Origin of the sequence: Streptomyces sp. NPDC085932 (assembly GCF_044540525.1) — a bacterium.
GTDB lineage: Bacteria > Actinomycetota > Actinomycetes > Streptomycetales > Streptomycetaceae > Streptomyces > Streptomyces levis.
Genome location: NZ_JBITSJ010000001.1, coordinates 913102 through 969138 on the forward strand (window position 1 = coordinate 913102; position 56037 = coordinate 969138).

51 protein-coding genes and 1 pseudogene (2 of these 52 cut by a window edge) are annotated in these 56037 nt (G+C 73.1%); 26 read left to right on the forward strand and 26 right to left on the reverse strand.

The features are described 5' to 3' along the window. The 4 genes from ACIGAQ_RS03600 to ACIGAQ_RS03615 all read right to left on the reverse strand — a co-directional run. Positions 1–89, reverse strand: partial view of a carbohydrate ABC transporter permease gene (locus ACIGAQ_RS03600; RefSeq protein WP_399778861.1) — the start only. It extends 751 nt beyond the left edge of the window; only the first 89 of its 840 coding nucleotides appear in the window; it begins with the start codon at positions 87–89; its stop codon lies beyond the left edge, outside the window. 15 nt (positions 90–104) lie between these two features. Beyond that, positions 105–1067, reverse strand: coding sequence for a sugar ABC transporter permease (locus ACIGAQ_RS03605; RefSeq protein ID WP_311681110.1), 963 nt, complete (start codon positions 1065–1067; stop codon positions 105–107). Continuing rightward, on the reverse strand, positions 1067–2353 hold the full coding sequence (locus ACIGAQ_RS03610; RefSeq protein ID WP_399778863.1) for an ABC transporter substrate-binding protein: 1287 nt from the start codon (positions 2351–2353) through the stop codon (positions 1067–1069). The genes ACIGAQ_RS03605 and ACIGAQ_RS03610 overlap by 1 nt, the downstream gene beginning before the upstream one ends. 83 nt (positions 2354–2436) lie before the next feature. Continuing rightward, complete coding sequence (locus ACIGAQ_RS03615) at positions 2437–3456, reverse strand: carbohydrate kinase family protein (protein WP_399778865.1); 1020 nt, start codon at positions 3454–3456, stop codon at positions 2437–2439. Positions 3457–3604: 148 nt separating this feature from the next. On the opposite strand from ACIGAQ_RS03615, the gene ACIGAQ_RS03620 reads away from it, so the two are divergent. The 4 genes from ACIGAQ_RS03620 to ACIGAQ_RS03635 all read left to right on the forward strand — a co-directional run bounded on the left by ACIGAQ_RS03620 (position 3605) and on the right by ACIGAQ_RS03635 (position 10245). After that, positions 3605–4369 carry a DeoR/GlpR family DNA-binding transcription regulator gene (locus ACIGAQ_RS03620; RefSeq protein ID WP_311681114.1) on the forward strand — a complete coding sequence of 255 codons (765 nt, stop codon included), beginning with the start codon at positions 3605–3607 and terminating at the stop codon, positions 4367–4369. 184 nt (positions 4370–4553) lie between these two features. After that, positions 4554–5891, forward strand: coding sequence for a 6-phospho-beta-glucosidase (locus ACIGAQ_RS03625; protein ID WP_399778867.1), 1338 nt, complete (start codon positions 4554–4556; stop codon positions 5889–5891). 56 nt (positions 5892–5947) lie between these two features. Then, positions 5948–8989 (forward strand): alpha-mannosidase, encoded by a 3042-nt coding sequence (locus ACIGAQ_RS03630; RefSeq protein WP_399778869.1) that lies wholly within the window; start codon positions 5948–5950, stop codon positions 8987–8989. 5 nt (positions 8990–8994) lie between these two features. Then, positions 8995–10245, forward strand: a complete 1251-nt coding sequence (locus ACIGAQ_RS03635) for an alpha-L-fucosidase (protein ID WP_399778871.1) — start codon at positions 8995–8997, stop codon at positions 10243–10245. A gap of 33 nt (positions 10246–10278) precedes the next feature. On the opposite strand, the gene ACIGAQ_RS03640 is transcribed toward ACIGAQ_RS03635, so the two are convergent. Further along, entirely contained in the window at positions 10279–11445 is a 1167-nt protein-coding gene (locus tag ACIGAQ_RS03640) for an ATP-grasp domain-containing protein (protein ID WP_399778873.1), read from the reverse strand. Positions 11446–11704: 259 nt separating this feature from the next. Between ACIGAQ_RS03640 and ACIGAQ_RS03645 the strand changes: the two genes are divergently transcribed. Beyond that, positions 11705–12565, forward strand: coding sequence for a metallophosphoesterase family protein (locus ACIGAQ_RS03645; RefSeq protein ID WP_399778875.1), 861 nt, complete (start codon positions 11705–11707; stop codon positions 12563–12565). Beyond that, positions 12562–13221 (forward strand): 4'-phosphopantetheinyl transferase superfamily protein, encoded by a 660-nt coding sequence (locus ACIGAQ_RS03650; RefSeq protein WP_362279157.1) that lies wholly within the window; start codon positions 12562–12564, stop codon positions 13219–13221. The genes ACIGAQ_RS03645 and ACIGAQ_RS03650 overlap by 4 nt, the downstream gene beginning before the upstream one ends. A 158-nt stretch (positions 13222–13379) precedes the next feature. On the opposite strand, the gene ACIGAQ_RS03655 is transcribed toward ACIGAQ_RS03650, so the two are convergent. The 3 genes from ACIGAQ_RS03655 to ACIGAQ_RS03665 form a co-directional block, all read right to left on the reverse strand. Then, the gene (locus ACIGAQ_RS03655) at positions 13380–13604 is read right to left on the reverse strand and encodes a hypothetical protein (RefSeq protein WP_311681122.1); all 225 of its coding nucleotides are present in this window, start codon (positions 13602–13604) and stop codon (positions 13380–13382) included. 152 nt (positions 13605–13756) lie between these two features. Continuing rightward, a complete protein-coding gene (locus tag ACIGAQ_RS03660; protein ID WP_311681194.1) occupies positions 13757–14287 on the reverse strand; it encodes a toxin-antitoxin system, toxin component in 531 nt (176 codons plus the stop codon). Positions 14288–14319: 32 nt separating this feature from the next. Further along, the gene (locus ACIGAQ_RS03665; RefSeq protein WP_362279156.1) at positions 14320–14979 is read right to left on the reverse strand and encodes a helix-turn-helix transcriptional regulator; all 660 of its coding nucleotides are present in this window, start codon (positions 14977–14979) and stop codon (positions 14320–14322) included. A gap of 237 nt (positions 14980–15216) precedes the next feature. On the opposite strand from ACIGAQ_RS03665, the gene ACIGAQ_RS03670 reads away from it, so the two are divergent. From ACIGAQ_RS03670 to ACIGAQ_RS03730, 13 genes are all read left to right on the forward strand, one after another. Continuing rightward, positions 15217–15876: a hypothetical protein gene (locus ACIGAQ_RS03670; RefSeq protein ID WP_362279155.1), complete on the forward strand. Its 660-nt coding sequence runs from the start codon at positions 15217–15219 to the stop codon at positions 15874–15876. Positions 15877–16080: 204 nt separating this feature from the next. Continuing rightward, entirely contained in the window at positions 16081–17235 is a 1155-nt protein-coding gene (locus ACIGAQ_RS03675) for an FAD-dependent oxidoreductase (protein ID WP_362279154.1), read from the forward strand. Further along, on the forward strand, positions 17232–17546 hold the full coding sequence (locus ACIGAQ_RS03680) for a (2Fe-2S)-binding protein (protein WP_362279153.1): 315 nt from the start codon (positions 17232–17234) through the stop codon (positions 17544–17546). Before ACIGAQ_RS03675 ends, ACIGAQ_RS03680 begins: the two co-directional genes overlap by 4 nt. Before the next feature lie 219 nt (positions 17547–17765). After that, positions 17766–19130, forward strand: coding sequence for an FAD-dependent oxidoreductase (locus tag ACIGAQ_RS03685; protein WP_399778878.1), 1365 nt, complete (start codon positions 17766–17768; stop codon positions 19128–19130). Continuing rightward, positions 19127–20017: a dihydrodipicolinate synthase family protein gene (locus ACIGAQ_RS03690; protein ID WP_311681128.1), complete on the forward strand. Its 891-nt coding sequence runs from the start codon at positions 19127–19129 to the stop codon at positions 20015–20017. Before ACIGAQ_RS03685 ends, ACIGAQ_RS03690 begins: the two co-directional genes overlap by 4 nt. Positions 20018–20031: 14 nt before the next feature. Further along, the gene (locus tag ACIGAQ_RS03695) at positions 20032–21033 is read left to right on the forward strand and encodes a proline racemase family protein (protein WP_399778880.1); all 1002 of its coding nucleotides are present in this window, start codon (positions 20032–20034) and stop codon (positions 21031–21033) included. A 35-nt stretch (positions 21034–21068) separates the two neighbouring features. Next, the gene (locus ACIGAQ_RS03700; RefSeq protein ID WP_311681130.1) at positions 21069–21740 is read left to right on the forward strand and encodes a GntR family transcriptional regulator; all 672 of its coding nucleotides are present in this window, start codon (positions 21069–21071) and stop codon (positions 21738–21740) included. Positions 21741–21798: 58 nt separating this feature from the next. Next, entirely contained in the window at positions 21799–22794 is a 996-nt protein-coding gene (locus ACIGAQ_RS03705; RefSeq protein WP_311681131.1) for a LacI family DNA-binding transcriptional regulator, read from the forward strand. Between the two features lie 134 nt (positions 22795–22928). Then, on the forward strand, positions 22929–24272 hold the full coding sequence (locus tag ACIGAQ_RS03710) for a sugar ABC transporter substrate-binding protein (protein WP_311681133.1): 1344 nt from the start codon (positions 22929–22931) through the stop codon (positions 24270–24272). Positions 24273–24276: 4 nt separating this feature from the next. Beyond that, a complete protein-coding gene (locus ACIGAQ_RS03715) occupies positions 24277–25254 on the forward strand; it encodes a sugar ABC transporter permease (RefSeq protein ID WP_311681134.1) in 978 nt (325 codons plus the stop codon). Next, positions 25251–26114 (forward strand): carbohydrate ABC transporter permease, encoded by an 864-nt coding sequence (locus ACIGAQ_RS03720; RefSeq protein WP_399778884.1) that lies wholly within the window; start codon positions 25251–25253, stop codon positions 26112–26114. Before ACIGAQ_RS03715 ends, ACIGAQ_RS03720 begins: the two co-directional genes overlap by 4 nt. A gap of 34 nt (positions 26115–26148) precedes the next feature. Beyond that, on the forward strand, positions 26149–27756 hold the full coding sequence (locus ACIGAQ_RS03725; RefSeq protein ID WP_399778886.1) for a glycoside hydrolase family 13 protein: 1608 nt from the start codon (positions 26149–26151) through the stop codon (positions 27754–27756). Between the two features lie 72 nt (positions 27757–27828). Continuing rightward, positions 27829–29973, forward strand: a complete 2145-nt coding sequence (locus ACIGAQ_RS03730) for a discoidin domain-containing protein (RefSeq protein ID WP_399778888.1) — start codon at positions 27829–27831, stop codon at positions 29971–29973. Here the strand turns inward: ACIGAQ_RS03730 and ACIGAQ_RS03735 are convergent. The 5 genes from ACIGAQ_RS03735 to ACIGAQ_RS03755 form a co-directional block, all read right to left on the reverse strand. Further along, positions 29945–30751, reverse strand: a complete 807-nt coding sequence (locus tag ACIGAQ_RS03735) for an ABC transporter ATP-binding protein (RefSeq protein WP_311681137.1) — start codon at positions 30749–30751, stop codon at positions 29945–29947. The genes ACIGAQ_RS03730 and ACIGAQ_RS03735 overlap by 29 nt on opposite strands. A gap of 20 nt (positions 30752–30771) precedes the next feature. Then, entirely contained in the window at positions 30772–31551 is a 780-nt protein-coding gene (locus ACIGAQ_RS03740) for an ABC transporter permease subunit (RefSeq protein ID WP_311681198.1), read from the reverse strand. A 35-nt stretch (positions 31552–31586) separates the two neighbouring features. Next, positions 31587–32360 carry an ABC transporter permease gene (locus ACIGAQ_RS03745; protein ID WP_399778891.1) on the reverse strand — a complete coding sequence of 258 codons (774 nt, stop codon included), beginning with the start codon at positions 32358–32360 and terminating at the stop codon, positions 31587–31589. Continuing rightward, positions 32357–33322 (reverse strand): ABC transporter substrate-binding protein, encoded by a 966-nt coding sequence (locus ACIGAQ_RS03750; protein WP_399778893.1) that lies wholly within the window; start codon positions 33320–33322, stop codon positions 32357–32359. Before ACIGAQ_RS03750 ends, ACIGAQ_RS03745 begins: the two co-directional genes overlap by 4 nt. Before the next feature lie 142 nt (positions 33323–33464). Then, entirely contained in the window at positions 33465–34403 is a 939-nt protein-coding gene (locus ACIGAQ_RS03755) for a PDR/VanB family oxidoreductase (RefSeq protein WP_399778894.1), read from the reverse strand. A 14-nt stretch (positions 34404–34417) separates the two neighbouring features. Between ACIGAQ_RS03755 and ACIGAQ_RS03760 the strand changes: the two are divergent. After that, positions 34418–34681: pseudogene (locus ACIGAQ_RS03760) on the forward strand (hypothetical protein); the annotation flags it as partial. On the opposite strand, the gene ACIGAQ_RS03765 reads toward ACIGAQ_RS03760, so the two are convergent. Then, positions 34576–35646, reverse strand: coding sequence for an aromatic ring-hydroxylating dioxygenase subunit alpha (locus ACIGAQ_RS03765; RefSeq protein ID WP_311681142.1), 1071 nt, complete (start codon positions 35644–35646; stop codon positions 34576–34578). The pseudogene ACIGAQ_RS03760 and the gene ACIGAQ_RS03765 overlap by 106 nt on opposite strands. Before the next feature lie 230 nt (positions 35647–35876). Between ACIGAQ_RS03765 and ACIGAQ_RS03770 the strand changes: the two genes are divergently transcribed. The 3 genes from ACIGAQ_RS03770 to ACIGAQ_RS03780 all read left to right on the forward strand — a co-directional run bounded on the left by ACIGAQ_RS03770 (position 35877) and on the right by ACIGAQ_RS03780 (position 39987). After that, positions 35877–36305, forward strand: a complete 429-nt coding sequence (locus tag ACIGAQ_RS03770) for a peptidoglycan-binding protein (protein WP_399778897.1) — start codon at positions 35877–35879, stop codon at positions 36303–36305. Positions 36306–36436: 131 nt separating this feature from the next. Further along, a complete protein-coding gene (locus ACIGAQ_RS03775; RefSeq protein WP_399778899.1) occupies positions 36437–37495 on the forward strand; it encodes a hypothetical protein in 1059 nt (352 codons plus the stop codon). 440 nt (positions 37496–37935) lie between these two features. Further along, complete coding sequence (locus tag ACIGAQ_RS03780) at positions 37936–39987, forward strand: phosphocholine-specific phospholipase C (protein WP_399778901.1); 2052 nt, start codon at positions 37936–37938, stop codon at positions 39985–39987. Here ACIGAQ_RS03780 and ACIGAQ_RS03785 read toward each other — a convergent pair. Then, on the reverse strand, positions 39977–40924 hold the full coding sequence (locus ACIGAQ_RS03785; RefSeq protein ID WP_399778903.1) for a hypothetical protein: 948 nt from the start codon (positions 40922–40924) through the stop codon (positions 39977–39979). The two genes, ACIGAQ_RS03780 and ACIGAQ_RS03785, sit on opposite strands and share 11 nt — an antisense overlap. After that, positions 40921–41724, reverse strand: coding sequence for a phosphatase PAP2 family protein (locus tag ACIGAQ_RS03790; RefSeq protein ID WP_399778905.1), 804 nt, complete (start codon positions 41722–41724; stop codon positions 40921–40923). Before ACIGAQ_RS03790 ends, ACIGAQ_RS03785 begins: the two co-directional genes overlap by 4 nt. Before the next feature lie 166 nt (positions 41725–41890). Here ACIGAQ_RS03790 and ACIGAQ_RS03795 point away from each other — a divergent pair, with 166 nt between their 5' ends. Continuing rightward, complete coding sequence (locus ACIGAQ_RS03795; RefSeq protein WP_362279137.1) at positions 41891–42499, forward strand: TetR/AcrR family transcriptional regulator; 609 nt, start codon at positions 41891–41893, stop codon at positions 42497–42499. 158 nt (positions 42500–42657) lie between these two features. Here ACIGAQ_RS03795 and ACIGAQ_RS03800 read toward each other — a convergent pair whose 3' ends face one another. From ACIGAQ_RS03800 to ACIGAQ_RS03810, 3 genes are all read right to left on the reverse strand, one after another. Further along, positions 42658–43983: a DUF2510 domain-containing protein gene (locus ACIGAQ_RS03800; RefSeq protein ID WP_399778907.1), complete on the reverse strand. Its 1326-nt coding sequence runs from the start codon at positions 43981–43983 to the stop codon at positions 42658–42660. A 53-nt stretch (positions 43984–44036) separates the two neighbouring features. Continuing rightward, entirely contained in the window at positions 44037–45191 is a 1155-nt protein-coding gene (locus ACIGAQ_RS03805) for an anhydro-N-acetylmuramic acid kinase (RefSeq protein ID WP_399778909.1), read from the reverse strand. Positions 45192–45285: 94 nt separating this feature from the next. Continuing rightward, positions 45286–46584, reverse strand: a complete 1299-nt coding sequence (locus ACIGAQ_RS03810; protein WP_399778911.1) for an MFS transporter — start codon at positions 46582–46584, stop codon at positions 45286–45288. 180 nt (positions 46585–46764) lie between these two features. Here ACIGAQ_RS03810 and ACIGAQ_RS03815 point away from each other — a divergent pair, with 180 nt between their 5' ends. Further along, positions 46765–49449 (forward strand): ATP-binding protein, encoded by a 2685-nt coding sequence (locus ACIGAQ_RS03815; RefSeq protein ID WP_399778913.1) that lies wholly within the window; start codon positions 46765–46767, stop codon positions 49447–49449. A gap of 18 nt (positions 49450–49467) precedes the next feature. On the opposite strand, the gene ACIGAQ_RS03820 is transcribed toward ACIGAQ_RS03815, so the two are convergent. The 7 genes from ACIGAQ_RS03820 to ACIGAQ_RS03850 form a co-directional block, all read right to left on the reverse strand. Further along, positions 49468–50259, reverse strand: a complete 792-nt coding sequence (locus ACIGAQ_RS03820) for an SDR family NAD(P)-dependent oxidoreductase (RefSeq protein WP_399778915.1) — start codon at positions 50257–50259, stop codon at positions 49468–49470. A 64-nt stretch (positions 50260–50323) separates the two neighbouring features. Next, complete coding sequence (pcaD, locus tag ACIGAQ_RS03825; RefSeq protein ID WP_311681153.1) at positions 50324–51445, reverse strand: 3-oxoadipate enol-lactonase; 1122 nt, start codon at positions 51443–51445, stop codon at positions 50324–50326. Continuing rightward, the gene (gene pcaB, locus ACIGAQ_RS03830) at positions 51442–52737 is read right to left on the reverse strand and encodes a 3-carboxy-cis,cis-muconate cycloisomerase (protein ID WP_399778918.1); all 1296 of its coding nucleotides are present in this window, start codon (positions 52735–52737) and stop codon (positions 51442–51444) included. Before pcaB ends, pcaD begins: the two co-directional genes overlap by 4 nt. Then, positions 52734–53339 (reverse strand): protocatechuate 3,4-dioxygenase subunit alpha, encoded by a 606-nt coding sequence (gene pcaG / locus ACIGAQ_RS03835; protein WP_311681156.1) that lies wholly within the window; start codon positions 53337–53339, stop codon positions 52734–52736. Before pcaG ends, pcaB begins: the two co-directional genes overlap by 4 nt. Positions 53340–53345: 6 nt before the next feature. Next, entirely contained in the window at positions 53346–54119 is a 774-nt protein-coding gene (gene pcaH / locus ACIGAQ_RS03840; protein ID WP_399778920.1) for a protocatechuate 3,4-dioxygenase subunit beta, read from the reverse strand. 43 nt (positions 54120–54162) lie between these two features. Further along, positions 54163–54807 carry a 3-oxoacid CoA-transferase subunit B gene (locus ACIGAQ_RS03845; RefSeq protein ID WP_399778922.1) on the reverse strand — a complete coding sequence of 215 codons (645 nt, stop codon included), beginning with the start codon at positions 54805–54807 and terminating at the stop codon, positions 54163–54165. After that, complete coding sequence (locus ACIGAQ_RS03850; RefSeq protein WP_311681161.1) at positions 54807–55562, reverse strand: CoA transferase subunit A; 756 nt, start codon at positions 55560–55562, stop codon at positions 54807–54809. Before ACIGAQ_RS03850 ends, ACIGAQ_RS03845 begins: the two co-directional genes overlap by 1 nt. Positions 55563–55757: 195 nt before the next feature. Between ACIGAQ_RS03850 and ACIGAQ_RS03855 the strand changes: the two genes are divergently transcribed. After that, positions 55758–56037: the 5' portion of a MarR family transcriptional regulator gene (locus tag ACIGAQ_RS03855; protein WP_362279128.1), read on the forward strand. It continues 185 nt past the right edge of the window; only the first 280 of its 465 coding nucleotides appear in the window; its start codon is at positions 55758–55760; its stop codon lies beyond the right edge, outside the window.

Consider the following 56037-nt stretch of genomic DNA (forward strand, 5'->3'; position numbering starts at 1 on the left):
TAGAACGGGAAGGCCGACAGCAGCAGGCCGGCCACGAGGACCGTGTGCAGTGCGACGCCCCGGCCGCGGTGACCCTTGATGGATGCCATGGTGATCGGGCCTTCCTAGTCTTCGCCCCGGCGCTGCACCAGGCGCCAGTTGATGATCGAGAAGAGGACGACGACGAGGAAGATGCCCCAGGCCACGGCGGCGCCGTAACCGAAGTCGTTGTTGTCGAACGTCTGCTGGAAGAAGTAGAGGACCATCGTCCGCCCGGCGTGGTCGGGACCGCCGGAGAACGTGGACTCGTTCGCCGTGGTCTGCAGCAGGACCTGCGGTTCGGCGAAGCTCTGCAGCCCGGTGACCGTCGAGACGACGAGCACGAACAGCAGCGTCGGGCGCAGCAGCGGCAGCGTCACCCGGACGAACGTCTGCACCGGACCCGCGCCGTCGATCCGGGCCGCCTCGTACAGGTCGCTCGGGATCGTCTGCAGCCCCGCGAGGAAGATGATCGCGTTGTAGCCGGTCCACTGCCAGGTCATCAGCGTCGCGATGGCGACCTTGATGCCCCACGGCGTGTTCAGCCAGGCCACCTGGTCGAGGCCGACGGCCTGCAACAGGGCGTTCATCAGGCCGAAGTTCGTGGAGAACACCGAGCCGAAGATGATCGCGACGGCGACGATCGAGGTGACGTTGGGGAGGAAGTAGGCGAAGCGGTAGACGTTCTTGAAGCGCACGGCGGAGTTGAGCATCACGGCCGTCACCATCGCCAGGAAGATCATGGGGAAGGTGGCCAGCGCCCAGATGATCAGCGTGTTGCCGATGGAGCTCCAGAAGTCGCTGTCGCCGAGCAGGTAGCGGAACTGTGCCAGGCCCGCCCACTCCATCGAGCCGAGGCCGTCCCAGCGGTGGAAGGACAGGTAGAGCGAGAAGCCGACGGGGATCAGACCGAAGCAGAGGAAGAGGAGGTAGAACGGGGAGATCGCGGCGTAGAGCCGCCAGTGGCTCAGGACGCCCTTCTTCCGGTGGACCACCGGCGCCGGGGCCGTGACCGCCGGGGGCTTGTCGAGCGCGGGAACGGTGGCCATCAGTACGTCACCCCCAGGTGGTCCGCGATACGCCGGCACTTGCTCATGGCGTCCCTCCAGGCCTGCGCCGGGTCCTTGCCGAGGACGCCGACGTTCTTGATCTCGTCGCGGACGGGCTGCCCGAGCGCGATGTCGTAGGGGCTGTTGTAGGCCACCGGGATCTTCTCGGCCGCCGGGCCGTAGACGTCCATGGTGATCTGGCCGCCGAAGAACGGATCCGGCTCCCGCAGCTTCCTCATCGCGTACGAGGCCGGGGTCGACGGGAAGAGCCCCGCGTCGACGAAGCCCTGCGCCTGGTTGTCCGCGTCGAGGATCCAGGTGATGATCTCGAAGGCCCGCTCGGGTTCCCGGCACGCCTTGGTGATCGCCAGGAACGAGCCGCCCACGTTGGAGGGGCCGCCCGGGCAGTCGGCCACCCGCCACCTGCCCTTGGTCTTCGGCAGGCCGAGCTTGAGGTCGCCGGCGGCCCAGGAGGCGTTGAGCTGGCTCGGCAGCAGCCCTCGCTCGGCGGCCGAGTTCCAGTCCGGGGTGCCGCTGACGATGTCCGACACGAGCCCGCGCCGCTTGGCCTCGACGGCACGGTCCCAGCAGGCGCGGACGTGCTCGCCGGCACCGATGAAGTGCCGGTCCTTGTCGACGAACCGGGTGGTGCCCTGCCCGAGCGACATCTCGAAGACGCTGCCGACGTCGGTGAGCAGGAACGACCCCGGGACCCGCTTCTTCAGCCGCTCCCCGGCGGCGAAGAACTTCTCCCACGTGTCCAGCTCCCGGGACACCTCGGCCGGCTCGTGGGGCAGCCCCGCCTTGTCGAACACGGCCGGCTGGTAGTAGTGCACGACCGGTCCCACGTCGATCGGGAAGCCGACGAGACTGCCGTCGTCCGCGACGCCCTGCTGCCACTTCCAGTCCAGATAGCGGCTCTTGAACTTCTCGGCGCCCAGCGTCCGCAGATCCACGAACTGGTCGGCGTTCGGCAGGTAGGAGGCCATGTCCTCGCCCTTGAGCCCCGCGATGTCGGGGACGTGGGCGCGGCCGGCCATGGTGGTGATCAGCTTGGAGCGGTAGTAGCCGCCGATCTGCTGGGCCTTGAGGTCGACGTCCCGGCCGAACCGGGCCCTGGCCTCCTTGACGACGGTGTCGCTGAGTCCGCCGCTCCAGTACCACAGGACCATGTTCCGGCCGGTCGAGCCGGCCGGAACGGCACAGCCGGCCGCCAGGCCGCCCAGCGCCGTGGCGGCCGTACCGGCCAGGCCCGCGCGCAGCAGGCCTCTTCGTGAGAGCCGCACAGCTCCCACCGCCTTTCGGATCTGTTCGTGTTGTCGCTTGAGAGGAGCAGGTGTGGGGGCGTGGGGGAGGGGAGGTCAGGGATTCAGTGCCGGGGTGCCGGCGGGGTGACGGGCGCGTGCCGGACCGGGGGCCCCGGGTTCCCGGGGAGCCGGTCCGCCAGGAAGCCGTACGCCCGCTTGAGCTCCGGGTCTTTGAGCGAGCGCCACCAGCGGTCGACGCCGTACCACCCGGGGGCGGCGAGCGCCCCGCCGTGGTGGCGGACCGAAAGCCCGGCGGCGAGGACCGCGAACCGCAGCCGCTGCTCCAGCGGCCAGCCGCCGAGCGAGGCCGCGACGAAGCTCGCGCCGAAGACGTCGCCGGCGCCGGTGGCGTCCAGGGCGTCGACGTGGAGGGCGGGGACCTCGGCGTACTCGCCGGTGATCTGGTCGACGGCGAGCGCGCCGTCCCGGCCGCGGGTCACCACCGCGACCGGCACCAGTTCGGCGAGGACGCCGAGCGCCGCCACCGCGCTGTCGGTCCGGGTGTAGGCCGTGGCCTCGGTCTCGTTGGGGAGGAAGGCGTGGCAGAGGGCGAGCTGGTCCAGCAGGTCCGCGGACCACTCCTGGGTGGGGTCCCAGCCGACGTCGGCGTAGACGTGGGTGCCGTTCGCCGCGGCCTTGGCGAGCCATCCGCGCGGCTCGGGCTCCAGGTGGACCAGGGCGGTGCGCGCCGGGGGCGGGTCGCCCATCAGCACGTCCTGGGAGAACGGCGGCTCCTGGCCGTGGGTGAGCAGGGCCCGGTCGCCGTCGTACGCGACGGAGACGGTGACCGGGGTGGGCCAGCCGTCCGCCGTGCGGGAGAGCGAGAGGTCGACGTTCTCCTGACCGCCGAGGACGTCCCGGCAGTAGGCGCCGTAGTAGTCGTCGCCGAACACCGTGGCCAGGGAGGTGCGCAGGCCGAAGCGGGCGGCGGCCACCGCGAGGTTCGCGATGCCGCCCGGGCCGCAGCCCATGCCGGCCGTCCAGATCTCCTCGCCCGGCGTCGGCGGCTTCTCCAGGCCCGTGAGCACGAGGTCGTAGAAGAGCAGCCCGGTCAGCAGCACATCGGGCCGGTCGTCGTCCACGGATGTGTCCTCTCGCTCGGGCTTCGACGGAGATCGTCAAAACTCTTCATTTCTGTGAGCGGAATCGTGCGCCGCTCGGCGACATTGGTCAATACCCGAGCAGAAATAAGCATGGCGATGATTGAAGATGACGAGTAATGTGCACGGCGTGCTGGCAGAACGACGACACCAACTCATCCTGCGGGCCCTGCGCTCAGGCGGCCCCGCAGCTGTGACCGACCTCTCCGAGCAACTGGGCGTGAGCCCGGCCACCATCCGGCGTGACCTGGTGAAACTGGAGGAGGACGGCCTGCTGACCCGGGTCCACGGCGGCGCCGTGGTCGAGGAGGGCGACCAGCCCTTCGCCGAGGTCGCCGAGGTGCGCGTCGCCGAGAAGGACGCCATAGCGGAGCGCGCCGCGGCGATGATCGGCGACGGCCAGTCGGTGCTGCTCGACATCGGCACCACCGCCTACCGCCTGGCCCGGCAGCTGCACGGCCGCCGCCTCACCGTCATCACCAGCAACCTCGTGGTCTACGAGGAACTCGCCGACGACGAGGGCATCGAGCTGGTCCTGCTCGGCGGCATGGTCCGCCGCGAGTACCGCTCCCTGGTCGGCTTCCTCACCGAGGACAACCTGCGCCAGCTGCACGCCGACTGGCTCTTCCTCGGCACCAGCGGCGTGCGGCCCGGCGGGCAGGTCATGGACACCACGGTCGTCGAGGTGCCGGTCAAGCGCGCCATGATCCGGGCCGGGGAGAAGGTCGTGCTGCTCGCCGACGCGGCGAAGTTCCCCGGGCACGGCATGGCGAAGGTCTGCGGCCCCGAGGACCTGGACGTGGTGGTGACGAACGAGCCGCCGGATGCGGCCACCCGGGCCTCCCTGGAGGAGGCGGGCGTCGAGGTCGTCGTGGTGGGAAGGGTCTCGACGTGAACCCCTACCCGTCCGTGGCGGAAGGGCTGCCCCGGCGGGCGGCCCGGCCCCGCGGCGCACAGCGAGGTCGCACACCCTCGACCGCCGGGCCGGAGCGGACCCGGGACGAAGCACAGCGAACGAGGCGGCACGGACCCGGTTGTGCCGGTGCGCCGCGCGCAGCCGACGGAGTCGGAGGAACCCGGTGAAACTGACGATCCTGGGCGGCGGCGGATTCCGCGTGCCGCTGGTGTACGGGGCGCTCCTGAAGGACCGCGCGGAGGGCCGGGTGACCCGAGTCGTCCTGCACGATCTGGACGCCGCACGGCTGTCGGCGGTGACCCGGGTCCTCGCCGAGCAGGCGGCCGGCGTCCCCGACGCGCCCCAGGTCTCCGCCACCACGGACCTGGACGAGGCCCTGCGCGGCACCGACTTCGTGTTCTCCGCGATCCGCGTCGGCGGCCTGGAGGGCCGGGCGAACGACGAGCGCGTGGCCCTGGCCGAGGGTGTCCTCGGCCAGGAGACGGTCGGCGCCGGCGGCATCGCCTACGGCCTGCGCACGGTCCCGGTCGCCGTCGACATCGCCCGGCGGGTGGCCCGGCTCGCGCCCGACGCCTGGGTCATCAACTTCACCAACCCCGCCGGCCTGGTCACCGAGGCCATGTCCCGCCACCTCGGCGAACGCGTCATCGGCATCTGCGACTCCCCGGTCGGCCTCGGCCGCCGCATCGCCCGCGTGCTCGGCGCGAACCCCCAGGAGGCGTGGATCGACTACGTCGGCCTCAACCACCTCGGCTGGGTGCGCGGTCTGCGCGTCGCCGGCCGGGACGAGCTGCCGCGCCTGCTCGCCGACCCCGACCTGCTCGGCTCGTTCGAGGAGGGCAAGCTCTTCGGCGCCGACTGGCTCCGGTCCCTCGGCGCGATCCCCAACGAGTACCTGCACTACTACTACTTCAACCGCGAGGCCGTCCGCGCCTACCAGCAGGCCGAGAAGACCCGCGGCGCCTTCCTGTACGACCAGCAGGCCCGTTTCTACGCCGAGATGCGCAACCCCGGCGCGTCCGCGTGGAAGGTCTGGGACGACACCCGCGCCGAGCGCGAGGCCACCTACATGGCCGAGAACCGCGAGAGTGCGGGCGCCGGCGAACGCGACGAGGACGACCTGTCCGGCGGCTACGAGAAGGTGGCCCTCGCCCTCATGCGGGCCATCGCCCGCAACGAGCGCACGACCCTGATCCTCAACGTCCGCAACCGGCACACGCTGTCCGTCCTGGACACGGACGCCGTCATCGAGGTGCCCTGCCTGGTCGACGCGGGCGGCGCCCACCCCGTCACCGTCGACCCGCTGCCCGATCACGCCACCGGCCTGGTCTGCGCGGTCAAGGCCGTGGAGCGCGAGGTGCTGGCCGCCGCCGAGTCCGGCTCCCGTGCCACGGCCGTGAAGGCCTTCGCCCTGCACCCGCTCGTCGACTCCGTGGGCGTGGCCCGGCGGCTGGTCGAGGGCTACACCCAGGTCCATCCCGGCCTCGCGTACCTTAGGTGAGCGCCGCTCGGTAAGCGCTTTCCCGCCCGCTCTTCCCGCTTCCTGGAGACACTCCCATGCACGACGAAAGCCGCCGGATCGAAGAGCGCGTGCAGCGCCTCCACGACCAGCGCATCAAGACCGCGATCTACGCGGCCACCGTCCCCTTCCAGGTCGAGGCCTGGCAGGCCCCGGGCGAACCGGTGCCCTTCGAGGAGGCGGCCGCCGCGTCCTACGAGCCGTTCGCGACGGGCACCCCGTGGGGCCCGCCCTGGGGCACCACCTGGTTCCGCATGCGCGGACAGGTGCCCGAGGCGTGGGCCGGACGGCGCGTCGAGGCGGTGATCGACCTCGGCTTCACCGGCGACTGGCCCGGCAACCAGGCCGAGGCCCTGGTCCACCGCACCGACGGCACCCCGCTCAAGGCCGTCAACCCGCTCAACCAGTACGTGGCGATCGCCCACCCCGCGCAGGGCGGCGAGACGGTCGACTACCTCGTCGAGGCCGCCTCCAACCCGGACATCCTCGCCGACAACTTCGCGAAGCCCACCCCGCTCGGCGACAAGCGCACCGCGGGCGACGCGCCCCTGTACACCTTCCGCAGCGCCGACATCGCCGTCCTGGACGAGGAGGTCTGGCACCTCGACCTCGACGTCCAGGTGCTGCGCGAGCTGATGCTGGAGCTCGGCGCGCACGACCCGCGCCGGCACGAGATCGCGCACGCGCTCGACCGGGCGATGGACCTGCTCGACCTGGACGACGTCTCCGGCTCGGCCGCCGCCGTGCGCGAGGCGCTGAAGCCGGTGCTGTCCAGGCCCGCGCACGCCAGCGCGCACACCGTCTCCGGCGTCGGCCACGCCCACATCGACTCCGCCTGGCTCTGGCCGATCCGCGAGACCAAGCGCAAGACGTCCCGCACCTTCTCCAACGTCACGTCCCTCGCCGACGAGTACGAGGATTTCATCTTCGCCTGCTCGCAGGCGCAGCAGTACGAGTGGGTGCGCGACCACTACCCCAAGGTCTGGGCCCGCATCCAGGAGGCGGTGAAGAAGGGCCAGTGGGCGCCGGTCGGCGGCATGTGGGTCGAGTCCGACGGCAACCTGCCCGGCGGCGAGGCCGTCGCCCGCCAGTTCGTGCACGGCAAGCGGTTCTTCATGGACCACTTCGGCATCGAGACCAAGGGGGTCTGGCTGCCGGACTCCTTCGGCTACAACGCGGCCTACCCGCAGATCGCCAAGCTCGCCGGCAACGAGTGGTTCCTCACCCAGAAGATCTCCTGGAACCAGACCAACACCTTCCCCCACCACACCTTCTGGTGGGAGGGCATCGACGGCACCCGCATCTTCACGCACTTCCCGCCGGTCGACACCTACAACGCCCGTTTCAGCGGCGAGGAGATGTCCCGCGCGGTCCGCAACTACCAGGAGAAGGGCGGCGCCTCCCGCTCCCTGGCCCCCTTCGGCTGGGGCGACGGCGGGGGCGGCCCCACCCGAGAGATCATGGAACGCGCCCGCCGGCTGGCAAACCTGGAGGGCTCCGCCAAGGTCGTCGTCGAACACCCCGACGACTTCTTCGCCAAGGCCCGCGCGGAGTACCCGGACGCGCCCGTGTGGGTCGGCGAGCTCTACCTGGAGCTGCACCGCGCCACCTACACCTCCCAGGCCCGCACCAAGCAGGGCAACCGCCGCTCCGAACACCTGCTGCGCGAGGCCGAGCTGTGGGCGACCACGGCCGCCCTGCACGCGCCGGGTTACGCCTACCCGTACGAGAAGCTGGACCGGCTGTGGAAGACGGTGCTGCTGCACCAGTTCCACGACATCCTGCCCGGCTCCTCCATCGCCTGGGTGCACCGCGAGGCGGAGGCCGAGTACGCGCGCGTGGCCGAGGCACTGCACGCGCTGACCGCCGAGGCGCTGGCCGCGCTCGGCGCCGGCGGACCGCGCGTGTTCAACGCCGGCCCCTGCGACCGGGCCGAAGTGATCCGCACCGCCGACGGCGCACCGGTGTACGTGCAAGTGCCCGCGAACGGCTCAGCGCCCCTCGGCGACGCCCGGCCCCCGCACCCCGTGACGGTGGACGGCCGGACCCTCGCCAACGGACTGGTCCGCGTCGAGGTCGCCGAGGACGGCACCCTGGCGTCGGTGTACGACCTGCGCGCCGGCCGCGAGGTGCTGGCCGAGCCGGGCAACCTGCTGCGCCTGCACACCGACCTGCCCAACTACTGGGACGCCTGGGACATCGACAAGCACTACAAGAACCGCTACACGGACCTCCTCGACGCCTCCTCCGTCACCGTCGTCGAACAGGACCCGCTCCTCGGCGCCATCCGCGTCGAGCGGGACTTCGGCAAGGGTTCGAGGATCACCCAGACGATCACCCTCCGCGCCGGCAGCCCCCGCATCGACATCGAGACGGACATCGACTGGCACGAGACGGAGAAGATCCTCAAGGCGGCCTTCCCGGTCGACATCCGCGCCGCGCACTCCTCCGCCGAGATCCAGTTCGGCCACGTCCAGCGCCCCACCCACACCAACACCAGCTGGGAGGCGGCCCGCTTCGAGGTCTCCGGCCACCGCTGGGTGCACATCGGCGAACCCGGCTACGGGGTCGCCGTCATCAACGACTCCACCTACGGCCACGACGTCTCCCGCACGGTCCGCGAGGACGGCGGCACCACGACCACCGTCCGCCTCAGTCTGGTCCGCGCCCCGCGCATCCCGGACCCCGAGGCCGACCAGGGCCGCCACCGCTTCACCTACGCGCTGCTGCCCGGCGCCCGCATCGAGGACGCCGTCGCCGAGGGCTACGCCCTCAACCTCCCGCTCCGGGTGGCCGACGCGGCCGGCGCCCCGCGGCCCGTCGTCTCCGTCGAGGGCGAGGGCGTCACCGTGGAGGCCGTCAAGCTCGCCGACGACACCTCCGGCGACGTCGTCGTCCGGCTCTACGAGTCCCGCGGCGGCCGCGCCACCGGCGTCCTGCGCACCGGGTTCCCGCCGGCCGGCGCGCAGATCACCGACCTGCTGGAGCGCCCGCTTCAGGACGCGGACCTCACCGGCGACGGTGTCGCCGTCGCGCTGCGGCCGTTCCAGATCCTCACGCTCCGTCTGCGCAGGGGCTGATCGGTATGGCCATGCAACCGTGGTTCACCGACGCCAAGCTCGGCATCTTCGTCCACTGGGGCATCTACGCCGTCGACGGCGTCCAGGAGTCCTGGTCGTTCTACGACGACATCGTCCCCTACGACCGGTACATGTCCCAGCTGGACCGGTTCACGGCCGCCCGCTACGACCCGCGCGACTGGGCGGAGCTGTTCGCGCGGGCCGGCGCGAAGTACGCCGTGCTCACCAGCCGCCACCACGACGGGGTCGCCCTGTGGGACACCGCCCACGGCGATCTGAACGTCGGTCGCGACCTGATCGGCGGCTACGCCGAGGCCCTGCGCGAGCAGGGGCTCAAGGTGGGCCTCTACTACTCGCACTCCGACTGGAGCCACCCCGACTACGCCTCCACTCGCAAGCCCGGCCGCCCGCCGGAACTGGAGGACAACCGCTACTCGGAGGTCGCCGCCGAGGACGAGGACCTGGCCGCCTGGGAGCGGTATCTCGCCTACCGCGACGGCCAGATACGGGAGCTCACCAGCCGCTACAAGCCGGACCTGATGTGGTTCGACGGCGAGTGGGACCGCAGCGAGGAGCAGTGGCGCATCCGCGAGCTGGCCGCCCTCGTCCGCTCCGAGGTGCCGGACGTCGTCTTCAACGCCCGCATGCTCGGCGAGGGCGACTACGCCACCCCGGAACAGGGCGCCCCGGTCGTCCCGCCGGACGGGCCGTGGGAGCTGTGCCTGACGATCAACGACTCCTGGGGCCACCAGCACCACGACCACCACCACAAGTCGGTCGACCAGCTGATCCGCTACTTCACCGAGACCATCGGCGGCGGAGGCAACCTGCTCCTCAGCGTCGGCCCGCGCGAGGACGGCACGATCACGCCCGAGCAGCGGCAGCGGCTGGAGGGCCTCGGCGACTGGATCGCCCGGCACGCCGAGGCCGTGTACGGCACCGAACGGGGCCTGCCGCCCGGCCACCACCACGGTCCGAGCACGCTCTCCAAGGACCGCCGCACCCTCTACCTCACCCTCTTCGACGCGCCGCGCGCGGCGCTCGGCGTCCGCGGTCTGCTCAGCGGGGTGCGCCGCGTCTCGGTCGTGGGCAGCGGCACGGAACTCGCCCACGAGGTCACCGGCGGTCTCCACGAGACCCCCGGCGTCCTCTGGATCCAGCCCCCCGGCGCGGCCGACCTCGACCCGCACGCCACCGTGCTGGCCGTCGAACTGGACGGAGAACTGGAGCTGTACCGGGGCGCGGGCCGTTTCTGACGCCGCACCGGAGGCGGGGGCGGTCCGCGGCCGCTAGGTGGGCAGCCCCGTGGGGCGCGGGACGCTCGCGGCGAGGTCCTGAAGGGGCGGCGTCCCGGCCGCGTCGACGACCGGCCCCGCCGGGGCGGGCACCGCCGCAAGCGGCTCGGACGCCTCCGGGCGCTGCTGCGGCAGCGACACCGGCCGCAGCGGACGCGGCCCCGACACCACCGTGTAGTCCTGGCCGAGGAACGGCGGCACCACCTCGCCCGGGTCCTCGCCCAGCGCCAGCTGCACGGCCGCCCAGGGGGCGTTGACACCGCACAGGGACAGCTGGTGCAGGCCGCCGGCCGGACGCGTGTTGACGTCCATCAGGACCGGCCGGTCGCCGAACATCCGGAACTGGATGTTGGACAGGTGGTGCAGACCGAAGCCCTCGGCGATCCGGCGGGCCGGGTCCAGCCACTGCTCGTGCAGGGTGAAGCCGCGCCGGCGGCCGTTCTTGGTGCGGCCGATGGCCATGCGGATGCGGTTGTCCGGTCCGGTCAGGCAGTCCACCGACACCTCCGGCTGCTCCAGCCGGGGCATCACCAGCCAGTCGACCGGCTCCTCGGCCCGCCGCAGCGCCTCCAGCACCAGGTCCAGCGGCACGTACGGGCTCGGGAACCCGTTCAACTGCACCATCGAGAACGGCGAGCGGGTGATCACCCGGAAGCCCACCCCGCCCGCGCCGGACGCCGGCTTGAAGCACGCCTTGTGTCCGGCGCCCTCCAACTCCTCGACCGCCGCGACGAGTTCGTCGGCCGACCGGACCCGCCACCACGGCGGCACCGGCACCCCGATGGCCTGGACCGCCTCATAGGCGATCACCTTGTCCTGGAACACCGCCACCGCCTCGGGCGGCGGCGCCAGCACCGCCGTACCGGCCGCCTCGAACTCGGCGCGGTGCGCCACGATCGCCGACTGGTGCAGCCGGGGCACGAACACGTCGATCCCGCGCCGGGCGCACTGGTCCAGCGCGTACTCCACGTAACCGGCCGGGGACAGGCCCTCGGGTTCGAGCTCGGCGGTGTCGGCGGCGGCCAGCACGGGCGAGTCGGGATCACCGTGGGTGGCGTGGATCTCGACCGCCCGGTCGCTGGGATTTCTCCGCAGCTGATCCATGAAGAACACGTTCTCCGCGTACGTGCGGTTGAGCCAGACGCGTACGCGAGAGACCATGCAGGCCGCCTTTCACGGTTCGCGGGCACGGCGCAGCGGCCCGTGCCCGGGCAGGATGAATGGAGGGACACCAAACCGCCCCTGAGAAAGGGAAGTTCGTAGCGGTGGTGTTGGGGCAGATCATACGGCTTCGGCGGGCCGTTCCGTGCAACGCGCGTGTTACGGAAATCCGCGGCACCGCTCCCGGGCCGGCCTTGTCCCCGGCGCGTCGATGTGATCTCGTGGGGGTGGCGTGCGGGGAGCGCGGAAGGGGCGAGAGGTGACGTCGACGGCCGGGGGAGCCGGACAGCTGCTGGCCATCAGCGATCTGCACATCGGCTACCCGGAGAACCGCGCCCTCGTCGAGGAGATGCGCCCCGGGTCGGACGACGACTGGCTGCTCGTCGCCGGCGACGTCGCGGAGACCGTGGCCGACATCCGCTGGACGCTCAAGACGCTCGCGGCCCGCTTCCGCAAGGTCGTCTGGGTGCCCGGGAACCACGAGCTGTGGACCCATCCGAGGGACGCGGTCACCCTGCGCGGCGTCGCCCGTTACGAGTACCTGGTCGAGCTGTGCCGGGAACTGGGCGTGACCACACCGGAGGACCCCTATCCCGTCTGGCGGGGCCCCGGCGGTCCCGTGGCGATCGCCCCGCTGTTCCTGCTGTACGACTACTCGTTCCTGCCGGCCGGCTGCGCCACCAAGGAGCAGGGCCTGGAGTACGCGCACGGCACCGGGATCGTCTGCACCGACGAGTACCTGCTGCACCCCGATCCGTACCCGAGCCGGGAGGCCTGGTGCCGGGCCCGCGTCACGGAGAGCGCACGCAGGCTCGCCGAGCTGCCCGGCGACCTGCCGGTGATCCCCGTCAACCACTATCCGCTGCACCGGCATCCGATGGACGTCCTGTGGCACCCCGAGTTCGCCATGTGGTGCGGGACCGCCCTGACGGCCGACTGGCACCGCAGATTCCCGGTGCGCACCATGGTCTACGGCCATCTGCACATCCCCCGGACCACGTTCCACGACGGCGTGCGCTTCGAGGAGGTCTCGGTGGGCTATCCACGCGAGTGGCGCAAGCGGACCGGGCCGCCGGGCCGGCTGCGGCGCATCCTGCCTGGGGAGGGCGAGGAGCGGTGATCGAGGAACTGCTGCCCGAGACCGTGGTGACGGTCGAGGCGTACGGCCACGACGGCCCGGACACCCCGCTGTACCCGGAGGAGGCGGCGCTCGTGGCGCGGGCGGTGCCCAAGCGGCAGCGGGAGTTCGCCGTCGTCCGCTCCTGTGCCCGGCGCGCCATGGAGAAGCTCGGCGTGCCGCCGCAGCCGATCCTGCCCGGCGAGCGCGGCGCCCCCGGCTGGCCGGAGGGGGTGGCCGGCAGCATGACCCACAGCGACGGCTACTGCGCCGCCTCCCTGGTCCGTGCCGGCGACCTGGCCTCGCTCGGCATCGACGCGGAGACCGACGCGCCGCTGCCCGAGGGGGTGCTGGCGGCGGTGGCCCTGCCGGCCGAGGCGGAACGGCTGCGGCGGCTCGCGGCGGAGCGCCCCGGCGTCCACTGGGACCGGCTGCTGTTCAGCGCGAAGGAATCCGTCTACAAGGCGTGGTTCCCGCTCACCGGGAAGTGGCTGGACTTCATGGAGGCCGACATCGAGATCGGTGCGGACGGCGGCTTCACCGCCCGCCTCCTCGTCCCCGGGCCGCTGGTCGGCGGCCATCGCCTCGACCGCTTCGACGGCCGCTGGACCACGGGCCGGGGGCTGGTCGCGACGGCGGTCGGCGTGCCGCATCCATGAGCCGCATGCCGCATCCCTGAGCCGCGGGCCCGTTGCCGAGCCGGGCGCCGGGGCCCCGCTCACCCCCTGTCCGTTCCTGCCGTCCCCTGCTCATCCCGGACACCGGCGGGGCCTGGCCCGGGCCCGGCCCCGCCCGTCCGCCGGACCCGGCCCTCGGCTCAGGGCCCCGGCTCCGGACACCAGCTCTCCAGCAGGCGGAAGAACGCCTCCTCGTTGCCCGTCAGGCCGGCCCGCCGCAGGGCCTGTTCCGCGTCGGCCAGGACGGCGGGCGGGACGACCGGGGGGCCCGCCTCCCGGTCGAAGGCGGCGCGGACGGTGTGCAGCAGCCGCAGATAGGCCTGGACGGCGGTGCGCTCACGGTCGGTCAGTACGGCGGTGGGCATCGGTCGGCTCTCCCCGTGTCGGCGTCGTCGCTCCCCGCGCCTCGCGGCGCGCACGCCCCGCACAGCCGGGGGCGCACCTCCAGCTTGCCGTCCACCACTGACAATCCGGCCCCGCCGCCCGCCGGTTCGCCCGCTCGGCGCACGGGGGCGGGTCAGCTCTGCGGCCCCCGGTAACCCAGCGACGCCTCGATCCGCCCCGCCAGATGGTCCCGCTGCACCGGCCCGCGCGACGCCGAACCCGACAGCCACGCCCGGCACTTGCTGGCGAGCAGCAGGCCGAAGCTCTCGGCCTCCTTCTCGTCGTCGAGATCGAAGCGCGTGCGCGCGGCGACCTTCAGCACCGTCGCCTGGAGGTCGGCGCCCTCGTCGAGCAACCGGGCCGCGACGGCCGCGCCCTCGACGTGGTGGGAGCAGTGCCCGGCCTTCATGTGCCACAGCTCGTGGCCCAGGATCACCAACTGGTGGTCGGGAGCCGTGCGTTCCTCGATCACGACGAGGTCCTGCTCGGCCATGTCGAGCCAGAGGCCGCTGGCGGTCCCGGGCGGGAAGGCGGCCGTACGGAAGTGGACGGGGCGGCCCCGGCGTCTGCTCATGGCGCCGCACAGCGCGGCGTACAGCTCGTCGGGCCGTGCCGGCGCGGGGAGGGTCAGCTCCGCGACCAGCTCGCCGCACAGGCGGCGCATTTCCCTACCGATGCCCACAGTTCTCCCCACGGTCACGACTCGGGCCGCTTGACGCTCTCCAGGAGCATGTCCAGCCACTCGGCGACCTTGTCGCGGTGCTGGTCGGTGGGCAGCTGTGCGGCCCGCCAGGCGATGCCGCGCACGCCGTGGTCCTGCAGCAGCCGCTCCAGCGGGTCGTCCGCCGCCGCTGCCGCCTCCCGCTCCCGGTCGGCGAGCTTCTGCAGCAGTTCCTGCTCGGTGTGCTGGAGGGCGCTGACCAGCGCCTCGGGATCCTCCGCCGTGAGGAAACCGGCGTGCACCCGGAAGAACCGCTGGAGGGCGTCGCAGTGCTCCATGGTCGGCCGGCGGTCCCCGTTGATCAGGGCGCCGGCCTGCTGCCGGGACATGCCCGCGCCGTCGGCGATCTCCTGCTGCGTGTACTTGCGGCCGTTGGGCTTGAGGCGGGTGCGGCGCAACAGGTCCAGACGCTGCAGGAACCGGGCCTGCACATCGGGCTCACCGGCGGGCCGGCCACCGAGCAGGGCCTTGACCACCGGCTCCGGGACGCCGGATGCCACGGACAGCCGCCCGGTGTCGAAGACCTCGGCATGGGGCACGCCGAGCCGGTCGGCGAGCGCGGTGACACGGGAGACGACGGCCGGTAGCACGGCCGTACGCGTGGCGCCCGGACCCTCGACGAAGCCACCCGTCACCGACGATTCTCCTACGTCTCTCACAGGCTTCTCACAAGCGGATGCCGTGACTTACCCGGCGTGAACTTCCCGGAGCGTAGCCGGTGCCTCGAACTCACATCCAGGTCTCGCCACAACTGTGGCCAATTTCAGCCGTCAACAGGCACGAAATGCCACGATAGTTGACACGCCTCAGCCCTGGGCACCAGGATCGGGGCGCCGCGTCAGGGCCGCACAGGCAAGAGGGGTGACCTCCCGATGGCATTTCAGGCAGGAGGGCAGCGGCCGGCACCGCGGCCCGTCCCCGAGAATCCAGAGGCCCAGGCCTACCTGGACGACTGCGCCGGGCTTCTGGAAGCCGTCTCCTTCCCCTCGCTCGTCGTCGACCACGCCTGGGACGTCGTCCTCACCAACAGCGCCTTCCGGTCACTTTTCGGCGGGGTGGGCCCGCACCCCACGGCCATGCCGGACGGCAACTTCCTCCGGTTCGTGCTCTTCCACCCGGACGCGCCCACGGTGCTCGGCGAACACGAGGCGAGCTGGTGCCTGCCGATGCTCGCGCACTTCGCGCGCACGGCGGAGAGCCACGGCCCCGACCACGGCCTGCAGGCCATCCGCCGGGAGATCGCCCAGGACCCGATCATGGAGGCCGCCTACCGGCACGGCCTGCCGCACTGGATCCGCGCGGTCGGCGAGGAGGCCGTCGAGATCGACGGCGCCGTACGTCCGCTGCTGCACCCGGACCCGCGCTGGGGCGCCACCGACTGCCGGATCGTCGTCGAGTCGTCCCGGACCCTGGAGGAACTGGGCTGCACCCGGCTCACGTTCGTCCTGCGTGAGGCCCGTCGCACCCCGTCCCGCGACCGCAGGCCACGCCGCACCACGTCCCACCTGAGGATCGTCCCGGCCTCCGACTGACCGGCTCCCGCCCCTCGCCCGCGGGATCGCCCCGGCGGCCGACTGGCCGCTGCACCGCCTCTCGCCGCCGAGGGCCGTCCCGGCGGGCGGACCGCTCCGCGGCCCTCGCCCCAGGGGCGTCCGGCCGCGGCCGGCCCTTCCCGGGTGTCCGGCAGTGGGTGCCGCCCTCTTCCCGGATGTTGTGGTGTGTGACATAGTACTGGCGTGAGCAAGCCGCTGACCTGCGATGTCGTGGTGATCGGTGCCGGAGTCGTCGGCGCCGCCTGCGCGCTGTACGCGGCCCGGGCCGGTCTCGGCACCGTCGTGGTGGACCGGGGCCCGGTGGCCGGTGGGACGACTGGCGCGGGGGAGGGGAACCTCCTCGTCTCCGACAAGGAACCCGGCCCCGAGCTCGACCTGGCCCTCCTCTCCGCCCGTCTGTGGGCCGAACTGGCCGCGGAGGGACTGGGCGAGGTTGTCGAGTACGAGGCCAAGGGCGGAGTCGTCGTCGCCGGCACGGACGCGGCCCGGGCCGGTCTCGAGGAACTCGCCGCCGGGCAGCGCGCGGCCGGAGTCGAGGCGGAGGCCGTGCCCGCCGACCGGCTCACCGAACTGGAGCCGTATCTGGCTCCCGGCCTGGCCGGCGGCATGCACTACCCGCAGGACGCCCAGGTGATGCCCGCCCTGGCGGCGGCACACCTGCTGCGCGCCTCGGGCGCCCGGCTGTGCACCGGCCGGGAGGTGACCGGGGTGCTGCGCGGCCCGGGCGGTGCGGTGCGCGGAGTGCGCACGGACCGGGGCGACCTGCACGCCCCGGCGGTCGTCAACGCGGCCGGCACCTGGGGCGGCGAGGTGGCGGCCCGGGCCGGCGTGTCGCTGCCGGTGCTGCCGCGGCGCGGCTTCGTCCTGGTCACCGAGCCGCTGCCGCCCCGGATCCGGCACAAGGTCTACGCCGCCGACTACGTGGCCGACGTGGCGAGCGACGCGGCGGAGCTGCAGACCTCACCCGTGGTGGAGGGAACGCCCGCCGGGCCCGTCCTCATCGGCGCCAGCCGCGAACGGGTCGGCTTCGACCGCACGCTCTCGCTCCCGGCCCTGCGCGCGCTCGCGGCGGGTGCGACCCGGCTGTTCCCGTTTCTCACCGCAGTGCGGGCCGTCCGCACCTATGCCGGGTTCCGGCCCTACCTGCCGGACCACCTGCCCGCGATCGGCCCCGACCCCCGGGCGCCCGGCCTGTTCCACGCCTGCGGCCACGAGGGCGCGGGCATCGGACTGGCCACCGGCACCGGGCAGCTGATCGCCGCGCTGCTGACCGGGCAGGCGCCCGGCCTGGACCCCCGACCGTTCCGGCCCGACCGCTTCTCCGAGGAGGCCGTGTGAATCCGCTGGAACTGGCGAGGGCGCGCCCCGGACCCGCCTTCACGGTCACCTTCGACGGACGGCCGGTCGAGGCGCTGCCCGGGCAGACGGTCGCCGCCGTGCTGTGGGCGGCGGGCGTCACCTCCTGGCGCGCCACACGCGGCGAGGGCCGCCCGCGCGGGGTGTTCTGCGGCATCGGCGTCTGCTTCGACTGCCTGGTCACCGTCAACGACCGCCCCAACCAACGGGCGTGCGTGGTGCCGGCCCGGCCGGGGGACGCGATCACCACGCAGGACGGCACAGGACACGAGGGGGCGAGCGGTGGGCACTGACCTCGACGTGAGCGGCTCCGGCCGTACGGGCGGCCTCCCACCCGCCCGGCCGGCGTCCGGCCGGGCCCGGGTGACGCGGCCCGCCCCGGCCGCAACCGACGGGGTCGAGGCCGAGTGCACGCGGGCGCCGGACGGCCTCGGCACCGGCGGCCCGTACGCGGCGGCGGATGCGCGGCCCGGTCACCCCACCAGCGGCCGGCGCCACGGGAGGGGTGACTCGTGCGTGCCGAGTTCGTCGTGATCGGGGCCGGGCCGGCCGGGCTCGCCGCCGCGCTCGCGGCGTCCGCGCGTGGCGTGCGGGTCGTGCTCGTCGACGCGGCGCCCGCACCCGGCGGTCAGTTTCACCGGCAGCCCGCCGCCGGTCTCGGGGCCCGGCGGCCCGAGGCGCTGCACCACCGGTGGCGGACCTGGGAGCGGCTGCGGGACGGACTCGCCGCCGGCTCCGTGCGCACCCTGACGGACCACCACGTGTGGTGCGTGGAGCGCACGCCGGACGGCTTCACCGTGCACGCGCTGACCGGGCCCGGTCAGGAGGAGCCGGCCGAGGTGCGCGCCCCGGCCGTGCTCCTGGCCACCGGCGGCTACGAGACGGTGCTGCCCTTCCCCGGCTGGACCCTCCCGGGCGTCGTCACCGCCGGGGGAGCCCAGGCCATGCTCAAGGGCAGCCTCGTGGCGCCGGGGAACCGGGCGGTCGTCGCCGGGTCCGGGCCGCTCCTGCTGCCCGTGGCCACCGGCCTCGCGGCCGCCGGGGTCGAGGTCGCCGCACTGGTGGAGTCCACGGCCCCCGGGCGCCTCGTCCGCCACGGCCGGGCCCTGGCCGGGAAGCTGCCGGAGGGCGCCGGGTACGCCGCCCGGCTCCTGCGCCACCGCGTGCCCGTCCTGCCCCGCCACACCGTCGTCCGCGCCCACGGCGACGACCGGGTCACCGGGGTGACGGTCGCCGCCCTCGGCCCCGACGGCCACGTCCGGTCCGGCACCGAGCGGGACCTGGCGTGCGACACCCTCGCCGTCGGCCACGGCATGCTCCCGCACACCGACCTCGCCGAGAGCCTCGGCTGCCGTCTCGACGGCCTCGCCGTGGCCGTCGACGACGAGCAGCGCACCGACGTGCCCGGCGTGTGGGCGGCCGGGGAGGCCACCGGCATCGGCGGCGCCGCCCTCGCCCTCGCCGAGGGACACATCGCCGGCTGCTCCGCCGCCGCCCGGCTGCGCGGCACCGCCCCCGACCCGGCCCCCGCCGCGCTGAAGGCCCGTACACGGCTCGGGAGATCCGCCGCCGCCCTCGACTCCGCCTGCGCGCCGCCCGCGCACTGGGCCGGGCAGCTCACCGACGACACCGTGGTCTGCCGCTGCGAGGAGGTCACCGCCGGGGCCGTGCGCGCCGCCCTGGACCTCGGGGCCGGCGACGAACGGACGGTGAAGCTGCTGACCCGGGCCGGGATGGGCTGGTGCCAGGGCCGGATGTGCTCCACCGCGGTCGCCGGCCTCGCCGGACGCGCGCCCGGCCCGGCCCGGCGGCCGTTCGCCCGCCCCGTACCGCTCGGCGTCCTCGCCCGGCACGATCCCCAGGAGGGACTGTCATGACCGACCACCGCCCCTGGCGCGGCGTCCTCGTCGCCACCGCGCTCCCGCTGCGCGACGACCTGTCCGTGGACCTCGACCGGTACGCCGAGCACTGCGCCTGGCTGGTCGAGAACGGCTGCGACGGCGTCGTGCCGAACGGCTCCCTCGGCGAGTACCAGGTGCTCACCCCGGAGGAGCGCGCCCGGGTCGTCCGGACGGCGGTCGCGGCGATCGGCGGGGAGCGCGTCATGCCCGGCGTCGCCGCCTACGGCTCCGCCGAGGCGCGGCGCTGGGCCGAGCAGGCCGCCGAGGCCGGCTGCCGGGCCGTGATGCTGCTGCCGCCCAACGCCTACCGCGCCGACGAGCGCGCCGTCCTCGCCCACTACGCCGAGGTGGCGCAGGCGGGCCTGCCGGTCGTCGCGTACAACAACCCGGTCGACACCAAGGTCGACCTCGTGCCGGAACTGCTCGCCCGGCTGCACGGCGAGGGCTTGATCCAGGGGGTGAAGGAGTTCTCCGGCGATGTCCGCCGGGCCTACCGGATCGCCGAACTCGCCCCCGAACTCGACCTGCTGATCGGCGCGGACGACGTCCTGCTGGAACTGGCCGTCGCCGGCGCCAAGGGCTGGGTGGCGGGATATCCCAACGCGCTGCCCCGGGCCTCGGCCGAGCTGTACCGCGCGGCCGTCGCCGGAGACCTCGACACCGCCCTGCCGCTGTACCGGCAGTTGCACCCGCTGCTGCGCTGGGACTCGCGGGTGGAGTTCGTCCAGGCCATCAAGCTGTCCATGGACATCGTCGGCCGTCACGGCGGCCCCTGCCGCCCGCCCCGGGTGCCGCTGCTGCCCGGGCAGGAGGCCGCCGTCCGGGCCGCCACCGAGAAGGCCGTCGCCGCCGGACTCTCCTAGCGAAGGACCGATCCATGCGCAGCAGACTCGTCCTGCACGCCGTCGACTCGCACACCGAGGGCATGCCGACCCGGGTGATCACCGGCGGCATCGGCACCGTACCCGGCGCCACCATGAACGAGCGGCGGCTGTGGTTCCGCGAACACCGCGACGACGTCAAGCAGTTGCTGATGAACGAACCGCGCGGCCACTCCGCCATGAGCGGCGCGATCCTCCAGCCGCCGACCCGGCCCGACTGCGACTGGGGCGTCGTCTACATCGAGGTCTCCGGCTATCTGCCGATGTGCGGGCACGGCACCATCGGCGTGGCGACCGTGCTCGTGGAGACCGGCATGGTCGAGGTCGTCGAGCCGGTCACCACCATCCGGCTGGACACCCCGGCCGGCCCGGTGGTGGCCGAGGTGGCCGTGGAGGACGGGGCCGCCCGGGAGGTCACCCTGCGCAACGTGCCCTCCTTCGCCGTCGGCCTCGACCGCGAGGCCACCCTCGCCGACGGGCGGACGGTGACCTACGACCTCGCCTTCGGCGGCAACTTCTACGCCATCCTGCCGCTGGAGCGGTTCGGCCTGCCCTTCGAGCGGTCCCGCAAGGACGAGATCCTCGCCGCGGGCCTGTCCCTCATGGCCGCCGTCAACGCCGAGGACCCGCCGGTCCACCCGGAGGACCCCTCCATCCACGGTCTGCACCACGTCTACCTGGCCGCCCCCGGCGCCACCGCCCGGCACTCCCGGCACGCCATGGCCATCCACCCCGGCTGGTTCGACCGCTCGCCCTGCGGCACCGGCACCAGCGCCCGCATGGCCCAGCTGCACGCGCGCGGCGAACTCCCGCTGCACACCGAGTTCGTCAACGAGTCCTTCATCGGCACCCGGTTCACCGGCAGACTGCTCGGCACCACCGAGGTCGCCGGGCGCCCGGCCGTCCTGCCCAGCTTCACCGGACGCGCCTGGATCACCGGCACGGCCCAGTACCTGCTCGACCCCGACGACCCGTTCCCGGCCGGGTTCGTCCTGTAGCCGCACGTCCACCAGGAAAGGACACCCCGACCGTCATGGCCCCGCAGCACACCCCCGCCCTGCCCGTCCTCGGCAGCAGGAAGCCCAGCCACCGGGAGCGGGTCGCGGACGCGCTGCGGGCCGCCCTGATCGCCGGCGAACTGCGCCCCGGCGAGGTCTACTCGGCGCCCGGCCTCGCCGCCCGCTTCGGCGTCTCGGCCACCCCCGTGCGCGAGGCCATGCTCGACCTCGCCAAGGAGGGCCTGGTCGACACCGTGCCCAACAAGGGTTTCCGGGTCACCGCCGTCTCCGAGAAGCAACTCGACGAATACACCCACGTCCGCGCGCTGATCGAGATTCCCACCACGGCCGGTCTGGCGGTCACGGCCGACCCGGTGGCGCTGGAGGCGCTCCGCCCGGTCGCCCGGGAGATCGTCGACTCGGCCGCGGCGGGCGACCTCATCGCCTACGTCGAGGCCGATCTGCGCTTCCACCTCGGCCTGCTGGCCCTCGCCGGCAACGACCACCTCGTCGACGTCGTCCGCGACCTCAGACGGCGCTCCCGGCTGTACGGGCTGACCGCGCTGGTGGAACAGGGGCGTCTCGAGGCCTCGGCGGAGGAGCACCTGGAGATCCTGGACGCGCTGCTCGCCCGCGACGAGGACGCCGTCCGGGCGGTGATGACCCGGCACCTCGGGCACGTCCGGGGTCTGTGGGCAGCGCCCTGACCAAACTCTTTGCGCGATTACGCAAGCTGCTTGCGTAAATTGCGCTACGCTTGCGGGCATGACGCGACGACTTGCCGAGGTGGCGAAGAAGGTCGGGGTCAGCGAGGCCACGGTCAGCCGGGTGCTCAACGGCAAGCCGGGTGTCTCCGAGCCGACCCGGCAGGCGGTGCTCTCCGCCCTGGACGTGCTCGGCTACGAGCGGCCCACGCAGCTGCGCGGCGAACGCGCCCGGCTGGTCGGCCTGGTCCTGCCCGAGCTGCAGAACCCCATCTTCCCCGCGTTCGCCGAGGTCATCGGCGGCGCCCTGGCCCAGCTCGGGCTGACGCCGGTGCTGTGCACCCAGACCCGGGGCGGTGTCTCGGAGGCGGACTACGTGACGCTGCTGCTCCAGCAGCAGGTCTCCGGCGTCGTCTTCGCCGGCGGGCTCTACGCCCAGGCCGACGCGCCGCACGACCACTACCGCCAGCTCGCCGAGCGGAACATCCCGGTCGTGCTGGTCAACGCGGCCATCGAGCACCTGGGCTTCCCGGGGGTGTCCTGCGACGACGCGGTGGCCGTCGAGCAGTCCTGGCGGCACCTGGCCTCCCTCGGGCACGAGAGGATCGGGCTGGTGCTCGGCCCCGGCGACCACGTCCCCTCGGCGCGCAAGCTGGCCGCCGCGCGGGCCGTCGGGCACCTCCCCGACGAGTTCGTCGCGCGCGCCATGTTCTCCATCGAGGGCGGCCACGCGGCGGCGGCCCGGCTCATCGACCGGGGCGTCACCGGCTTCATCTGCGCCAGCGACCCGCTCGCCCTGGGCGTCGTACGGGCCGCCCGCCGCAAGGGACTCGACGTGCCCTCGCGCATCTCCGTCGTGGGCTACGACGACTCCGCGCTGATGAACTGCACCGAACCCCCGCTGACCACGGTCCGCCAGCCCATCGAGGCGATGGGCAAGGCCGTCGTGGAACTGCTCAACGCGCAGATCAACGGGACTTCGGTCGCCGCCCAGGAGCTGCTGTTCGAGCCGGAACTGGTGGTGCGGGGGTCGACCGCCCAGGCACCCCGTGAGTGAGATGCGTCCGCCTGTCGAATAATTGCAAATTCTGCGCGACATCTTGCGGTCCGGTGTCGCCGGTGCTTGAGTGTGCGGCGCCCCCCGCTCCCGTCCTGAGGCGTCCACTCGCTCCTGCCCTAAGGGGTCCACCGATGAGAAGCACCGGGATCCGCCGTACCCTCGCCCTGCTCGGCGTCAGCGCCCTCGCGCTGACCGCCTGCGGCGGGAACGCCGACGAATCCGCCGACGGCAAGACCCGCATCACGGTCAACTGCATGCCGCCCAAGAGCGCCAAGACCGACCGCGCGTTCTTCGAGGAGGACGTCGCCGCCTTCGAGAAGCAGAACCCCGACATCGACGTCGTCCCGCACGACGCGTTCCCCTGCCAGGACCCGAAGACGTTCGACGCCAAGCTCGCCGGCGGGCAGATGGAGGACGTCTTCTACACGTACTTCACCGACGCCCGGCACGTCGTCGACATCAACCAGGCCGCCGATCTCACGCCGTACGTCAAGGAGTTGAAGAGCTACGGCACGATCCAGAAGCAGCTGCGCGACATCTACACCGTCGACGGCAAGGTCTACGGCATCCCGCGCACCGGCTACTCGATGGGCCTGATCTACAACAAGGCGCTCTTCGAGAAGGCCGGACTCGACCCCGGCAAGCCCCCGGCGACCTGGGCCGAGGTCCGCACCGCCGCCAAGAGGATCGCCGGCCTGGGCGGGGGCACCGTCGGGTACGCCGACTACAGCGCCCAGAACCAGGGCGGCTGGCACTTCACCGCCGAGCTGTACTCCCAGGGCGGCGAGGTCGTCAGCGCCGACGGCGAGAAGTCCACCGTCGACACCCCCGAGGGCCGGGCCGTCCTGCAGACCCTGCACGACATGCGCTGGACGGACGACTCGATGGGCAGCAAGCAGCTCCTCGTCATCAACGACGCCCAGCAGATGATGGGTTCGGGCAAGCTCGGCATGTACCTCGCCGCCCCCGACAACATCCCCATCCTCGTCAAGGAGAAGGGCGCCGACTACGAGGACATCGCCATCGCCCCGATGCCGGGCGGCCGGGCCACCCTGGTCGGCGGGGACGGCTACATGTTCAGCAAGAAGGCGAGCCCCGCCCAGATCCGCGCCGGACTGAAGTGGCTCGACCACATGTTCCTCACCCCCGGCGACGGCTTCCTCGGCGACTACGCCCGCGCCAAGAAGCACGACGCCCCGGTCGGCCTGCCCGAGCCGCGCCTGTTCACCGGCGCCGCCGACGCCGAGGACCAGCGGATCAAGCAGGCCAACGCCAACGTCCCGGTGGAGAACTACCAGCCCTTCCTCGACGGCAACCAGCGCCTGGACATGAAGATCGAGCCGCCGCACGCCCAGCAGATCTACTCCGTCCTCGACGGAGTCGTCTCCGCCGTCCTCACCAAGGAGGACGCGGACATCGACCGGCTGCTGAAGGACGCCTCCGGCAAGATCGACGGCATCCTGGCCCGGGGCTGAGCCGATGAAGCACCCGGGGCCCATCCCGACGAAGACCGCCGAGCGCCGGACCCGCCCGGCGATCGAGGTCCGCCCGGTGCAGGCGCCGCCCCCGGCAGGGGACCGGAGGCGGCGCCGCCTCGCCGACCAGGGCCGCGCCTACGCCTTCCTCCTGGGCGGGCTCATCTGCTTCGCCCTGTTCTCCTGGTACCCGGCGATCCGCGCGGTCGTCATCGCCTTCCAGAAGTACACGCCGGGCGCGGACCCCGAGTGGGTCGGCACCGCCAACTTCACCCGTGTCGTGCAGGACCCCGAGTTCGCCGCCGCCTGGCGCAACACCCTCACCTTCACCCTGCTCGCCCTGCTGATCGGCTTCGCGATCCCGTTCGTGCTGGCCCTCGTCCTCAACGAACTCCGGCACGCCAAGGCCTTCTTCCGGGTCGTGGTCTATCTGCCGGTGATGATCCCGCCGGTGGTCAGCGCCCTGCTGTGGAAGTGGTTCTACGACCCCGGCGCCGGCCTGGCCAACGAGGCGCTGCGCCTGCTGCACCTGCCGACCTCGAACTGGTCCAACGGCGCCGACACCGCCCTGGTCTCCCTGGTCATCGTCGCCACCTGGGCCAACATGGGCGGCACCGTCCTGATCTACCTCGCCGCCCTGCAGTCCATCCCCGGCGAGCTGTACGAGGCGGCCGAACTGGACGGGGCGAGCCTGCTGCAACGCGTCCGGCACGTCACGATCCCGCAGACCCGGTTCGTGATCCTCATGCTGATGCTGCTGCAGATCATCGCCACCATGCAGGTGTTCACCGAACCGTTCGTCATCACCGGCGGCGGCCCGGAGAACGCCACGGTCACCGTCCTGTACCTGATCTACAAGTACGCCTTCCTCTACAACGACTTCGGCGGCGCCTGCGCGCTGAGCGTCATGCTCCTGCTGCTGCTCGGCCTGTTCTCCGCCGCCTACCTCCGACTCACCCGGACCGACGGGGAGACCGCATGAGCAGCACCCGCACCCTCGTCTCGCCGGCCGTCCTGGCCCGCCCGCGCGGCCGGGCCGTCTACTGGACCGTCTTCACCGGCGTGGTCCTGCTCTTCGCGCTCGCCTTCCTCTTCCCCGTCTACTGGATGGTCACCGGCGCGCTGAAGTCCCCCGACGAGGTGGCCCGGACCCCGCCGACCCTGGTCCCCGACGACTGGCGCCTCAGCGGCTACACCGACGCCTGGGACCTCATGCAGATGCCGACCCACCTGTGGAACACGGTGGTCCAAGCGGCCGGCGCCTGGCTGTGCCAGCTGGTGTTCTGCACGGCCGCCGCCTACGCCCTGTCCAAGCTGAAGCCGGTCTTCGGCACGGTGATCCTGGGCGGCATCCTGGCCACCCTGATGGTCCCGGCGCAGGCCCTCGTCGTACCGAAGTACCTGACCGTCGCCGACCTCGGCCTGCTCAACGACCCGCTCGCCATCTGGCTCCCGGCCGTCGCCAACGCCTTCAACCTCTACCTGCTCAAGCGGTTCTTCGACCAGATCCCGCGCGACGTGCTGGAGGCCGCCGAGATGGACGGGGCCGGGCGGCTGCGGGTGCTGTGGTCGATCGTGCTGCCGATGTCCAGGCCCGTCCTGGGCGTCGTCTCGATCTTCGCGCTGGTCGCCGTCTGGCAGGACTTCCTGTGGCCGCTGATGGTCTTCTCCGACACCGGCAAGCAGCCCATCAGCGTCGCTCTCGTCCAACTGTCGCAGAACATCCCGCTGACCGTGCTCATCGCCGCCATGGTGATCGCCAGCATCCCCATGGTCGCCCTGTTCCTCGTCTTCCAGCGGCACATCATCGCCGGGATCAGCGCGGGCAGCACGAAGGGCTGACGCCGCCGACCCCCTCCGACGAAAGGCACCGACCGTGGGACAGCCCACCCCTGCCTCCCCGATCTCCCCGCTTCCCTCGCCCTCCGCGCGCGGCGACTGGTGGCGCGACGCCGTCATCTACCAGGTCTACGTCCGCAGCTTCGCCGACGGCGACGGGGACGGCACCGGCGACCTCGCGGGTGTCCGTGCCCGGCTGCCCTACCTCGCCGAACTCGGCGTGGACGCCCTGTGGTTCACCCCCTGGTACCTGTCCCCGATGAAGGACGGCGGCTACGACGTCGCCGACTACCGGGTGATCGACCCGGCGTTCGGCACCCTCGCCGAGGCGGAGAAGCTCATCGCCGAGGCGCTCCAGCTGGGCATCCGCACCATCGTCGACATCGTGCCCAACCACGTCTCCGACCAGCACGCGTGGTTCCGGGCGGCGCTGCGCGGAGGCCCGGAGCGGGAGCTGTTCCACTTCCGTCCGGGCCGCGGCGCCGACGGCGAACTGCCCCCGAACAACTGGCGTTCCCAGTTCGGCGGCCCCGCCTGGACCCGGATCGCGGACGGCTCCTGGTACCTCCACCTGTTCGCCCCCGAGCAGCCCGACCTCGACTGGTCCCACCCGGCGGTCCGCCAGGAGCACGAGGACATCCTGCGGTTCTGGCTGGAGCGGGGCGTGGCCGGTGTCCGCATCGACTCGGCCGCGCTGCTGGTGAAGGACCCCGCCCTGCCGGACTTCACCGAGGGCCGCGACCCCCACCCGTACGTCGACCGCGACGAACTCCACGACGTCTACCGCGCCTGGCGGGCGATCGCCGACGAGTACGGCGCGGTCTTCGTCGGCGAGGTCTGGCTGCCGGACACCGAGCGCTTCGCGCGCTACCTGCGCCCCGACGAGCTGCACACCGCCTTCAACTTCTCCTTCCTGACCTGCCCCTGGGACGCGGGGCGGCTGCGCCGCTCCATCGACGAGACGCTCGCCGAACACGCCCCGGTGGGCGCCCCCGCCACCTGGGTGCTGTGCAACCACGACGTCACCCGCACGGTCACCCGCTACGGCCGCGAGGACACGGGCTTCGATTTCGCCACCAAGGCCTTCGGTACCCCCACCGACCTGGACCTCGGCACCCGTCGGGCCCGCGCCGCCGCCCTGCTGTCCCTGGCCCTGCCCGGCGCGGTCTACATCTACCAGGGAGAGGAACTGGGCCTGCCGGAGGCCGAGATTCCACGGGACCGCATCGAGGACCCGATGCACTTCCGCTCCGGCGGCACCGACCCCGGCCGCGACGGCTGCCGCGTTCCGCTGCCGTGGACGGCTGGGGCGCCGCACGCGGGCTTCGGCGGTGAGCCCTGGCTGCCCCAGCCCCCGGACTGGCCCGACTACGCCGCCGACCGGCAGGCCCGGGACCCCGAATCGATGCTGAGCCTGTACCGGGAGGCGATCCGGCTCCGCCCGGTCCTCGGCGAGGGCCCGCTCACCTGGCTGCCCGCCCCGGACGGTGTCCTCGCCTTCCGCCGGACCGGTGGAGTCTGCCTGGTGAACCTCGCCGGCACCCCCGCCGCCCTGCCCGCCCACTCCGGACTCCTTCTCGCCAGCGGCCCGTTGGACGCCGACGGGCGGCTGCCCGAGGACACCGCGGTCTGGCTGCGCGCCTGAGACCGCACCGCTGTCCCCGTACCCCCACCACGAAGGGATCAGCACATGCACACACGCAGATCTGTCAGGAGCATGCCAGTACTGGCGGCGGCCGTCGTCATGGCCGCCGGCACCCTGGTCGCCCTGGCTCCCGCCCCGGCCCATGCCGCCGCCGGTGCCACCGTCCCCTTCACCTCGGTCGAGGCCGAGTCGGCGAGCGGCACCGGCACGCGCATCGGCCCCGACCACACGCAGGGCACCCTCGCCTCCGAGGCCTCCGGACGCCGGGCCGTGCGGCTCTCGCCCGGGCAGCGCGTGGAGTTCACCGTGCCCCGCGCGGCCAACGCGGTCACCGTCGCCTACAGCGTTCCCGACGGCCAGTCCGGCTCGCTCGACGTGTACGTCAACGGCCGGAAGCTGGCGAAGACGGTCCCGGTGACCTCGAAGTACTCCTACGTCGACACGCCCTGGATCCCCGGCGCCAGGACCCACCACTTCTACGACAACGCCCGCCTGCTGCTCGGGGAGAACGTCCAGGCCGGTGACAAGGTCGCCTTCCAGGCCACGAACGTCCAGGTCACCGTGGACGTCGCCGACTTCGAGCAGGCGGCCGGGCCCGCCTCCCAGCCCGCCGGGTCGGTCTCCGTGACCTCCCGGGGCGCCGACCCGAGCGGTCAGGGCGACTCCACCCAGGCCTTCCGCGACGCCATCGCCGCCGCGCGGGGCGGGGTGGTGTGGATCCCACCGGGCGAGTACCGGCTCACCTCGTCGCTCAACGGCGTGCAGGACGTCACCCTCCGGGGCGCGGGCCACTGGCACTCCGTCGTGCGCACCTCCCGCTTCATCGACCAGTCGAGTTCCGCGGGCAACGTCCACATCCGGGACTTCGCGGTGATCGGCGAGGTCACCGAGCGGGTCGACTCCAGCCCGGACAACTTCGTCAACGGCTCGCTCGGGCCGAACAGCTCCGTCTCCGGCATGTGGCTGCAGCACCTCAAGGTCGGCCTGTGGCTCACCGGCACCAACGACAACCTGGTCGTGGAGAACAACCGCTTCCTCGACATGACCGCCGACGGACTCAACCTCAACGGCCACGCGCGCGGCGTCCGCGTCCGTCACAACTTCCTGCGCAACCAGGGCGACGACGCGCTCGCCATGTGGTCGCTGAACGCGCCGGACGTCGACAGCAGCTTCGAGAACAACACCGTCACCCAGCCGAACCTCGCCAACGGCATCGCGATCTACGGCGGCACGGACATCGCCGTGCGGAACAACCTGATCTCCGACACCAACGCCCTCGGCAGCGGCATCGCGATCTCCAACCAGAAGTTCCTCGACCCCTTCCACCCGCTCGCCGGCACGATCACCGTCGACGGCAACACCCTGGTCCGCACCGGCGCCATGAACCCCAACTGGAACCACCCGATGGGCGCGCTGCGGGTCGACTCCTACGACAGCGCGATCGAGGCCCAGGTCCGGATCACCAACACGACGATCACCGACAGCCCCTACAGCGCCTTCGAGTTCGTCTCCGGCAGCGGGCGCGGGTACGCGGCCAGGAACGTCACCGTCGACGGCGCGACCGTACGCGACACCGGCACGGTCGTCGTCCAGGCCGAGACCCAGGGCGCCGCCACCTTCCGCAACGTCACCGCGACCGGCGTCGGCGCCGCCGGCGTCTACAACTGCCCCTACCCCAGCGGCTCCGGCACCTTCACCCTCACCGACGGCGGCGGCAACTCCGGCTGGAACAGCACCTGGTCCGACTGCTCCACCTGGCCGCAGCCGGGCCAGGGCAACCCCGACCCGGACCCGGGCCGCAACCTCGCCCGGGGCCGCCCGGCCACGGCCACCGGCTCCCAGGACGTCTACTCACCCGCCAAGGCGGTCGACGGCGACGCGAACACCTACTGGGAATCCGCCAACCACGCCTTCCCGCAGGCTCTGACGGTCGACCTCGGCGCCAGGGAGGCGGTCCGCCGGCTGGTGCTGAAGCTGCCGCCGCAGAGCGCCTGGCAGGCCCGGACCCAGACCCTGTCCGTGCAGGGCAGCGCGGACGGCTCGGCGTGGTCGACGGTGGTCGCGGCGAAGGACTACCGCTTCGACCCGGCCGGCGGCAACACGGTCACGATCGCCCTGCCCGACGGCACCAGCGTGCGCCATCTGCGGCTCCAGGTGACGGCCAACACCGGCTGGCCGGCCGCCCAGTTCAGCGAAGTGGAGGCCTATCTGTCCTGACCGCCCCGGACGCCCCGCGCTTGGCCGCCTGGATCTGCTCGTACACACGGGTCCGCAGCTCGGCGAAGCGCGGGGCCACACGCGTGTGCACCTGGTCCCGCTCGGCCGGCAGATCGACCTTCAGCTGCTCCCGGACGACGGTGGGGGAGGCGGACAGCACGATCACCCGCTCACCCAGGTACACGGCCTCGTCGATGTCGTGGGTGACGAACAGGATCGTGATCCCGCGCTCCCGCCACAGCCGCCGCACCAGGTCCTCCAGATCGGCCCGGGTCTGGGCGTCCACCGCCGCGAACGGCTCGTCCATCAGCAGCACCTCGGGCTCGTAGGCCAGCGCCCGGGCGATGGCCACCCGCTGCTGCATCCCGCCCGACAACTGCCACGGGTAGGCCCCGGTGGCGTCCGCGAGCCCCACCGACTCCAGCGCGTCCGCGACCAGCGCGCGGCGCCGCTCCCGGCTCAGCTTCTTCTGCTTCAGGGGCAGTTCGACGTTCTGCCCGACCCGCATCCAGGGGAACAGGCTGCGGCCGTACTCCTGGAACACGAACGCCATGCCGGGGGGCGGCCCGTCCACCGGGCGGCCCGCGAGCCGCACCTCGCCCGCGGTCGGGGCGAGCAGACCGCCCACGCACTTCAGCAGGGTGGTCTTGCCGCAGCCCGACGGACCGACGACACAGACCAGTTCCCCCGCCCCCACCGAGAAGGTCAGGTCCCGCACCGCCTCCGTCCGCCGCCCGGAACCCTCGTACACCTTGCGCAGGCCCTGTACGTCGAGCATCGACCGCCCTTTCGCGGGGATCACGGGGACCGCCGGCCTGCCTCGCGCAGGCCGTGGTACCAGCCGAGCGCCCGCCGCTCGGCCAGCCGGAAGAGGACCGACAGGGCGAAGCCCAGCAGGCCGAGGAGCAGGATCCCGGTCCACATGTCCGGGATGGCGAAACCGCGCTGGAACTGCACGATGGTGAAGCCGAGGCCGTTGCTCGCGGCGAACATCTCGCTGATCACCATGAGGATGATGCCGATCGACAGAGCCTGGCGCAGGCCCGCGAAGATCTGCGGGCTCGCCGAGCGCAGCACCACGTCCCGCAGCCGTGCCACGCCCGTGACGCCGTAGCAGCGGGCCGTCTCGGCCAGCACGGGGTCGACCGCCCGGACGCCCTCGACGGTGTTGAGCAGAACCGGCCAGACACAGCCGCCGGCGATCACCGCGATCTTCATCGTGTCGCCGATGCCGGCGAACAGCATGATGACCGGCACCAGCACCGGAGGCGGTACCGCCCGCAGGAACTCCAGCACCGGCTCGCACAGCGCCCGCACCCGCCGGTGGGAGCCGACGACCGTGCCGAGCGCCACCCCGGCGACGGCCGCCACGCCGTAACCCGCCGTGAGCCGCAGCAGGCTGGGCAGCACGTCGCCGCGCAGCCGCTCGGCCGTCCACACCTCCGGGAACGCCGCGAAGACCGTGCGCAGCGGTGGCCAGTACACGTGCGTGCTGCCGGCCGAGGCCACCCACCACACGGCCACCAGCACCGCGGGCAGGGCGAGGGCGAACACCAGCCGCAGCAGGACGTTCCTCACCGCGCCCGATCTCGCCCGGCCGGCGGGGACCGCCCTCACACCGCCACCTCCGCGCGCACCGACTGGTGCCAGGCCAGCGCCCGCCGCTCCACCGTCCGCGCCCCCACGTTGATCAGCAGCCCGAGCACCCCGGTCACCACGATCAGCGCGTACATCTCCGGCACCGCCTGCGAGGTCTGCGCCACCGCGATCCGGGCGCCGAGCCCCGGTGCGCCGATGACCAGTTCGGCGGTGACGGCGAGGATCAGCGCCACCGCCGCGGCCAGCCGCACCCCGGTCATGACGTACGGCAGCGCCGTCGGCCACAGCACGTGCCGGATCCGCGCCCAGGTGCCCAGGCCGTACGAGCGGGCCGTCTCCTCGGCGACCGGGTCGACGTCCCGCACGCCGTACAGGACCTGGATCAGCACCTGCCAGAACGAGGCGTAGACGACGAGCAGCAGCACCGAGCGCAGTTCCGTGCCGTACAGCAGCACCGCCAGCGGGATCAGCGCGACCGACGGGATGGGCCGCAGGAACTCGATCGTCGAGGCGGTCGCCTCGCGCAGATACGGCACGACGGCGATCACCACGCCCGCCACGACTCCCGCGCCCACCGCGATCGCCAGGCCCAGCGCCCAGCCGGTGAGGGTGTCGCCGAGCGCCGACCAGAAGGCGCGGTCGGACAGTTCCCGGCCGAGCGCCCCGGCGATGCGGACAGTCGGCGGGAAGTAGTCCTCGTCGACCAGACCGAGCCGCGGCACCGCCTCGCACAGCAGGAGGAGCACCCCGAGCCCGGTCGCGCCGAGGGCCGCGTCGGCACCCCTCACGGCAGCAGCTCGTCCAGGTCCGGCGCCTTGTCGAACAGGCCGTCCCGCTCGCCGAGTTCGGCCAGCCGCTCGATCGACGGCCGGTCCGGCTCGGCCGGATACCGCGGCAGGGTCAGCTTCTCCAGCAGCGTGGTGGGGATCTTCGTGTAGGTGGTGAGGATGTGCCGGACCTCCTCCGGGTGGCTGTCGGCGTACTTCAGCGACTCGGCCGTCGCCTCCTGGAACCTCTTGACCAGCTCCGGATTCTCGGTGGCGAACCGCTCGGAGGTGAAGTACATGGCCACGGTGAGGTCGGGGGAGACGTCGAAGAAGTTCGACGCGATCTCCTTGCCGCCCGCGGCCTTGACGGTGGCCAGGGCGGGCTCCGGGGTGCAGGCCGCGTCGACCTGTCCGCCGTCCAGCGCGGCCGGCATCTGGTCGAAGGGCATCTCGACGAACTCGACCTCGGAGGGGTCGCCGCCGTCCTTGCGGACGGACTCCTTGATCGAGGTGTCGCAGATGTTGTTGAGGGTGTTGACCGCCGCCTTCTTCCCCTCCAACTGCCGGGCGGAGGTGAGGGGGGAGCCCTTGCGCACGGTGATGGCGGCGAAGTCGGCACCGCCTTCGCCCGTCGACGCCGCACCGTTCGCCACGGCCTTGACGGGCACGTTCTTGGACCGGGCGACCAGCAGCGACGTGGTGTTGCTGAAGCCGAACTGGAACTGACCGGAAACGACCCCCGGCACGATCGCGGCACCGCCCTGCGCGGGCGCCAGCTCCAGCTCGATCCCGCGCTCCTCGTAGAAGCCCTGTTTCCGGCCCAGGTAGATGGGGGCGACGTCCAGCACCGGGACGATCCCCACCTTGACGGTGGTCGGACCGGACGAGCCGGCGTCGTCCTGCCCGCCGGAGCCGGAGGAGCCGCAGGCGGAGACGGCGGCCAGGACGGACAGGGCCGTGAGGCCGACGAGCAGACGACGCATGGCTCCCCCTGTGGGACCGGCTGAGGTGCTCCGACAGGCTGTGCGCAGGCAGTGCGGAAGTGCTCAGCGGGAACCTAGAGCCCGCCCGGAGCCATGGTCAATGCACGTGCGGTGAAGGCTTGTTGAAAGCGGCACCTTCGGGTCAGAGGTCCAGTACCAGCCGCCCGCCGCGACAGCGGGACACGCAGATGAGCATCGTCTCGCCCGCCGCGCGCTCCTCCTCGGTCAGCACCGAGTCCCGGTGGTCCGGCTCGCCCGCCAGCACGTCCGTCTCACACGTGCCGCACGTGCCCTCGGTGCAGGAGTACAGCACCTCGACCCCGGCGGCGCGCACGGCGTCCAGGACGGACACGTCCGGCGCGACGGTGAGCGTCCTGCCGCTGCGCGCCAGCTCCACCTCGAACGCGCCGTCGGCACCGGACTCCTGCGGCTCCTTGGGCCGGAACCGCTCGACGCGCAGCACCCCGGACGGGCAGCGGGCCTCGACGGCGTCCAGCAGCGGCCCGGGACCGCAGCAGTAGACGAGCGTGCCCTCGGGTACGTCGTCCAGCACCGACGGCAGGTCCAGCAGGCCCGTCTCGTCCTGCGGCGCCAGGGTCACCCGGTCGCCGTAGCGGGCCAGTTCGCCGGTGAAGGCCATCGACCGGCGGGTGCGACCGCCGTACAGCAGCGTCCACGGCGCGCCCGCCGCCTCGGCCGCCGCCAGCATCGGCAGGATCGGCGTGATGCCGATGCCGCCGGCGACGAAGCGGTAGCGCGGGGCGGGCTCCAGACGGAAGGTGTTCCGCGGGCCGCGCACCCGCACCTTGTCGCCCTCACGCACCTGCTCGTGCACATGGGCCGAGCCGCCCCGTCCGGCGACCTCGCGCAGCACGGCGATCCGCCAGGCCGACCGGTCCGCCGGTTCGCCGCACAGCGAGTACTGCCGCTCCAGGCCGGGCCCGAGCACGACGTCCAGGTGCGCCCCAGGCTCCCAGACCGGCAACGGCTCGCCCAGCGGGTGGCGGAGGGTGAGGGCGAGCACACCGTCGGCGGCGAACTCACGTCGCGCGACGACGAGTTCGCCCGCGTACTCGCTCATCAGCCGTCTCCTCGCGGTTCGCCGGTCGCGTGTCCCCGGGGGTGGGCGAGCATCCACTCCCACATCTCGACCGGGTCCTGCGCGGTGTGCTCGCGTCCGCAGTGGCAGGTGCCGTGCAGCAGGTCGGTGCCGGGCAGCCAGTCGATGCGGTAGATCTCGCCCGTGGAGCCGCTCACCGGACCCGCTCCACGGGCTTGGCGCCCTCCTCGACCAGCCGGGCGAGGATGCGGCGGGCGGCCAGACCGCCGGTGTCGATGTTGATGCTCAGTTCCTGGTAACCGGTGCGCTCCGTGCCGAGCGTGCGCTGGAGCAGGTTGAGCGCGGTGACGTCCTGCATGACGACCGTGTGGTTGCTGCCGCGCAGGAACTCGGTCACGGCGGCGTCGTCCGTCGCCCAGTCGCGCGAGACGGCCCAGAAGTCGTACACCGAGCCGTCGCCGGACGGGGTGATGGCGTAGGTGATCTCGGTGTGGAAGCCGTGCGGGTCGCTGCCGTCGGCCTCGGGCAGCACACCGACCGGGGCGATACGGCTGTGCAGCAGATACAGGCAGGGCGCGTGGTACTCGATGTCCTGCCACCGGGTGATCCGGCCCTCGATACCGGTGGACTCGGCGTAGAAGGGCGGGCACGCGGCGTCGTCCATGTGCCGGCTCACCCGGACGATCCCGGCGCCCTCGTCGACCTCCGTGGTGATGGGCGTCTCGGCGACCTCGGGCGTGCCGATGTACCCGCCGTGCAGATACGTCTCGTGCGACAGGTCGAGGAGGTTGTCGACGAGCAGGCCGTAGTCGCAGTCGATGGGCTCCATGCCGCGCACGGTGACCCAGCCGGGGGCGTCCAGGTGCCGGGCCCGGGGGATCGATGCCGGGTCGGCGAGGGCCGGGTCGCCGATCCACACCCACACCAGCGAGTCCTGCTCGACGACCGGGTAGGAGGCGACCCGGGCGGTGCGCGGCACCCGTTTCTGGCCCGGCACGTACACGCACGTACCGGTCGTGTCGTAGGTGAACCCGTGGTAGCCGCACACGATCCGGTCCCCGTCGAGCCGCGTCGGCGCCTCCGACAGCGGATAACGGCGGTGCACGCACCGGTCGTGCAGCACGACCGGGCTGCCGTCCTCCTCGGTGCGGTAGAGCACGAGCGTCTCCCCGAGGACCGTCCGTCCGAGCAACTCCCGGCCCACCTCGTGACTGTAGGCGGCGACGTACCACTGGTTCCTGGCGAAGGCGGTCATGTGCGGCATGGGCGCTGACTCCCGTCTGTGGTGGTGCCGTCATCGTCGGCGCGGATCGCCCGGCCCCGCAACGGTCCTTCCGCCCGGCGGAAGAGCCATCCGGCATTCGGTCTCCGTGTCCTTTCCCGTGTCGTTTCGCATGTCGTTTCCGTGTCAAAAAGTGAAGGCGAAACCATATTTGTCCTCCTTGATGCACATCGCCACTTCTCTGTCGCGCCGCATTTACTTATCGTGGAGATATGGAAAAGGCAGCGGAGTTCTATGTGGTGAAGCGTGGAGACACTCTCGGCGCGATCGCGGCCCGGCATCGTGTGACGCTGGACCAGATTCTCGCGTGGAATCCGGAGATCGAGGATCCGGACGTCATTTTCCCCGATCAGCGGATCCGTGTGGCCCCACCGAGAACACACGGCGAGTACGAGCCGTTCCCGGGCGCTGATTTCTTCCAGTCGTCCGTGACCAGTCCGATCATCGAGGCGATGGGGTACCGCCTCATCGAGGAGGGCTGCTCGGAGTACGCGGCCGGGCCCGACTCCCAGTGGAGCGAGGCGGACCGGAAGTCGTACGCGCACTGGCAGCGCAAGCTCGGATTCGAAGGCAGTGACGCCGACGGCACACCCGGCCGGAAGTCGTGGGACAAGCTGCACGTGCCGGCCGTCTACGCGTGATCACCCGGCCACCGCGGACGGCGTGGCGCGCCCGGGCCAGAACGCGTATCGGATATCTGGAAGCGCAGCTGGACCGGGAGAGCGTCAGGCCCTGTCCGGAGGGCCGCAGAACCCTCGTCGAGGGAATGCGGATGCATCTGGAAAGGGCCCGTTCCGCCGCGGACGAGGATTTCGGGTGGCGCCGCGCCTGGTCGGGATCGGCAGCCCGCGAGGGTGTCTGGTCCAATATCCGCAGTGCCGAGGTGCTGCTGCTGCAGCTTGTCCCCGACGAGGAGGCGGCGGCCCGCGCCAGTGAGGTCATGGCGCTGGTCAAGGACCATCTCGACACCGACGATCCCCGGCGGGTGCGGCTCGCCCGGCGGCTGCGCGCCGTCATCTCCGGCGAGATGACGCCCAGCGACCGAGACCTGATGGTCCGGGCGCTCGACGCCTCGTACAACGCGCTGGACGACGAACTGGCCCGGGTGCGCAGCCTGCGCAACATCCTGTGGACCGCGACCTTCCTCGTCCTGCTCGGCGTGACCGGCCTCGCCCTCTACGGCTGGTTCTCGCCCGGTGCGCTCAGCCTGTGCTTCACGCCGGAGACCGGCCCCCGGGACCAGGTGACGGTGGTGTGTCCCACCGCGGAGTACCACGACGTACCGGCGGGGCGGGACCCCAGCTCCCGGGCCCGGCCTGCGGACATCCTCACCATCGAGATCGCCGGGCTGGCCGGTGCCGCCCTGACCGTCATCGCCTCGCTGCGCCGGATCCGGGGCACCGACTCGCCCTACATGCTGCCGCTGGCCTCGGCCGTGCTGAAGTTCCCCACCGGCGCTCTGTCGGCGTTCCTCGGACTGCTGCTGATCAGGGGCGCCTTCGTGCCCGGACTCAGCGACCTGGACAGCCGGGCCCAGGTCCTCGGCTGGGCCGCCGCCTTCGGCGCCGCGCAGCACCTGGTGACCCGGCTGGTCGACGACCGGGCCCAGATGACGCTGTCCGAGGTCGGCCGGACGACCGACGCCGTGATCGACCCCGAGCGGGCCGCGGTGAAGGAGAGCGGCACGCTCGTGGAGGGCGGGGCAGCCGGGCCGCCTGCGCACCGGGACGGCGCCGGGCCGCACGAAGAACCGGACACCGGCACGCGCTCGGGCGGTGACGGCGAGCCGGTGCCCGACGGGGCGTCCGCTCAGCGCCGCACCGGCGCGTGAGCCGTCTCCGGCGGCCGCGGGTACACCACGTCCCCGTGCCGCAGGCGATGACGCCACCGCCGTGATGTCGCCGATCAGGAGCGACTCACTGGGTGCCGGCGCAACGGGGCTTCGGATCCGGCTCGGCACGGCTCCCGGCACGAACGGCACCGCCGGCGCCGGCCGTTCGTCTGCCCGTCGCCCGGCGTGCCCACCGGCGGTGTCGCGGCGCCGGAGGCGGTCGACCGGCCCACCGCGGTCGACCCGTACTGGCCGTCCGCGTCTCTTCCACGCCCCGGACCCTCCCCGGCGAGCGCACCGCCGCACCCTCCGTACCGGCGACTTTCACACCCCTGTCACGCGCCCCTTCCTTGGCGTTTGGTGTCCCTGAAACACTCCTTCCGCGCAGATTCCGTCACGTTCCGGCCGTCCCGCACCTCAGGATGAGAGGTCTGTCCTACATGTCCGAAGTCAACCGGCGCCGCTTTCTCCAACTCGCGGGTGCCACCACGGCCTTCAGTGCCCTGTCCGCCAGCATCCAGCGCGCCGCCGCCCTGCCGGCGAACCACCGCACCGGGTCGATCGAGGACGTCGAGCACATCGTCGTCCTCATGCAGGAGAACCGCTCCTTCGACCACTACTTCGGCACCCTGAGAGGCGTCCGCGGCTTCGGCGACCCCCGCCCGGTCACCCTCGGCAACGGCAAACCGGTCTGGCACCAGGAGAAGGACGGCAAGGAGCTCCTGCCTTTCCACCCGGACGCCGACGACCTCGGCATGCAGTTCCTGGAGGGCCTGCCGCACTCCTGGCCCGACGGTCAGCAGGCCTACAACGGCGGCAAGTACGACCGGTGGGTGCCCGCCAAGGGCACCACGACCATGGCGTACCTGACCCGGGAGGACATCCCCTTCCACTTCGCCCTCGCCGACGCCTTCACCGTCTGCGACGCCTACCACTGCTCGTTCATCGGCTCCACCGACCCGAACCGCTACTACATGTGGTCCGGGTACACGGGCAACGACGGCAGCGGCGGCGGCCCGGTCCTGGACAACGCCGAACTCGGCTACGGCTGGACCACCTACCCCGAGCGCCTGGAGCAGGCCGGCATCTCCTGGAAGATCTACCAGGACATCGGCGACGGCCTGGACGCGGCCGGCTCCTGGGGCTGGATCCAGGACGCCTACCGCGGCAACTACGGCGACAACTCCCTGCTGTACTTCGACAAGTACCGCGACGCCCAGCCCGGCGACCCCTGGTACGACAAGGCCCGCACCGGCACCGACGTCAAGAGCGGCGACGGCTACTTCGACCACCTGCGCGCCGACGTCAAGGCCGGAAAGCTGCCCCAGATCTCCTGGATCGCCGCCCCCGAGGCCTTCTCCGAGCACTCCAACTGGCCCTCGAACTACGGCGCCTGGTACATCGCCCAGGTCCTGGACGCCCTCACCTCCAACCCCGAGGTCTGGTCGAAGACGGCCCTGTTCATCACCTACGACGAGAACGACGGCTTCTTCGACCACGTCGTGCCGCCGCTGCCGCCGAAGGACGCCTCCCGCGGCCTGTCCACCGTCGACGTCACCCCCGACCTCTTCCCGGGCGACGGCCGCAAGACGGCCGGCCCCTACGGACTGGGCCCGCGCGTGCCGATGCTGGTCGTCTCGCCCTGGAGCAAGGGCGGCTACGTCTGCTCCGAGACCCTCGACCACACCTCGATCCTGCGGTTCATGGAACGCCGCTTCGGCGTGCGCGAGACGAACATCTCGCCGTGGCGCCGGGCGATCTGCGGTGACCTGACGGCCGCGTTCGACTTCTCCCGCAAGGACGCGCGCCCGGCCCCGCTGCCCGGCACCGACGCGTACGAGCCGCAGGACCGCGAACGCCACCCCGACTACAGGCCCACGCCGCCCGCCGACCCGCGCATGCCCCGGCAGGAGCGCGGACTGCGCCGCTCCCGGCCGCTGAAGTACGCCCCGCACGTCGACGCCTCCGTCGACGCGGCCGCCGGGAAGCTCACCCTCACCTTCGCCTCCGGGCCGAAGGCCGGCGCCGCCTTCCACGTCACCTCCGGCAACCGCGCCGACGGTCCCTGGACGTACACCACCGAGGCCGGCAAGACGCTCCGGGACACCTGGAACTCGGCGTACTCGGCGGGCTCCTACGACCTGACCGTGCACGGCCCGAACGGCTTCGTGCGCGTCTTCAAGGGTTCCAACAGCACGGCCGGCTGCGAGGTCACCGCCCGCCACCGGGGCGACGACATCGAGCTGACGTTCACCCACCGGGGCACCGGCACGGCCCGGCTGCGGATCGCCGACGGCTACGGCGGCAGGCCCTCGGCCGTCACGGTCCGCCCGGGCGCGACCGTGCGGCGGACCGTCGACCTCACCAGGAGCCGCCGCTGGTACGACCTGACCGTCACCGCCGACGGCGACAAGGCCTTCCTGCGGCGGTTCGCGGGGCACGTCGAGAACGGACAGCCGGGTGTGAGCGACCCGGCGATCGTCACCGCGTAGCCGTGGTGAGGTGCCCCGGATCGTGCGGCCGGGGCACCCACGCCGGCCCGGCCGCACCCGGGTCCGGCTCCAGCGCCAGGACGGCGGCCACCGGATGGTCGTCGTCCGCCGGACGCTCCCGGGGCGCCGACCTGCTGAGCAGGATCACGCCCCAGGAGGCCAGGCCGGCCCCGGTGAACGCCAGCAGCACGCCCGCCGGGCCGCCCTGGAGGCGCTCGCCGAGCAACGACAGGCCGATCACCGCGGCGGCCAGCGGATTGGCCAGCGTCACCATGGCCAGCGGACCGCCCAGGCCGCCCCGGTACGCCGTCTGCGACAGCAGCAGCCCGCCGGCCGCGAACGCCGCCACGAGCAGCGCCACCCCGACGACCTGGAGGCTCAGCACCGGGCCGGACCGGTCCGTCGTGGCCACCGTCACCGTCTGGGTGAGGGCCGAAGCGACCCCGGAGGCGACGCCGGACGCGGTGGCGTGCCGCAGGCCGGGGCGGGCGCCCGGCCGGGACAGCACGCCGACGAGGGCGGCCGTGGCCCCCGCCACCGCCAGCGCCTCGGGCACGCTCAGCACGTCGTCGGGCGCCGGACCGGACGCCGTGACCAGGACGGCGCCCAGGCCCAGCAGGGTCAGCGCGGTGCCCTTCCACTCGGCCGCGGCCACGCGCCGTCCCGCCAGCCGCGCCCCCAGCGGCACCGCCGCGACCAGCGTGAGCGCGCCGAGCGGCTGCACCACCGTCAGCGGGCCGTACCGCAACGCCACCACGTGCAGCAGCGCGGCCGCCGCGTTCAGCCCGACCGACCACCACCAGGCGCCGCTGCCGAGCAGCCGCAGGGCGCCCCCGCCCCGGGAGCGCGCGGCGAGCCGCTCCTGGGCGACGGCGGCCGCCGCGTAGGCGACGGCGGAGACGAGGGAGAGGGCGACGGCGACCGGCACGGCGTTCACCGGCCCGCCCCGACCAGCGACGGCTCGTCGCGCTGCGCGGGCACGGCACCGCCCCGTGCGCGGCCGGCCGGGGTCGCCGTGCGGTGCGGCAGGTGCAGGGCCGTGAGCGCCAGGCCCAGCAGGGCCGCCGCCACGATCGCGTCGAGCCAGTAGTGGTTCGCGGTGCCGACGATCACCAGCAGCGTCAGCAGGGGGTGCAGCAGCCACAGCCGGCGCCAGCGCGAGCGGGTCGCGGCGATCAGCCCGATCGCCACCATCAGGGCCCAGCCGAAGTGCAGTGAGGGCATCGCGGCGAACTGGTTCGACAGGGAGTCGGTCGCCGGGTCGCCGTACACCGTCGGTCCGTACACGCGCGCGGTGTCCACGAGGCCGGTCGCGGCCAGCATGCGCGGCGGGGCGAGCGGGAACAGCAGGTGCAGTACGAGGGCGGCGGCGGTCACCGCGGCCAGGACCCGGCGGGCCCACACGTAGTGGGCCGGGCGGCGCAGGTACAGCCAGACCAGGAAGGCGGCGGTGGCCGGGAAGTGGACGGCCGCGTAATACGTGTTCGCGAGGTGCGCCAGGCCGTCGCCGTGCAGCAGCAGGGACTGCACCTCCGTCTCGCCGGGCAGCCGGACCGCGCGCTCGAAGTCCCAGACCCCGTGCGCGTTGCGGAAGGCCTCGCCGGTGTGGCCCGTGGCCAGCTGCCGGCCGAACTTGTAGACGAGGAAGAGCCCTGCGACGAGCAGGAGCTCCCGGACGAGCGGTGGTCGCGCTATCGCGTCGGACCCCGCCGGCGCAGGCTCGGTGCGGGCATTCATCCCCCGGCCCCTTCGATGACGGTGGTGCTGTTATCGGTACGGGTGCGTACCGATACGCCAGTGTACCGATACGCCCGTGTACCGGTACACTGGCGTATCGACAGACGTTCGACACAGCACCGGCCGGGCACGTTCCGGCCGCCGACGAGACCCGGGGGCACACGCCATGACGTCGCAGGCTGCGGACCGACCCGAGCAGGTCGGTACCTCGCGCCGCTCCAAGATCACGCCGGAGCGTGAGCAGGAGTTCTTCGACGCCGTGCTGGAGCAGCTCCGCGAGTGCGGGTACGACGCCCTGACCATGGAGGGGATCGCCGCCAGCACCCGCTGCAGCAAGTCCACGCTGTACCGCCAGTGGAAGACCAAGCCGCAGTTCGTCGCGGCGGCGCTGCGGTCGCACCGGCGCACGCGCTGCGTCGACACCGGGTCGTTCGCGGAGGACCTGCGCGAGGCCGCCCGGGCGCTCGGCGACCTGTCCGGGCGCGACACCAAGCTGCTGCACGCCCTCGCCCACGCCGCCACGCAGGACCCGGAGTTGCAGTGCGCGCTGCGCGAGGCGGTGGTGGAACCGGAGATCGCCGCTCTGAAGGAGATCGTGCGGCGCGCGGTCGAGCGGGGAGAGGTGCCGGCCGACCACCCGGCGCTGCCGTACGTCCCGGCGCAGATGCTGGGTGTGCTGCGGCTGCGGCCCGTCCTGGAGGGCCGGCCGGCCGACCCGGACTACCTCGTGCGGTTCGTGGAGGCCGCGGTGCTGCCGGCACTGGGCCTGACTTGAGACCCGGGCCGCCGTCCACGGATGACCGGACGGCGACCCGACCGCGCCGACCCGTGGGGACGGGGGCGGCGCGCACCCCCCGGCCGGGTGGGGTGCCCCTGTGAGCGGCGGGGGCGCCCCACTCGGCCGACCGGTGTCGGGCGGTGGGGCGCCGGGTGTCAGACGTCCTGGCCGGTGCCCCGGCTCGTCGACACCTTGATGCCGCGGGTGATCTCGTCCAGGACGGACTCCTTCTGGTCGGCGTCGACGCCGAACCGGACGACGACCATCAGCTTCGTGTTCGCGGGGGACGGGAACGCGAGCGACTCGACGATGCCGTCGGCGCCCTTGCTCGTGACGGCCTTCCAGCGGACCAGGTAGCCCTTCTGGCCGGCGACGGTCACGGCCTTGGAGGCCAGCACGTCGTGGGAGGTGATCCCGCCGTAGGACTTGCCGCCGTAGGACTCCTCGGCGTTCGCCGCGATGTCCGCCTTGGCGATCTCCTCGGGGGTGGAGCCCTTGGTGCCCAGGGCCAGGGCCGGTGCGGAGTAGGCACCGCCCTCGGTGCAGGTGGCGGCGGTGTCGCCGGGGCACTTGTAGGAGTCCTCGGACGTCACCTGTGCACCGGCCTGCCCCTGCTGCCCGTACCATCCCTTCGGAATGGGCAGACTGATCCCGCTGACCGGGTCGATCACCGAGCCGCTTCTGATCCTCGGCGGTTCGGACTGCCCGGGCCCCGGACTCTGCCCCTCGGACCCGCCGTCGCCCCCGGAGCCACCGGACCCGCTGTCCCCTCCGGACCCTCCGGACCCTCCGGACCCTCCGGATCCACCGGATCCCCCCGGTCCGCCGAACGGCCCGCCCGGGCCTCCCGGTGCCTGGGAGGTGGAGGAACCGCCGCCGTCATCCGTCAGGGCGTAGACCCCCACCCCGATGCCGGCGAGCACGACGACGGCGGCCCCGACGGCGATCCCGGCCCGCAGCCGCCGCGAACGGGGGGAGGCAGGAGGAGCGACGGGGTAGCCGGCGGCAGTGGGGTAGCCGGGGTACGCGGGAGCGCCGGGCGGATACAGGGGGTACCCCGCTCCCGGGTGCGCGCCCGGGGCCGGTTGCCCCGCGGGGGAGGCGTGACCGCCCGCCGGAGCGGCGGGACTTCCTGCCGGCGGCTCGTCCGCCGGCCGTGCCGGACCCGTCGTGGCGTCAGTGGGTGCCGCTGCCCGGGGCTCGGAGGCGGGTGCGTGCGGTGTCGGTATCGGGTCCTGCGCACCGTGGGGTTCCCCCGCGCGGGACGGGTCGCCGTCGGGCGTCGTCGGGGTTTCGGTTCCGGTCGGGGCCGGGTGTGCCGGCGGTGCCGGGCGGGTCTCGGCCGGGCCCCCGGCCGCCGGGTGCTCCTTCGGGCGGATGTGGGGCGTCCAGGCCTTGCCGTCCCACCAGCGCTCGGTGGCGGGGCCGTCCGCTGTCTGTCCGGGGTCCGGGTACCACCCGGCAGGGGTCTCGCGCGTCATGCCCCCACCGTATGAGGCGTCGGTGAAAGAGGCATGAGAGGACCCGGACCCGATCATTCCAGCAGCAGCCGCACCGGCCGCCGCGCAGCGGGAGGCGGAAGCCGCAGCCCGCCCGCACCCGGCGTCAGCGAACCCAGCACCCGCGGACCCCGCGCCCCGGTGCTCGCCGGCTCCGTCCCCGGCAGACCGTGTGCCGTGAGGAACCCCAGCACCGCGAACGCGTACGCCTCCTTCGCGTCCGACGGCAGCCCCAGCTCGTCCGAGGGACGCAACGGCACCCCGCCCAGCCGCTCGGCGAGCATCCGCGTCAGCACCGGGTTCCGCGTGCCCCCGCCCGAGGCGATGACCTCCGTCGCACCCACCGACCGCACCGCGTCCGCCACCGTCCGCGCCGTCAGCATGGTCAGCGTGGCCACGACGTCCTCGGCCGGCAGGGTCCCGCACCCCGCCAGCGCGTCCCGCAGACGGCCGAGGTGGAACAGCTCCCTGCCCGTCGTCTTCGGCGGGGGCAGCGCGTAGTACGGCTCCCGCAGCAGCCGTTCCAGCAGCGGCTCGTGCACCCGGCCGCGCGCGGCGAGGGCCCCGTCCGTGTCGTGGGTCAGGGCGCCGCCGCTGAAGCCCCGGGCCGCCGCGTCGATCAGGACGCAGCCCGGCCCCGTGTCGAAGGCCGTGCCGTCGGGCGCGGTGAGGTTGGCGATCCCGCCGATGTTGAGCGCGACGGGCCGCCCCGGCCGGCCGCGCAGCCACAGCAGGTCGACCAGGCTCACCAGCGGAGCACCCTGCCCGCCGGCGGCGATGTCCCGCGGCCGGAAGTCGGCGGCCACGGGCAGTCCGGTCGCCTCGGCGATCCAGGCCGGCTGCCCCAGCTGCAGCGTGCCGTGCACCGCCGGCCCGTCGGCCCAGTGGTGGACCGTCTGCCCGTGCGAGGCCACCAACTCCGCCCGTCCGCCGCAGAGTTCCCGGTCGGCCCGGACGGCCGCGGCCGCGAACGCCTGCCCGATCCGGGTGTCCAGGAGGCACATCTCGGCCATCGTCGTCGTCCCGGGCGGCAGCGCGGCGGTCAGCGCCTCACGCAGGGCGTCGTCGTACGGCTCGCTCACCATGCCGAGCGGCCTCATCACCAGGCTGTCGCCGACGAGTTCGACATCGGCCGCCGCCGCGTCGATCGCGTCGTACGACGTGCCGGACATCAGCCCGATCACCCGCATTCGCTCACCCGCATTCGCTCACCCGCATCCGATCACCCGCATGTGATCCTCACTCGCATCCGCTCACCCGCATCTCGTCCTCGCCCGCATCCGCTCATCCAGCCCTCTCCGGCACCGTGTCCGGCGCGCCGCCGGACCGCCGTCCCGGCAGCAGCGCGAGCACGCTCACCGCACACGCCCCCGCCGCGTAGTACGCCGGGATGTCCACGTCGCCCGTCCGCTCGATCGTCTCCGTGATGATCAGTCCCGCGCAGCCCGAGAACACGGCATTGGACAGCGCGTAGGCGAGGCCCAGGCCGGTGCAGCGCACCCGGGCCGGGAACATCTCCGACAGCATCGCCGGACCCGGCCCCGCCATCAGCCCCACCACCGCACCCGCACCGAAGACCGCCGCACCCTTCACGGTGGTCGAAACGCCGGGCTGCTGCAGAAGGTTGAGCAGCGGCACCGCGAGGACCACCACCAGCGCCGCCCCCGAGAGCATCACCGCCCGCCGCCCGAGCCGGTCGCTGAGCAGCCCGGCCGGGACGATCGTCACCGCGAAACCGAGGTTCGCCAGCACGGTCGCGACCAACGCCTGCTGGAACGTGGCACCCAGCGAGCTCTGCAGATACGACGGCAGCACGACGAGGAACGTGTAACCGGCCGCGGCCCAGCCCATGATCCGTCCGGCGCCCAGCGCGATGGCCTCCGCGACCTCCCGCCGGGGCGGCGCCGCACGCGACCGGGCCGCCTCGAACTCCGGCGTCTCGTCCAGCCGCAGCCTCAGCCACAGGGCCCCCAGCCCCAGCGGCAGCGTCAGCAGGAACGGCAGCCGCCACCCCCACGCACCGAGCTGCGCCTCGGTCAGCGCGGTGGCGAGCAGTGCCGCCGCGCCCGCCCCCGCCAGCAGTCCGAGCGCCACCGTGAACGACTGCCACGACCCGTACAGCCCGCGCCGGCCCGGCGGGGCGAACTCCGTCATCACCGACACCGCCCCGCCGAACTCCCCGCCCGCCGACAGCCCTTGCAGCACCCGCAGGAAGGTCAGCAGCCACGGCGCCAGGGCACCCGCCTGCGCGTACGTCGGCAGCGCGCCGATCAGCGTCGTCGCCACCGTCATCAGCGTGATCACCAGGACCAGCACCGGGCGCCGCCCGAGCCGGTCCCCGAGACGGCCGAAAAGCGCCGCCCCGACGGGACGGAAGAAGAACGCGAGCGCGAAGGAGGCGTACGCCTTCACCAGTCCCTCGATCTCGCTGCCGCCCTCCGGCGTGAAGAACCGCGCCGCGATGATCGTCGCGAAGTAGCCGTAGACGCCGAACTCGTACCACTCGATGAGATTGCCCACCGACCCGGCGACCAGCGCCCGCCGGCCCCGCCGTTTCTCCCCGGTTCCGTGAATGAACGTCACCTCCCTTGCAATTGCACGCCGTTGACGCGAAGAGGGCTGGTGACGGCCCGGGTGCGTCGTCCGGCCGCACCCCGTGTCACCCGTCACGGCAACAGGTGCCCCGAGCATCCTCCACTCAGGCAATCGGACGGCTACGCTCGACGTCTGTACGTCGTTCGGGCGACTTGGGGAGGTAGCGGGATGACGGAGGTACGGCCCACGGCCGCCGCCTCGGCTTCCCTGTGGGAGCGCGACGAGGAAGTCGCCGCCGTCGCCCGGGCGGTCGACCGCCTGTGCGCGGACCGCTCCTCGACCGGGGGACTGCTGGTCTTCAGCGGCGAGGCCGGCCTCGGCAAGACCGCGCTGCTGGCCGAAACCCGCCGCATCGCCGAGGCGCGCGGCTGCACGGTCTGGTCGGCCCGCGGCGGCGAGACCCTCAGGTCGGTCCCCTTCAACGTGGTACGGCAGTTGCTGCAGCCGGCCCTGGTGTCGATGCTGCCGGAGGAGGCCCGCGAGTACCTCGGCGACTGGTACGACATCGCCGGCCCCGCCCTCGGCATAGCGGACCCCGGCGACCGGCAGGCCGACCCGCAGGGCGTGTGCGACGGCCTGGTCGCGGCCGTGCGGCGGCTCTCCCGCCGGGACTGGCCGCTGGTGCTGCTGATCGACGACGCCCACTGGGCCGACCAGGAGACCCTGCGCTGGCTGGCCGCCCTGGCCGAACGCCTGGAGGAGATGTCCGTGCTCGTGGTCGTCGCCCGCCGTCCGGGCGACCTCTCCGGCGCGAGCGCCCGTCACCTCGACACCGTCGCGGCCGCCGCCGACGGCCCCGTCACGACCCTGAGCGCGCTCACCCCGGACGCGACGGCCGGGCTCACCCGCGCCACCCTCGGCCGGCACGCGGACGCCGCGTTCTGCCGCGAGGTCTGGGCCGTCACCGCCGGCAATCCGTACGAGACCGTCGAACTCCTCGCCCGGGCGCAGGACAGCGAGCTCGATCCGGTCGAGGCCCGGGCGGGCGAGCTGCGCGAGCTGAACCGCTCGGCGCGTGGCGGCGGCCTCGTCGCCCGCCTGGAGGAACTCGGCATCGACGCCACCCGGTTCGCGTGGGCCGCCGCCATCCTCGGCACCGGCATCTCCGTCGGCCTGGTCGCCAAACTCGCCACCCTCAGGACCGAGGACGCCCACCGCTGCGCCGAACTGCTGCGCACCGCCCGCATCCTCACCGCGCCGGACCCCGCCACCGGCCGCGGCGCCGAGGGCGACCTGGAGTTCGTCCACCCGCTCATCGCCACCGCCGTCTACAACTCCATCCCCGACGCCCTGCGCACCGCCATGCACGGCATCGCCGCGCGTATCGTCGCCGACGAGGGACACGGCGCCGCGGCCGCCGCCCGGCACCTGCTGGAGGTCCACCCGGACGACGACGAGGAACTCGTCGGGCAACTGCGCGAGGCGGCCCGGGAGCATCTCGCGGTCGGCGCCCCGGACGCCGCCCGCCGCTGCCTGGAACGCGCCCTGGAGGAACCGCCCCGCCCCGAGTCCCACCCGCACGTGCTCTACGAACTGGCCGAGGCCACGTTCCTCACCGCGCCCGCCCGCACGATCAGCCATCTGCGCACCGCGCTGTCCATGCCCGGACTCGACGGCGACCAGCGGGTGGACGCCGTCTTCCGGCTCTCCCAGGCGCTCCTGCACAACGACCAGCTGGAGGAGGCGGTCCGCACGGTCGAGGCGGAGGCCGCCCGGCTCGGGCCCGGGCCCGCCCGGATGCGGCTCCAGGCCGTCCACTTCATGTGGGAGGGCATCCACGCCGGCGAGGCCACCTCGCCCGGCCGCTCCCAGCGCCTCGCCGACCTCGCGAGCACCTGCACCGGCCGGGACAACTCCGAGCGCGCGCTGCTCATCCTGCGCGGCTTCGACGCCCTGATGCACGGTGAGAACGCCGAGGAGGTCGCCGAGCTGTGCGACCGCGCCCTCGTCAACGGCCGGCTGGCGCCCGGGCTCGGCTGGACCGACACCGAGTGGGGCATCGAACTGCTGCTGATGCTGGCCAACGCCTACGCGTTCACCGACCGCCTCGACCGGGCCGAGACCCTCTACAACGAGGCCCTGCGCGCCTACGAGTCGGCCGGCTGGAGCGGCGGCCACCTCGCCCTGGCCCACGCCTACGTCGGGCTCGGCCACCGTCGGCGCGGCCGCCTGACGGAGGCCGAGTCGTCCCTGCGCGAGTCGCTGCGCCTCGCCGAACGCGTCGGCCGCGGCCTGCCGCTGTACTGGTCCGCGACCTGCAACCTCGTCGACACGCTCCTGGCCCGCGGCCGGGTCGAGGAGGCCTGGGACGTCGCCGAGCGGTACGGCTTCGCCCCGCCCTACCCCTCCACGATCGTCCTGCCCGACCCGCGGTCGGTGCGCGGCCGGCTGCTGCTGGCCGTCGGCCGCACCAAGGACGGCATCAACGAACTGGAGGCCGCCGAGAAGGCCGCGGCGGCCCGCGGCCACCACAACCCGGTGCTCGTCCCCTGGGCCACGGACCTCGCCCGCGCCCTCAGCACCGAGGACCCGGCGCGTGCCGCCCGGCTCGCCGTCGACGTCCGCCGCCAGGCCGAGCGCTTCGGCACGGACACCGCCATAGGGGAGGCCCTGCGCTGCGCCGCAGCGCTGGAGACCGGCCAGCGGGCCGTCCGGCTCCTCGCCCGGGCCGTCACGTATTTGGAGGCCTCGCCCTGCCAGTACGAGCATGCGGCGGCCCGCATCGAGTACGGCACCGCCGCCCGCTCGGCGGCCGATCTCCGGCGCGGCCTGGACCTGGCGCTCTCCTGCGGCGCGGACGGACTGGCGGCACGGGCGCGCGCGGAACTGGCGACCGGCGCCGGCCTGCGGTGAGCGGCGCGCCCTCGTGACTCAGGCGCGGACCAGTTGGTCCGTCACCGCCGCCAGACGGGCCCGCACCCGAGGGTCGTACGCCGCCTCGTGGGCGCGGGCCGGCCGGGTCCCGTCGAAGTACCGGCCGGTGCCCGCGTCCCGCGTGGCCAGGGCCAGCAGGGCGGCCGCCCCGTCGGCGACGGTGTTCCAGGGCGTGACGTCCGCCTCCCGGACCATCGCGGTGTCCATGAAGGTCGCCGGGTGCAGCACGTTCACCGTCACACCGGTGCCCGCCAGCTCCTCGGCGAGGGCGAAGGTGTGCGCGGCGAGCGCGAACTTGCTGCGGCGGTACGCCGCCGTGCCGTCGTAACCGCGGCCGAACTCGGGGTCCTCGAAGACGAGCGGTTCCTGCCCGGCCGAACCGACGTTGACGATCCGGGCCGGGGCGTTCGCCCGCAGCACGGGCAGCAGCGCCCGGGTCAGCACGACCGGTGCGAGGTAGTTCACCGCGAGTCGCAGCTCGTGCCCGTCGGCGCTCAGCTCACGGCCCGCGCCGGGCACCCCGAAGCCCACGCCCGCGTTGTTGACCAGCACGTCGAGCTCGGGATGGGCGTCGGCGACGTGCGCGGCCAGCTCGCGCACCTGCGCCAGGGAGGCCAGGTCCGCGACGAACGCCTCGGCGTCCCCCTCGGCGCGCAGCTCCGCGGCCAGCCGCTCGGTGCGCTCCGCGTCCCGGCCGTGGACGAGGACGACGTGCCCGGCGCGGACCAGTTCGGCGGCGGCGTACCGGCCGAGCCCCGAGGTGGCGCCGGTGATCAGCAGGGTGGACATGCCCCCACCGTAGGCACGCCGGCCCGACCCGGGCGAGCTGCTGCCGTGCGTACGACCGGCAGGGTCACCCTTGCGCGCCGTCCTCCTCCGCCAGCACCCGCTGGGCCGTCGCGAACGCCGAGTTGGCCGCCGGCACGCCGCAGTACACCGCCGTCTGCAGCAGCACGGCTGCGATCTCGTCGGGGGTGAGCCCGTTGCGGCGGGCCGCCCGGACGTGCATGGCCAGTTCGTCGAGGTGGCCGTGGGCGACCAGCGCGGTGAGCGTGATCATGCTGCGTTCGCGGCGCGACAGCGTCGGATCGGTCCAGATCTCGCCCCAGGCGTAGCGGGAGATGAAGTCCTGGAACCGCGCGGTGAAGGGCGTCTGCCGCTCCTGCGCCCGGTCCACGTGCGCGGCGCCGAGCACCTCGCGCCGTACCTCCATGCCCCGCCCGGGCAGCCGGCCGGCGTGGGACCGCAGCGCGGCCAGCACCGCCTCCGGGCACTGCGCGGGTGCCAGGTGCGAGGCGCCGGGGATCTCCACCAGCGCCGCGCCCGGCACCGCGTCGGCGATCTCCCGCAGGTGGGCGGGCGGTGTCGCCGGATCCTCGCGGCCGGCGACCAGCAGGGTCGGCACGGCGATCTCCGGCAGCCGGTCCCGCAGGTCGAACGCGGCGAGCGCGTCACAGCAGGCGGCGTACGCCTCCGGGTCGGCCCGGCGGTGGTCGGCCACGAGTTCCGGCACGGTGAAGCCGGGCGTGAACCAGCGCGCGTCGGCGTTCTCCGCCAGTCCGGCCAGCCCTTCCCGCCGCACCCGCGCGGCCCGTTCCTCCCACGGCGCGGCCCCGTTGAAGTGGGCCGACGAGCAGATCACGGCCAGCGAGGACAGCCGCTCGGGGTGGTGCACCGCCAGGTGCAGCCCCACGGCGCCGCCCAGCGACACCCCCGCGTACGCGAACCGCTCGACACCGAGCGAGTCGGCGAGGGCCAGCACCAGGCCGGCCAGGTCGCCCACCGTGGCACCCGCCGTCAGCAGCCCGGCCGGTGAGCCGCCGTGGCCCGGCAGGTCCCAGCGGATCACGCGGTGGGTGACGGACAGCTCGGGCGCCACCCGGTCCCACAGGGCGTACGACGTACCGAGCGAGGGCCCGAGCAGCAGCGGGGGAGCGGAGGAGGGGCCTTCGGCACGGTGATGCAGCAGGGTCAACGTCGCTCCAGGGCACGGTCGGTGAGGGATCCGGCGGAGCCGGTGTAGTGCGTGGGGTCGAGGTCGGCCTCCGCGAGCTCCGGCGCCTCGGCGAGCGGGCGGCCCTGCCCGGTCAGCCGGGTCAGCAGTTCCTTGGCCCGGGCCCGCCCCAGCTCCCGGGCCAGTTCGGCGGAGAGCCGCTCGGAGACGATCGCCCCGCCGGTCAGGTCCAGATGGGCGCGCATGGCCTCGGGCCTGATCCGCAGCCCCTCCGCCAGCTCGGCGGCGTCCCGGGCGGCCCCGCCGGCCAGCCGCAGCAGGTCCCGCAGCGGCTCCCACTCGGCGTGCCAGGCGCCGGCCGGGCGTTCGTCCTCGGCCGCCATCGCCCCGTACAGCGTGGCCGCGAGGTGCGGCGCCCGCCGCGCGGCAGCGGCGATGAGGGTGGACCGTACGGGGTTCGCCTTGTGCGGCATGGCGGACGACCCGCCGCCGCTGCCCTCGGCCACCTCGGCGATCTCGGTGCGCGACAGGGTCAGGACGTCCGCCGCGATCTTGCCGAGGGCACCCGTGGTGAAGGCCAGACATCCGGCGAGATCCGCGACGGGCGTCCGCAGGGTGTGCCAGGGCAGGTCCGGCGCCCGCAGGCCGAGTTCACGGGCGTACGCCTCGGGCAGTGCGGCGGGATCGGCCGCGCCGTACGCGCCGAAGGCCGCCAACGTCCCGGCGGCACCGCCGAGTTGGACGGGCAGCGCGTCCCGCACGGCGCTCACCCGGTCCCGCGCGTCGAGCACCAGGGACCGCCATCCGGCTGCCTTGAGGCCGAACGTCGTCGGCACGGCGTGCTGGGTGAGCGTCCGCCCCGGCAACGCCGTGTCACGGTGCTCGGCGGCCAGCCGGGCCAGGGCCCCGGCGGTACGGCCGAGGTCGGCGAGGAGGAGTTCCAGCGTGCGCGCGGCGACCAGCATGGCCGCGGTGTCCAGGATGTCCTGGCTGGTCGCGCCCCGGTGGACATAGGGGCCGTACGGTTCGCCGACGGCATTCGTCAGATCGGCCACGAGGGGAATGACCGGGTTGCCGCCGGCCCGGGCCCGCGCGGCGAGCGACCGTACGTCGAAGGCGCCGGAGCGGGCGGCCCCGGTCACCGCCGCGGCCGCCTCGGCCGGGGCGAGTCCCAGCGCCGCCTGGGCCCGGGTCAGCGCGGCCTCCGCGTCGAGCAGCGCCCGCAGATACGCGTCGTCACCGGTCGCGGCCGCGGCCGCCGAGTCGGCCCACCCGGGGGCGAGCAGTCCGGGGTCGCCGGGGGGAGATGTCACTGGAACTCCAGGAAGACCGTCTCGCCTTCGCCCTGAAGGCGGATGTCGAAACGGTACGTGCCGCCCTCCTCCTCGGCGGCGATCAGCGTGTCGCGCCGCCCCTCCTCCACCCGCGACAGCAGCGGGTCGGCCGCGAGGGCGGCGGCGTCGCCCGGCAGGTAGATCCGGGTGTACAGGTGCACGAGCAGCCCGCGCGCGAAGACGCACACGGCGAGGTACGGGGCGTGCCGGCCGCGCGGTCCGGGCCGCAGCGTCCGCGCGTACCAGTGGCCGTCGGCGTCGGTCTGGGCGCGCCCCCAGCCGGTGAACTCCACGCCGTTGCGGCCCAGGAAGCCGCCCGAGGCGGGGTCGCGCCGCATCGATCCGTCGGCGGTGGGCAGGTTGCCCTGCGGGTCCGGGCCCCACACCTCGATCAGCGCGTCGGGCAGCGGCGCCCCCGCGCCGTCGGTGACGTACCCGTGCACGGTGATCGTGTCCGGGTGCCCGGCGGGCGCGATGTCCTCCCCGCCGCGGAACGGCAGGGCGTGGCCGTAGAACGGTCCGACGGTGTGCGAGGGGGTGGGCAGCACCGTCTCGGGACGGCTCGTGTCGATCCTCGTCATGGCAGGTCAGCGCCCTTCTTCGAGCCAGGTGGCCCGCGGGCCGTCCAGCACGATGTCCCAGTGGTAGCCCATCGAGAACTCCGGCACCGACAGGCTGTGGTCGTACGTCGCGACCAGTCGCTGCCGGGCCGCGTCGTCCGTCACCGACTGGATGATCGGGTCGTACGGGAACAGCGGGTCGCTCGGGAAGTACATCTGCGTCACCAGGCGCTGGGTGAACGCCGTGCCGAAGAGCGAGAAGTGGATGTGCGCGGGCCGCCAGGCGTTGAGGTGCTGGCGCCACGGGTAGGGGCCGGGCTGGATGGTGGTGAAGTGGTAGCGGCCCCGGTCGTCGGTGAGGGTGCGGCCCACGCCGGTGAAGTTGGGGTCCAGGGGGGCGTCGTGCTGCTCGCGCTGATGGGCGTAGCGGCCGGCCGAGTTGGCCTGCCAGATCTCCACGAGCTGACCGCGCACGGGGCGGCCGTCCCGGTCGAGCACCTGGCCGGAGACGGTGATGCGCTCACCGATCGGCTCACCGGTGTGCTGCCGGGTGAGGTCGTTGTCGGTCTCGGTGACGTCCCGTTCCCCGAAGGCCGGTGAGGTCAGCTCCACCAGCTCCGGGTCCTTGCTCACGTCGATGGTGACGGGCGGCCGCTCGGGGTGCCGGAGCACCGAGGAGCGGTAGGGCGCGTAGTCGCGGCGCGGCTGGTGCTCGACGGGTCCTCCGCCGGCGAGCCGCTTCTCGTACGCGGCGCGTTCGGCCGCGATCTCCTGGTCGATGTCGTGCTGTGTGAGCGTCATGAGGTCCCCTGAGAAGTCCTGTCGACCGCGTCGGCGAGGTACGTCACCGCAGTCCCTCCGGCACGGTGAGATCGGCGCCGGTCGCGGCGACGACCTCGGCGGCGCTCACGCCCGGCGCGGTCTCGACCAGGACGAGCCCGTCGTCGGTGACGTCGAGGACGCCGAGGTCGGTGATGACCCGGTTCACGCAGGCCTTGCCCGTCAGCGGCAGCGTGCACTCGGTGAGGATCTTGGGCGAGCCGTCCTTCGCGGTGTGGGTCATGACGACCACGACCGTGCGGGCGCCGTGCACCAGGTCCATCGCCCCGCCGATCCCGGTGACCAGCTTGCCGGGGACGGCCCAGTTGGCGAGGTCGCCCCGTGCGGAGACCTGCATGGCGCCGAGCACGGCGACGTCGATGTGCCCGCCCCGGATCATCGAGAAGGACAGCGCCGAGTCGAAGAAGGACGCGCCCGGCAGGACCGTCACGGTCTCCTTCCCGGCGTTGATCAGGTCCGGGTCGACGGCGTCCTCGGTGGGGTAGGGGCCGGTGCCGAGGATGCCGTTCTCCGATTCGAGGACGACCTCGACGCCCTCGGGCAGGTGGTTCGGGATCAGTGTGGGCAGGCCGATGCCCAGGTTGACGTACTGGCCGTCCCGCAGTTCGCGTGCCGCCCGTGCGGCCATCTCCCGGCGTGTCCAGACCATCAGGAACTCACCGTCCGCTGCTCGATCCGCTTGTCCGCCGCCTGCTCGGGGGTGAGGGCGACGACCCGCTGCACGAAGATGCCCGGCAGGTGCACGGCGTCCGGGTCGATCGCGCCCGGCTCCACGAGCTCCTCCACCTCGGCGATCGTCACCCGTCCGGCCATCGCGGCCAGCGGGTTGAAGTTCCGGGCGGACCTGTTGAAGACCAGGTTGCCGTGCCGGTCGCCGCGGGCGGCCCGGACCAGGGCGAAGTCCGTGCGGATGCCCCGCTCCAGCACGTACTCCGTGCCGTCGAACTCCCGGACCTCCTTGGGTGGCGACGCCAGCGCGACCCCGCCCTGCCCGTCGTAGCGCCACGGCAGGCCGCCGTCGGCGACCTGGGTGCCCACTCCGGCGGGTGTGTAGAAGGCGGGGATTCCGGCGCCGCCGGCCCGGAGCCGCTCGGCCAGCGTGCCCTGCGGGATCAGCTCGACCTCCAGCTCACCGGCCAGGTACTGGCGGGCGAACTCCTTGTTGGCGCCGATGTAGGAGCCCGTCACCCGGGAGATCCGGCCGGCGGCCAGGAGGACGGCGAGTCCCGACTCCATGGCCCCGCAGTTGTTGGAGACCACCGACAGGGCGGACACCCCGCGCTCGTACAGCGCCTGGATCAGCACGTTCGGCACCCCGCTGAGCCCGAAACCGCCCACCGCGAGCGACGCGCCGTCCGGCACGTCGGCCACGGCCTCCCCGGCCGTGGCGACCACCTTGTCCATCCGAGAAGCCCCATCTCCGCCGCGCGACCCGACCGGATAGTCAGGGCACTGAGTATTCTTGCGAGCCGGATCTCACGCTGCCACCGGCACGGCGAGGGCGTCAAGACCCTGGAAGGGGAGCCTTCGTGACGGCAGACAGTCCCGTTCCGGTCGACTATCGTTCAGTGCACCGACGAAAACTATCGAGGGGTGCACATGGCGGCGGCGGACCTCACCACCCACCCCGGGCACCTGGCCCGGCGACTTCAGCAGGCGCACTACCTGCTGTGGAACACGATGGTCTCCGAGGAGATCACCTCGCCCCAGTACGCGGTCCTCAACACGCTCGTCGACGAGCCCGGCCTGGACCAGCGCACGGTGGGGGAGCGGGTGGGGCTCGACCGGTCGACCGTCGCCGAGGTGATCAGCCGGCTCGGCCGGCGCGGGCTGCTCGACAAGGTCCGCGACCCGCAGGACGGCCGCCGCTCCCTGCTGC

Excerpts from the sequence above, each read along its gene's own strand:
- ACIGAQ_RS03605 (WP_311681110.1), bottom strand. The coding sequence starts at position 1,067 with ATGGCCACCGTTCCCGCGCTCGACAAGCCCCCGGCGGTCACGGCCCCG.
- ACIGAQ_RS03630 (WP_399778869.1), top strand. The coding sequence starts at position 5,948 with ATGCACGACGAAAGCCGCCGGATCGAAGAGCGCGTGCAGCGCCTCCAC.
- ACIGAQ_RS03635 (WP_399778871.1), top strand. The coding sequence starts at position 8,995 with ATGGCCATGCAACCGTGGTTCACCGACGCCAAGCTCGGCATCTTCGTC.
- ACIGAQ_RS03640 (WP_399778873.1), bottom strand. The coding sequence starts at position 11,445 with ATGGTCTCTCGCGTACGCGTCTGGCTCAACCGCACGTACGCGGAGAAC.
- ACIGAQ_RS03655 (WP_311681122.1), bottom strand. The coding sequence starts at position 13,604 with ATGCCCACCGCCGTACTGACCGACCGTGAGCGCACCGCCGTCCAGGCC.
- ACIGAQ_RS03660 (WP_311681194.1), bottom strand. The coding sequence starts at position 14,287 with ATGCGCCGCCTGTGCGGCGAGCTGGTCGCGGAGCTGACCCTCCCCGCG.
- ACIGAQ_RS03670 (WP_362279155.1), top strand. The coding sequence starts at position 15,217 with ATGGCATTTCAGGCAGGAGGGCAGCGGCCGGCACCGCGGCCCGTCCCC.
- ACIGAQ_RS03690 (WP_311681128.1), top strand. The coding sequence starts at position 19,127 with ATGACCGACCACCGCCCCTGGCGCGGCGTCCTCGTCGCCACCGCGCTC.
- ACIGAQ_RS03695 (WP_399778880.1), top strand. The coding sequence starts at position 20,032 with ATGCGCAGCAGACTCGTCCTGCACGCCGTCGACTCGCACACCGAGGGC.
- ACIGAQ_RS03700 (WP_311681130.1), top strand. The coding sequence starts at position 21,069 with ATGGCCCCGCAGCACACCCCCGCCCTGCCCGTCCTCGGCAGCAGGAAG.
- ACIGAQ_RS03705 (WP_311681131.1), top strand. The coding sequence starts at position 21,799 with ATGACGCGACGACTTGCCGAGGTGGCGAAGAAGGTCGGGGTCAGCGAG.
- ACIGAQ_RS03710 (WP_311681133.1), top strand. The coding sequence starts at position 22,929 with ATGAGAAGCACCGGGATCCGCCGTACCCTCGCCCTGCTCGGCGTCAGC.
- ACIGAQ_RS03715 (WP_311681134.1), top strand. The coding sequence starts at position 24,277 with ATGAAGCACCCGGGGCCCATCCCGACGAAGACCGCCGAGCGCCGGACC.
- ACIGAQ_RS03720 (WP_399778884.1), top strand. The coding sequence starts at position 25,251 with ATGAGCAGCACCCGCACCCTCGTCTCGCCGGCCGTCCTGGCCCGCCCG.
- ACIGAQ_RS03730 (WP_399778888.1), top strand. The coding sequence starts at position 27,829 with ATGCCAGTACTGGCGGCGGCCGTCGTCATGGCCGCCGGCACCCTGGTC.
- ACIGAQ_RS03735 (WP_311681137.1), bottom strand. The coding sequence starts at position 30,751 with ATGCTCGACGTACAGGGCCTGCGCAAGGTGTACGAGGGTTCCGGGCGG.
- ACIGAQ_RS03750 (WP_399778893.1), bottom strand. The coding sequence starts at position 33,322 with ATGCGTCGTCTGCTCGTCGGCCTCACGGCCCTGTCCGTCCTGGCCGCC.
- ACIGAQ_RS03755 (WP_399778894.1), bottom strand. The coding sequence starts at position 34,403 with ATGAGCGAGTACGCGGGCGAACTCGTCGTCGCGCGACGTGAGTTCGCC.
- ACIGAQ_RS03765 (WP_311681142.1), bottom strand. The coding sequence starts at position 35,646 with ATGCCGCACATGACCGCCTTCGCCAGGAACCAGTGGTACGTCGCCGCC.
- ACIGAQ_RS03770 (WP_399778897.1), top strand. The coding sequence starts at position 35,877 with ATGGAAAAGGCAGCGGAGTTCTATGTGGTGAAGCGTGGAGACACTCTC.
- ACIGAQ_RS03775 (WP_399778899.1), top strand. The coding sequence starts at position 36,437 with ATGCATCTGGAAAGGGCCCGTTCCGCCGCGGACGAGGATTTCGGGTGG.
- ACIGAQ_RS03780 (WP_399778901.1), top strand. The coding sequence starts at position 37,936 with ATGTCCGAAGTCAACCGGCGCCGCTTTCTCCAACTCGCGGGTGCCACC.
- ACIGAQ_RS03790 (WP_399778905.1), bottom strand. The coding sequence starts at position 41,724 with ATGAATGCCCGCACCGAGCCTGCGCCGGCGGGGTCCGACGCGATAGCG.
- ACIGAQ_RS03795 (WP_362279137.1), top strand. The coding sequence starts at position 41,891 with ATGACGTCGCAGGCTGCGGACCGACCCGAGCAGGTCGGTACCTCGCGC.
- ACIGAQ_RS03800 (WP_399778907.1), bottom strand. The coding sequence starts at position 43,983 with ATGACGCGCGAGACCCCTGCCGGGTGGTACCCGGACCCCGGACAGACA.
- ACIGAQ_RS03805 (WP_399778909.1), bottom strand. The coding sequence starts at position 45,191 with ATGCGGGTGATCGGGCTGATGTCCGGCACGTCGTACGACGCGATCGAC.
- ACIGAQ_RS03815 (WP_399778913.1), top strand. The coding sequence starts at position 46,765 with ATGACGGAGGTACGGCCCACGGCCGCCGCCTCGGCTTCCCTGTGGGAG.
- ACIGAQ_RS03820 (WP_399778915.1), bottom strand. The coding sequence starts at position 50,259 with ATGTCCACCCTGCTGATCACCGGCGCCACCTCGGGGCTCGGCCGGTAC.
- pcaG (WP_311681156.1), bottom strand. The coding sequence starts at position 53,339 with ATGACGAGGATCGACACGAGCCGTCCCGAGACGGTGCTGCCCACCCCC.
- pcaH (WP_399778920.1), bottom strand. The coding sequence starts at position 54,119 with ATGACGCTCACACAGCACGACATCGACCAGGAGATCGCGGCCGAACGC.
- ACIGAQ_RS03845 (WP_399778922.1), bottom strand. The coding sequence starts at position 54,807 with ATGGTCTGGACACGCCGGGAGATGGCCGCACGGGCGGCACGCGAACTG.
- ACIGAQ_RS03850 (WP_311681161.1), bottom strand. The coding sequence starts at position 55,562 with ATGGACAAGGTGGTCGCCACGGCCGGGGAGGCCGTGGCCGACGTGCCG.